Annotated in this window: 51 protein-coding genes, 1 tRNA gene, 1 CRISPR repeat array and 1 riboswitch (1 of these 54 only partly in view); of the genes, 33 read left to right on the forward strand and 19 right to left on the reverse strand. The window is 68.6% G+C overall.

The genetic code is table 11. From position 1 onward, the window contains the following. Nucleotides 1-619: 619 nt before the first annotated feature. The 14 genes from B128_RS12895 to mnmE all read left to right on the forward strand — a co-directional run bounded on the left by B128_RS12895 (nucleotide 620) and on the right by mnmE (nucleotide 14,964). The gene (locus B128_RS12895) at nucleotides 620-1,762 is read left to right on the forward strand and encodes a hypothetical protein (RefSeq protein ID WP_040683625.1); all 1,143 of its coding nucleotides are present in this window, start codon (nucleotides 620-622) and stop codon (nucleotides 1,760-1,762) included. A gap of 66 nt (nucleotides 1,763-1,828) precedes the next feature. Continuing rightward, nucleotides 1,829-2,095, forward strand: a complete 267-nt coding sequence (locus B128_RS0110870) for a hypothetical protein (RefSeq protein ID WP_018112300.1) — start codon at nucleotides 1,829-1,831, stop codon at nucleotides 2,093-2,095. Between the two features lie 270 nt (nucleotides 2,096-2,365). Next, on the forward strand, nucleotides 2,366-3,784 hold the full coding sequence (locus tag B128_RS0110875; protein ID WP_018112301.1) for a radical SAM/SPASM domain-containing protein: 1,419 nt from the start codon (nucleotides 2,366-2,368) through the stop codon (nucleotides 3,782-3,784). A gap of 718 nt (nucleotides 3,785-4,502) precedes the next feature. Then, on the forward strand, nucleotides 4,503-4,745 hold the full coding sequence (locus tag B128_RS13250) for a hypothetical protein (protein ID WP_245537247.1): 243 nt from the start codon (nucleotides 4,503-4,505) through the stop codon (nucleotides 4,743-4,745). A 5-nt stretch (nucleotides 4,746-4,750) separates the two neighbouring features. Continuing rightward, nucleotides 4,751-5,506, forward strand: coding sequence for an ABC transporter (locus B128_RS0110885; RefSeq protein WP_018112303.1), 756 nt, complete (start codon nucleotides 4,751-4,753; stop codon nucleotides 5,504-5,506). Between the two features lie 8 nt (nucleotides 5,507-5,514). Then, nucleotides 5,515-6,276, forward strand: a complete 762-nt coding sequence (locus B128_RS0110890) for a hypothetical protein (RefSeq protein WP_018112304.1) — start codon at nucleotides 5,515-5,517, stop codon at nucleotides 6,274-6,276. Continuing rightward, the gene (locus tag B128_RS0110895) at nucleotides 6,276-7,187 is read left to right on the forward strand and encodes an ABC transporter ATP-binding protein (RefSeq protein WP_018112305.1); all 912 of its coding nucleotides are present in this window, start codon (nucleotides 6,276-6,278) and stop codon (nucleotides 7,185-7,187) included. The genes B128_RS0110890 and B128_RS0110895 overlap by 1 nt, the downstream gene beginning before the upstream one ends. A 20-nt stretch (nucleotides 7,188-7,207) precedes the next feature. Next, nucleotides 7,208-8,353: a pyridoxal phosphate-dependent aminotransferase gene (locus B128_RS0110900; RefSeq protein WP_026175211.1), complete on the forward strand. Its 1,146-nt coding sequence runs from the start codon at nucleotides 7,208-7,210 to the stop codon at nucleotides 8,351-8,353. Continuing rightward, nucleotides 8,322-9,362: a pyruvate dehydrogenase (acetyl-transferring) E1 component subunit alpha gene (gene pdhA / locus B128_RS0110905; protein WP_026175212.1), complete on the forward strand. Its 1,041-nt coding sequence runs from the start codon at nucleotides 8,322-8,324 to the stop codon at nucleotides 9,360-9,362. The genes B128_RS0110900 and pdhA overlap by 32 nt, the downstream gene beginning before the upstream one ends. Continuing rightward, a complete protein-coding gene (locus B128_RS0110910) occupies nucleotides 9,356-10,351 on the forward strand; it encodes an alpha-ketoacid dehydrogenase subunit beta (protein WP_018112308.1) in 996 nt (331 codons plus the stop codon). The genes pdhA and B128_RS0110910 overlap by 7 nt, the downstream gene beginning before the upstream one ends. Before the next feature lie 170 nt (nucleotides 10,352-10,521). Continuing rightward, nucleotides 10,522-11,145: a CBS domain-containing protein gene (locus tag B128_RS0110915; protein WP_018112309.1), complete on the forward strand. Its 624-nt coding sequence runs from the start codon at nucleotides 10,522-10,524 to the stop codon at nucleotides 11,143-11,145. Nucleotides 11,146-11,183: 38 nt separating this feature from the next. After that, nucleotides 11,184-12,458: a glutamate-1-semialdehyde 2,1-aminomutase gene (hemL, locus tag B128_RS0110920; protein ID WP_018112310.1), complete on the forward strand. Its 1,275-nt coding sequence runs from the start codon at nucleotides 11,184-11,186 to the stop codon at nucleotides 12,456-12,458. A gap of 9 nt (nucleotides 12,459-12,467) precedes the next feature. Beyond that, complete coding sequence (locus B128_RS0110925) at nucleotides 12,468-13,676, forward strand: potassium/proton antiporter (protein WP_018112311.1); 1,209 nt, start codon at nucleotides 12,468-12,470, stop codon at nucleotides 13,674-13,676. Continuing rightward, nucleotides 13,660-14,964: a tRNA uridine-5-carboxymethylaminomethyl(34) synthesis GTPase MnmE gene (gene mnmE, locus B128_RS0110930; RefSeq protein WP_018112312.1), complete on the forward strand. Its 1,305-nt coding sequence runs from the start codon at nucleotides 13,660-13,662 to the stop codon at nucleotides 14,962-14,964. Before B128_RS0110925 ends, mnmE begins: the two co-directional genes overlap by 17 nt. Before the next feature lie 2 nt (nucleotides 14,965-14,966). Here mnmE and metX read toward each other — a convergent pair whose 3' ends face one another. Both metX and B128_RS0110940 read right to left on the reverse strand, forming a co-directional pair. Next, nucleotides 14,967-16,109, reverse strand: a complete 1,143-nt coding sequence (gene metX / locus B128_RS0110935; RefSeq protein WP_018112313.1) for a homoserine O-acetyltransferase MetX — start codon at nucleotides 16,107-16,109, stop codon at nucleotides 14,967-14,969. Continuing rightward, on the reverse strand, nucleotides 16,106-17,371 hold the full coding sequence (locus B128_RS0110940; RefSeq protein WP_018112314.1) for an O-acetylhomoserine aminocarboxypropyltransferase/cysteine synthase family protein: 1,266 nt from the start codon (nucleotides 17,369-17,371) through the stop codon (nucleotides 16,106-16,108). Before B128_RS0110940 ends, metX begins: the two co-directional genes overlap by 4 nt. Before the next feature lie 127 nt (nucleotides 17,372-17,498). Further along, nucleotides 17,499-17,634, reverse strand: a riboswitch (SAM riboswitch). A gap of 115 nt (nucleotides 17,635-17,749) precedes the next feature. Here B128_RS0110940 and B128_RS0110945 point away from each other — a divergent pair. The 5 genes from B128_RS0110945 to B128_RS0110965 all read left to right on the forward strand — a co-directional run bounded on the left by B128_RS0110945 (nucleotide 17,750) and on the right by B128_RS0110965 (nucleotide 22,879). Beyond that, nucleotides 17,750-17,826: transfer RNA gene (locus B128_RS0110945), tRNA-Pro, on the forward strand. Between the two features lie 40 nt (nucleotides 17,827-17,866). Further along, nucleotides 17,867-19,354 (forward strand): PhoU domain-containing protein, encoded by a 1,488-nt coding sequence (locus tag B128_RS0110950; protein WP_018112315.1) that lies wholly within the window; start codon nucleotides 17,867-17,869, stop codon nucleotides 19,352-19,354. A 10-nt stretch (nucleotides 19,355-19,364) separates the two neighbouring features. Further along, nucleotides 19,365-19,880 carry an RsmD family RNA methyltransferase gene (locus tag B128_RS0110955; RefSeq protein WP_018112316.1) on the forward strand — a complete coding sequence of 172 codons (516 nt, stop codon included), beginning with the start codon at nucleotides 19,365-19,367 and terminating at the stop codon, nucleotides 19,878-19,880. Next, a complete protein-coding gene (coaD, locus tag B128_RS0110960; RefSeq protein WP_018112317.1) occupies nucleotides 19,881-20,360 on the forward strand; it encodes a pantetheine-phosphate adenylyltransferase in 480 nt (159 codons plus the stop codon). 434 nt (nucleotides 20,361-20,794) lie between these two features. Next, a CRISPR array of direct repeats spans nucleotides 20,795-21,208; the repeat unit is 36 nt; unit sequence GTTGCAAAAGCCTTAGCCCCGTAAGGGGATTGCTAC. Nucleotides 21,209-21,286: 78 nt separating this feature from the next. After that, nucleotides 21,287-22,879, forward strand: coding sequence for an aldehyde dehydrogenase family protein (locus B128_RS0110965; protein ID WP_018112318.1), 1,593 nt, complete (start codon nucleotides 21,287-21,289; stop codon nucleotides 22,877-22,879). A gap of 3 nt (nucleotides 22,880-22,882) precedes the next feature. Here B128_RS0110965 and B128_RS12765 read toward each other — a convergent pair whose 3' ends face one another. From B128_RS12765 to aroH, 3 genes are read right to left on the reverse strand one after another with little or no spacing between them, the layout of a single operon-like run. Next, the gene (locus B128_RS12765; protein WP_211207082.1) at nucleotides 22,883-23,350 is read right to left on the reverse strand and encodes a DUF4926 domain-containing protein; all 468 of its coding nucleotides are present in this window, start codon (nucleotides 23,348-23,350) and stop codon (nucleotides 22,883-22,885) included. Nucleotides 23,351-23,410: 60 nt separating this feature from the next. Further along, nucleotides 23,411-23,626 carry a DUF6883 domain-containing protein gene (locus B128_RS13475; RefSeq protein ID WP_425425107.1) on the reverse strand — a complete coding sequence of 72 codons (216 nt, stop codon included), beginning with the start codon at nucleotides 23,624-23,626 and terminating at the stop codon, nucleotides 23,411-23,413. After that, on the reverse strand, nucleotides 23,623-23,991 hold the full coding sequence (aroH, locus tag B128_RS0110975) for a chorismate mutase (protein ID WP_018112320.1): 369 nt from the start codon (nucleotides 23,989-23,991) through the stop codon (nucleotides 23,623-23,625). The genes B128_RS13475 and aroH overlap by 4 nt, the downstream gene beginning before the upstream one ends. Before the next feature lie 67 nt (nucleotides 23,992-24,058). Between aroH and B128_RS0110980 the strand changes: the two genes are divergently transcribed. Continuing rightward, a complete protein-coding gene (locus B128_RS0110980; protein WP_040683627.1) occupies nucleotides 24,059-24,712 on the forward strand; it encodes a PIG-L deacetylase family protein in 654 nt (217 codons plus the stop codon). Here the strand turns inward: B128_RS0110980 and B128_RS0110985 are convergent. The 7 genes from B128_RS0110985 to B128_RS0111015 are packed head-to-tail and all read right to left on the reverse strand — an operon-like array spanning nucleotide 24,600 to nucleotide 31,225. Further along, a complete protein-coding gene (locus tag B128_RS0110985) occupies nucleotides 24,600-25,976 on the reverse strand; it encodes a chloride channel protein (protein WP_018112322.1) in 1,377 nt (458 codons plus the stop codon). The genes B128_RS0110980 and B128_RS0110985 overlap by 113 nt on opposite strands. After that, nucleotides 25,976-27,085, reverse strand: coding sequence for an amidohydrolase family protein (locus B128_RS0110990; protein ID WP_026175213.1), 1,110 nt, complete (start codon nucleotides 27,083-27,085; stop codon nucleotides 25,976-25,978). Before B128_RS0110990 ends, B128_RS0110985 begins: the two co-directional genes overlap by 1 nt. Further along, entirely contained in the window at nucleotides 27,066-27,848 is a 783-nt protein-coding gene (locus B128_RS0110995) for a GNAT family N-acetyltransferase (protein ID WP_026175214.1), read from the reverse strand. The genes B128_RS0110990 and B128_RS0110995 overlap by 20 nt, the downstream gene beginning before the upstream one ends. Continuing rightward, nucleotides 27,821-28,930, reverse strand: a complete 1,110-nt coding sequence (gene menC, locus B128_RS0111000) for an o-succinylbenzoate synthase (protein WP_018112325.1) — start codon at nucleotides 28,928-28,930, stop codon at nucleotides 27,821-27,823. The genes B128_RS0110995 and menC overlap by 28 nt, the downstream gene beginning before the upstream one ends. Continuing rightward, complete coding sequence (gene serS / locus B128_RS0111005) at nucleotides 28,921-30,189, reverse strand: serine--tRNA ligase (RefSeq protein ID WP_018112326.1); 1,269 nt, start codon at nucleotides 30,187-30,189, stop codon at nucleotides 28,921-28,923. The genes menC and serS overlap by 10 nt, the downstream gene beginning before the upstream one ends. Before the next feature lie 2 nt (nucleotides 30,190-30,191). Further along, complete coding sequence (gatC, locus tag B128_RS0111010; protein WP_083922131.1) at nucleotides 30,192-30,461, reverse strand: Asp-tRNA(Asn)/Glu-tRNA(Gln) amidotransferase subunit GatC; 270 nt, start codon at nucleotides 30,459-30,461, stop codon at nucleotides 30,192-30,194. Nucleotides 30,462-30,481: 20 nt separating this feature from the next. Further along, nucleotides 30,482-31,225 carry a DUF554 domain-containing protein gene (locus tag B128_RS0111015; RefSeq protein ID WP_018112328.1) on the reverse strand — a complete coding sequence of 248 codons (744 nt, stop codon included), beginning with the start codon at nucleotides 31,223-31,225 and terminating at the stop codon, nucleotides 30,482-30,484. 19 nt (nucleotides 31,226-31,244) lie between these two features. On the opposite strand from B128_RS0111015, the gene mnmC2 reads away from it, so the two are divergent. Beyond that, entirely contained in the window at nucleotides 31,245-31,898 is a 654-nt protein-coding gene (mnmC2, locus tag B128_RS0111020) for a tRNA (5-methylaminomethyl-2-thiouridine)(34)-methyltransferase MnmC2 (protein ID WP_018112329.1), read from the forward strand. On the opposite strand, the gene B128_RS0111025 is transcribed toward mnmC2, so the two are convergent. Both B128_RS0111025 and B128_RS0111030 read right to left on the reverse strand, forming a co-directional pair. Next, entirely contained in the window at nucleotides 31,807-32,988 is a 1,182-nt protein-coding gene (locus B128_RS0111025) for a polysaccharide deacetylase family protein (RefSeq protein WP_018112330.1), read from the reverse strand. The genes mnmC2 and B128_RS0111025 overlap by 92 nt on opposite strands. Further along, nucleotides 32,979-34,145: an MFS transporter gene (locus tag B128_RS0111030; protein WP_018112331.1), complete on the reverse strand. Its 1,167-nt coding sequence runs from the start codon at nucleotides 34,143-34,145 to the stop codon at nucleotides 32,979-32,981. Before B128_RS0111030 ends, B128_RS0111025 begins: the two co-directional genes overlap by 10 nt. Nucleotides 34,146-34,159: 14 nt before the next feature. On the opposite strand from B128_RS0111030, the gene B128_RS0111035 reads away from it, so the two are divergent. Continuing rightward, nucleotides 34,160-34,843: a glycosyltransferase family 2 protein gene (locus B128_RS0111035; protein WP_018112332.1), complete on the forward strand. Its 684-nt coding sequence runs from the start codon at nucleotides 34,160-34,162 to the stop codon at nucleotides 34,841-34,843. On the opposite strand, the gene B128_RS0111040 is transcribed toward B128_RS0111035, so the two are convergent. The 3 genes from B128_RS0111040 to B128_RS0111050 are packed head-to-tail and all read right to left on the reverse strand — an operon-like array spanning nucleotide 34,782 to nucleotide 37,751. Next, complete coding sequence (locus B128_RS0111040) at nucleotides 34,782-35,993, reverse strand: glycosyltransferase family 4 protein (protein ID WP_018112333.1); 1,212 nt, start codon at nucleotides 35,991-35,993, stop codon at nucleotides 34,782-34,784. The two genes, B128_RS0111035 and B128_RS0111040, sit on opposite strands and share 62 nt — an antisense overlap. Before the next feature lie 7 nt (nucleotides 35,994-36,000). After that, a complete protein-coding gene (locus B128_RS0111045; RefSeq protein ID WP_018112334.1) occupies nucleotides 36,001-37,176 on the reverse strand; it encodes a lipid-A-disaccharide synthase-related protein in 1,176 nt (391 codons plus the stop codon). Next, on the reverse strand, nucleotides 37,173-37,751 hold the full coding sequence (locus B128_RS0111050; RefSeq protein WP_018112335.1) for a pyroglutamyl-peptidase I: 579 nt from the start codon (nucleotides 37,749-37,751) through the stop codon (nucleotides 37,173-37,175). Before B128_RS0111050 ends, B128_RS0111045 begins: the two co-directional genes overlap by 4 nt. A gap of 60 nt (nucleotides 37,752-37,811) precedes the next feature. Between B128_RS0111050 and B128_RS0111055 the strand changes: the two genes are divergently transcribed. The 5 genes from B128_RS0111055 to B128_RS0111075 all read left to right on the forward strand — a co-directional run bounded on the left by B128_RS0111055 (nucleotide 37,812) and on the right by B128_RS0111075 (nucleotide 46,957). After that, nucleotides 37,812-38,648: a DegV family protein gene (locus B128_RS0111055; RefSeq protein ID WP_018112336.1), complete on the forward strand. Its 837-nt coding sequence runs from the start codon at nucleotides 37,812-37,814 to the stop codon at nucleotides 38,646-38,648. 26 nt (nucleotides 38,649-38,674) lie between these two features. Further along, complete coding sequence (gene mfd, locus B128_RS0111060; RefSeq protein ID WP_018112337.1) at nucleotides 38,675-41,611, forward strand: transcription-repair coupling factor; 2,937 nt, start codon at nucleotides 38,675-38,677, stop codon at nucleotides 41,609-41,611. Between the two features lie 103 nt (nucleotides 41,612-41,714). Next, complete coding sequence (locus B128_RS0111065; protein ID WP_018112338.1) at nucleotides 41,715-44,006, forward strand: 3-hydroxyacyl-CoA dehydrogenase/enoyl-CoA hydratase family protein; 2,292 nt, start codon at nucleotides 41,715-41,717, stop codon at nucleotides 44,004-44,006. Between the two features lie 12 nt (nucleotides 44,007-44,018). After that, the gene (locus B128_RS0111070; RefSeq protein ID WP_018112339.1) at nucleotides 44,019-45,212 is read left to right on the forward strand and encodes a thiolase family protein; all 1,194 of its coding nucleotides are present in this window, start codon (nucleotides 44,019-44,021) and stop codon (nucleotides 45,210-45,212) included. 11 nt (nucleotides 45,213-45,223) lie between these two features. Next, nucleotides 45,224-46,957: an acyl-CoA dehydrogenase family protein gene (locus B128_RS0111075; RefSeq protein WP_018112340.1), complete on the forward strand. Its 1,734-nt coding sequence runs from the start codon at nucleotides 45,224-45,226 to the stop codon at nucleotides 46,955-46,957. A gap of 46 nt (nucleotides 46,958-47,003) precedes the next feature. On the opposite strand, the gene cysS is transcribed toward B128_RS0111075, so the two are convergent. After that, nucleotides 47,004-48,446: a cysteine--tRNA ligase gene (cysS, locus tag B128_RS0111080; protein ID WP_018112341.1), complete on the reverse strand. Its 1,443-nt coding sequence runs from the start codon at nucleotides 48,444-48,446 to the stop codon at nucleotides 47,004-47,006. Nucleotides 48,447-48,482: 36 nt separating this feature from the next. On the opposite strand from cysS, the gene hslO reads away from it, so the two are divergent. The 6 genes from hslO to merA are packed head-to-tail and all read left to right on the forward strand — an operon-like array spanning nucleotide 48,483 to nucleotide 53,135. Continuing rightward, nucleotides 48,483-49,508 (forward strand): Hsp33 family molecular chaperone HslO, encoded by a 1,026-nt coding sequence (hslO, locus tag B128_RS0111085; RefSeq protein WP_018112342.1) that lies wholly within the window; start codon nucleotides 48,483-48,485, stop codon nucleotides 49,506-49,508. Nucleotides 49,509-49,545: 37 nt separating this feature from the next. Further along, nucleotides 49,546-49,959, forward strand: coding sequence for a universal stress protein (locus B128_RS0111090; RefSeq protein WP_018112343.1), 414 nt, complete (start codon nucleotides 49,546-49,548; stop codon nucleotides 49,957-49,959). A gap of 9 nt (nucleotides 49,960-49,968) precedes the next feature. Beyond that, a complete protein-coding gene (locus B128_RS0111095; RefSeq protein WP_018112344.1) occupies nucleotides 49,969-51,207 on the forward strand; it encodes an aminotransferase class I/II-fold pyridoxal phosphate-dependent enzyme in 1,239 nt (412 codons plus the stop codon). Next, nucleotides 51,208-51,636, forward strand: a complete 429-nt coding sequence (locus B128_RS0111100) for a heavy metal-responsive transcriptional regulator (RefSeq protein WP_008632647.1) — start codon at nucleotides 51,208-51,210, stop codon at nucleotides 51,634-51,636. It abuts the gene before it with no gap. 9 nt (nucleotides 51,637-51,645) lie between these two features. Beyond that, nucleotides 51,646-51,768, forward strand: a complete 123-nt coding sequence (locus B128_RS13410; protein WP_011173222.1) for a hypothetical protein — start codon at nucleotides 51,646-51,648, stop codon at nucleotides 51,766-51,768. Beyond that, on the forward strand, nucleotides 51,765-53,135 hold the full coding sequence (gene merA, locus B128_RS0111110) for a mercury(II) reductase (protein ID WP_018112345.1): 1,371 nt from the start codon (nucleotides 51,765-51,767) through the stop codon (nucleotides 53,133-53,135). Before B128_RS13410 ends, merA begins: the two co-directional genes overlap by 4 nt. Here the strand turns inward: merA and B128_RS0111115 are convergent, their stop codons facing one another. Further along, nucleotides 53,136-54,324, reverse strand: partial view of an aminopeptidase gene (locus B128_RS0111115; protein WP_018112346.1) — the 3' portion only. The gene runs 38 nt beyond the window's last position; the window shows 1,189 of its 1,227 coding nt (coding positions 39-1,227); the start codon falls outside the window, past its right edge; it ends in the stop codon at nucleotides 53,136-53,138.

A 54,324-nucleotide genomic window follows, 5' to 3' on the forward strand; every position in this document is an offset into this window, starting at 1 on the left:
AGGGGGAGGGTCTTACCTTGAGGGCCCTTCTCGCGGGGCTCGCCTTCCTCCTCGAGGACAGGCGGCTCCTTCCCCTTACCCTCTACGCCCTGGCCCTGAGCTTCCTCTCCGGGCTAGCTCTGGCCCTCCTGCCCCTCCTGGCCCTGGCCCAGGAGACGCCCCCTGCCCTCTACGGCCTCTACCCCTTGGGCCTCTCCNTNGGGGGCTTCCTGGGAAGCCTCGCGGCGGGGAGGGTAGGGCCTTGCCTGGGGATTTGGGGCGGGCACGGGCTGAGGGTCTTGGGGCTTGCCCTCCTCCTCCTGCCCTTTCCTTTCGGGCCTCTTGGCGCTTTCCTTGTGGGCGGNGGCGGTGCCTTAAGCGGGGTCCACCTACGGGCCTACCGGCAGCGCCTCGCGCCGGAGGCCCTCCTGGGCCGGGTGCAGGCGGGGGCGGTGGCCCTTCTCTCCCTGGGGAGCCTCCTCGGCACCCTCCTGGCGGGGGGCTTGGGAACCCTTGGCCCCCGGGTGCCCCTCCTTACCGCCCTCCTGGGCCTCCTTCTCCTCCTGCCCTTGGCCTTGGGGCCCATAGGGTGCGGGCGGCTCCTCGCCTTGAGGGAGGGGAGGTCCCCGTGAGGTTTCCTTTGCATAACGCGCCTCTCTGGGCCGAGGCCCTGAGCGACGTCGGGGCCTCCATTGGCTTTAGTGCCCTCGCCCTGGAAGTAGCCCGCACGGGGGAGGCCTTATGGGTGGGCTTCTTCGCCGCCTTGGGGTACCTCACCCTGGGACCCCTCCTCTTCCTCAGTCCTTGGGTGGAGCGGCAGGGCCTGGCCCGGGCTCTCCTGGAGTTGCGCCTGGCCCGGGGCCTCCTCTTCCTCCCCCTTCCCTTCCTGCCGCGGGAAGCCGCCCTCCTGGTCTTCTACGCTTACCCCCTTATGGTCCTCACCGACCTGGCCCTCGTGGCCTGGGAAGGCCTCCTGGTGCGGAGAGGCCGGGGCAGGCTGGCGGAAAGGAGCGGCAAGCTCTACGCCGCCTGGGAGGTGGGGGGGCTGGTGGGGGTAGGCCTCGGCCCCGCCCTCTTCGCCCTCCATCCCGCCCTCCCTTACCTCCTTGCCGCCGGGATCCTCCTCCTGGCCTGGGCCCTCCTCCGCCCCGCCCTCACGGGGGAGAAGGGGGAGAGGGAGGAGGCGACGAGGCCCGAGGCCTTGGTGCAGTCCCTCCGTCGCCTCCTGGCCCATGCCCCCCTCAGGCCCTATCTCCTTCTTTCCCTCCTCTTTACCCTGGCCCACGCCCTCACCACCGCCCTTCTGGGCCTTCTGGCCCTCCGGGCGGGCACCCCGGAAGCCCTCTTCGGCCTGGTCTTCGCGCTGCAAAGCCTGGGGTACACCCTGGGAAGCTACTTTGCCGGGCGGGTCCCACCGGCCCTGGCCTTTAGGCTGGGCCCGCTAGGGGCAGCCCTCGGGGGGATGGGCTTTCTCCTGCCCTTTCCCCTCCTCCTCGCCGCCCCTCCCCTCTTAGGCCTGGCCGTGGCCCTCCTCAGCACCCACCTGCGGGCGGTGCGGGGCTGGCTCCTGCCCAAGGAGGGCCTGGCCCCAAGTCTCGCCGCCATCCGCGCCCTCCTCTACGGGGCCGGGGCCCTGGGGGGCCTGGGGGCGGGGGTCCTGGGCAAGTGGAATCCAACCCTGCCCCTCCTCCTAGGAACCTTGGGATTTCTGGTCCTTCTCCCCTTCGCCCTAGGACCCCTGCACCCTAGGCGACTGGAGGCCTTAAGGCAAGAAGTAGAGTAGGAATCTTGGACAAGGAAAATCTACCCCTTCTCGTTTTTGGCCCGTTTCCGGCTAACCTGTAGGCGTATGACGCTGGCCCTCCTCCTCTGGCTGGAAGCCTTCCGCCTCTTCGGGGCGGGGTTCTTCTACTTCGCCCACGCCGCCCTCACCGCTCTTGGGGCCTTGAGCCCCCTAGAGGCGAGCTCAGCCCTGGCCTTCCGCCTCCTGGCCGAGCCCCTCTTCGCCCTCTACGGGGGGCATCTGGCCGACCGGTGGCCCAGGGGAAGGCTCCTCCTCCTGGCCGGGGGGCTCCTCCTCGGCTTCGCCTCCTGGGCGGGAAGGGGGTGGCGGTGAAGGCAGGCTAGTACGGACACTTAAAGCCCCGGCCCCGGGGGCGGGCAGTGGGGGGCGAGGCATTGGGGAAGGACCCCAGAGCCCCCGAGGAGGGCGAGGAGAAGCCACAGGAACTGCATGTTTAAAGGCTACCCAGGCTTACGTAACCTCCGCGTAACGCCCTGGGGTCTTTATGAGAGTCTTCTGAGTTACGCGAGCGTTACCTTCCCCTTGCTACCTTAAGGCCAGCCTGAGGATGGCCGAGAGGGGTGAAAGGGCATGCAAGACGGGATGTTGCAGCTACTCGTGGTGAACCTCCATGAACCCGCCCAGGCACCAGCCCGGGGAGGGGCAGCCTATAAGCCGAGCCGCTTCAACCACTTCCACACCCTGCTCACGGGCGAGAAGCTCGCCTTCAACTCCCTCTCCGGTGGCCTGGCCGTCTTGGATTCAGAAGGATGGGCGCGCTACACGGCCCTGGTCAAGGGGGAGCCCTTGGACCCCAAGAACCCTGTAGACCAGGGGCTCGTGGAAGGCCGCTTCGTCGTTCCCGAGAACTTTGACGAGCTGGCCTACCTTAAGACCCTCCACCTGCGGCAGCGCTACACCACGGAGGCCTGGAGCCTAACGATCTGTCCCACCATAGACTGCAACTTCGGCTGCGACTACTGCTTCCAGCGGCACCGGGTGAGCCGCATGACCGAAGCGGTTCAGGCCAAGCTCCTGGAGGTCTTCGCTCAAAAAGCCCCCCGCCTCAGCAAGTTCTTCGTCACCTGGTTTGGCGGTGAGCCCACCCTGGCCTGGGATGTCGTCCAGAGGCTATCCCAGGGGTTCTTGGAGGTAGCCGAGAGGAACCGCGTGGAGTACAGCGCGAGCCTCATCACGAACGGCTACCTCCTGGACGAAGGGAAGGTGGCGGACATGGTCCGCTACCGCATTCACCTGGTCCAGATCACCCTGGACGGGGACGCTCCCTACCACGACCAGCGCCGCCACCTCCTTACCGGGGAAGGGAGCTTTGAGCGCATCCTGGCCAACCTGCGCCTCTTCCTCGGGAAACCCGTCTTCGTCCACATCCGGGTCAACGTGGACGTCCGGAACCGCGAGGGCGTGCCCGCCCTCTTGAAGCGTCTGGCCGAGGAAGGGCTGGCCCACCAGGAGAACCTGCGGGTCTACTTTGCCCCCGTAACCTCCACCGCCCCGCCCAGCCACGGGGTCAAGGGGTTCTGCTTTACCCGCAAGGACTTCGCCCGGATTGAGCCGGAGTACTTCACCCTTGCGGAAAGCCTAGGCCTGGCCACCCTTCCCTACCCCTCCCTTCAGCTTGGAGGGTGCGTGGCCGCCCATCCGGAGGGGTTCGTGGTGGAGCCCGACGGCACCCTGCAGAAGTGCTGGGACACGGTGGGGCAGCCCGAGTTCGCCGTGGGCAACCTCCTGGAATACGATCCCCTGCAACTTGCGGAGAACCCCGTTTACCAGCGCTGGATGTCCTGGGACCCCTTCTCCGAAGAGCTCGCCTGCTCCCGTTGCACCTGGCTTCCTGCGTGCATGGGGGGGTGCCCCTTGAAGGTGGTCTTCCCCGAGGCCATGCCTGAGGGGAAGGTGGAGCTGGAGTGCACCACCTTCAAGTGGAACTGGAAGCGTACCTTTACTTTGCTAGCCGAACGTGCAGGCGAGGCAGAGCCGGCACCTCGCCCCTGCACGGGCTAGGGAAAGGAGGTGAGGAAGATGCGGTGGGTCGTGAAGCCTGGACTGCGTATAGCTCCTAGCGGCGACTGTGGCTACAATTGTGGGCAGAATTCGGGCTGCGGCATCAACACCAAGCTTTGGTAGCTGAGGCCTAGGTAAGGAGGCCAAGGTAGCCTGTGCAGCGAAGAAGTCAAGGCACCTTGGCCTCATACTCCGGAATAAAGCGATGAGCCGGTTCCAGTGGTTGGCCGAAGTAAGGCTGATGTTGGAGCACTACAGGCTATATTGGCTCAACTTCCTCTCCGGAATGTTGGCAGATGTATTGTTTTTCTATGCCATCTTAATCGGCTTGAAAAGCGTAACGAAGACATCTCTACCAAACATAGACTCAGGCTCTCTGCTGGCCTTATACGGTGTCTTCCAATTCACAGGGGCCCTTTGGCGAACATTTGCTTCGAATATTTTGAACGAGAGCCTGCTTGGGACCATAGAGCACCTCTCTCTAGCAAGGGGAGGGTTACTTACCCAGCTAACGGTAAGGGCCTTTGTCCTTGGCCTAAACGGGGGGCTGTATGCCGCGGCGGTGCTCCTGGTGCTCTACTGGGTGAGCGGCATTTCCTTCCAACTCTCTTGGTGGTGGCCGCTTGGTGTGTTGGCCTTCCTTCCAATAAACCTCGGCTTAGCTTTCCTCATGGGATCCTTGGGACTTCTCTTTAGACGGGTAGATAGCCTTTTTGTTGTGCTCAATTTCATACTGCTCCCCTACTTTCTTTCCCTTACCCAATGGCACCCCTACATGGCCTACCTCCCCTTCGCCCCAGGGGCCCACCTGGTGCGGCTTGGGCTCACGGGCGGGGAGTTTGACCGGGAGATCTTCCTCCTGGCCCTCCTCCAGGGCCTCCTCCTCTTCGGGGCGGGCCTTTGGGCCATGGCCTACATGTACCGCCTAGTCCGCAGGCGGGGTATATTGGGGAGGTTCTAGGGGGTATGGTGCTCTGGCCGCTTTGGAGCGAGTTCCTGCTCTCTTGGGCCCGAACCCGGCGTTACTGGTTCAACACGCTGGCAAACCTGGGGGGGAGCCTCCTCTACTTCTACGCAATCCTTTTGGGCTTTAGCCGGCTTACCCCCGAGGAGGCCCGCTTCTTGGACCCAGGCCCCCTGCTTCTGGTCTTCACGGCCTTCAACCTCACCTTGTTCACCTTCCAGTCCATCGCCTACACGGTCCAGGGCGAGGCGCAACTGGGGACCCTGGAACACATGGCCCTGGCCCGGGGAGGCCTCCTGCGCCAGCTCCTCCTCCGGGCCCTGGTGCAAAGCCTATTCGGAGTTCTCTGGAGCCTTTTGGTCCTCCTACCCTTGGCCTTGGCCTTCGGCGTGACCCTAGGCCCCCTGGCCCGCTGGCCTTTGGGGTTCTTGCCCCTTTTCCTGGCCGCCTTGGGCTTCGGCCTCCTCATGGGGGCCACTGCCTTGTACTTCAAGCAGGTGGACGAGTTTTTCACCATCGTCCAGTTCCTCTTCCTGCCCTACTTCTTCTACCTGGTCCGGTTTGAGCCCTGGATGGCCCACCTGCCCTTCGCCCCCGGGGTGCACCTCCTGCGGCTTAGCCTCTCAGGGGCGGAGGCGCCTTGGGGCCTGTTGGGCCTGGCCCTCTTTCAAGGGCTCCTCCTCTTCGCCCTGGGGCTTTGGGCCATGGCCTACATGTACCGCCTGGTGCGCAGGCGGGGTATATTGGGGAGGTTCTAGGAGGTGTGATGCTCTGCTGGCAACTCTGGAGCGAGTTTCTCCTGGAGTGGAACCTGACCAGGCGCTACTGGTTTGACACCCTGGCGGGGCTTCTGGCCTCCGTCCTCTTCTTCTACTCCATGGTCCTCGGCCTGGAGAACCTGACCCCCGAGGGGCTGGCGAGCCTAGGTCTGGACCTGGGCCCCCTCCTCCTGGTCTTCGCCGCCTTCAACCTGGTGGTGGGCACCTTCCAGTCCATCGCCTATTCCGTACAGTCCGAGGCTGCCTTAGGCACCCTGGAGCATCTGGGCCTGGCCCGGGGAGGGCTTCTCCGGCAGCTTCTCCTGCGCGCCCTCGTGCAGGGTCTCGCCGGCATCACCTTTAGCCTCCTTACCCTTCTTCCCCTGGTTCTCCTCCTCGGGGTTAGGCTCACCCCCGCCTCCTGGTGGCCCCTGGGCCTTTTGCCCCTGTACCTCGCCGCCTTGGGCTTCGCCCTCGGCATGGGGGCCCTCGCCCTTCACTTCAAGCGGGTGGAGGGCTTCTTCACCATCGTCCAGTTCCTTTTCCTGCCCTACTTCTTCTCCCTGGTTCGCTTCGCTCCCTGGATGACCCCCCTCCCCTTTGCCCCAGGGACGCAGCTCCTGAAGCTCGCCCTCACCGGGGAGGGGGCGTTCCCCGGGCTTCTCCTCCTCGCCTTCGTGCAGGCCCTCCTCTTTCTCGGGGCGGGGCTTTTCGCCATGGCCTGGGTCTACGCGGCGGTGCGGCGGAGGGGCCTATTAGGGAGGTACTGATGCGGCTTTTGGTGCAGAACGTCCACAAGCGCTTCGGCAAGCTGGAGGCCCTCAAGGGGGTGAGCCTGGAGCTTGGGGCCGGGGAGATCCTGGGCCTTTTGGGCCCCAACGGGGCGGGCAAGACCACCCTCATCAAGGTCGTCCTCGGCCTCCTCCTGCCCGACGCGGGAGAGGTGGTCCTGGAGGAGGGCGGGGCGCGGCGCAGGCCCCAGGGCCACGAGTTCGGCGTCCTCCTGGAGGGAAGCCGCAACCTCTACGTCAACCTGAGCCTCCTGGTGAACGCCCTCTACTTCGGGGGCATCCGGGGGCTTCCCCCCAGGGAGGTCCGCCCCCGGTTTGAGGCCTGGCTGGAGCGCTTCGGCCTAAGGGACCGCCTCCACGCCCCCCTCGCCTCCCTCTCCCGGGGCATGCAGCAGAAGGCGGCCTTGGCCCTCGCCCTCGCCCTCAAGCCCCGCTTCCTCCTTCTGGACGAGCCCACCCTGGGCCTGGACCCCGTGAGCCGGAGGGAGTTTGAGGGGATCCTCCTGGAGCTTAAGAAGGAGGGCTGGGGCATCCTCCTCACCTCCCACGACCTGGAGGTGGTGGAGCGGGTGAGCGACCGCGTGGCCTTCCTCCACCGGGGGGAGGTGCGGCGGCAGGGCCCCACCCGGGCCCTCCTCCGGGACTGGGCCGGGGAGGGGTACCGGGTGCGCCTCGCCGAGCCCAAGGCGGAGGCCCTCCTCAAGGCCCTGGGCCCCGGCTGGAGTGCGGAAGGCCCCGAGGTCCTCTTCTTCCTGGGGCCGTGGGAGGCGCTGCGGGAGGTCTTGGGAACCCTCCCCGTGGAAGTGTTGGAGGTCTCCCGGGGGACGCCGAGCCTCGAGGCCCTCTTCCTCCACCTCTTCGGGGAGGCCCGCCCTTCCCCCAGCGCATAACTTTGCGCTACCCTATCCCCATGCGCCTCCACCCCCGCACCGAGGCGGCCAAGGAGAGCATCTTCCCCAGGATGAGCCAGCTCGCCCAGCGCCTTGGGGCGGTAAACCTGGGCCAGGGCTTTCCCTCCAACCCTCCTCCGGCCTTTCTCCTCGAGGCGGTGCGGCGGGCCCTGGGCCGCTACGACCAGTACGCTCCCCCCGCCGGGTTTCCCCCCTTGCGGGAGGCCCTAGCCGAGGAGTTCGGGGTGGAGCCGGAGGCGGTGGTGGTGACCTCAGGGGCCACGGAGGCCCTCTATGTCCTCCTCCAGAGCCTCCTGGGTCCAGGGGAGGAGGTGGTGGTCCTGGAGCCCTTCTTTGACGTGTACCTGCCCGACGCCTTCCTGGCCGGGGCCGAGGCCCGGCTGGTGCGCCTTGGGCTTACCCAGGAGGGCTTCCGCCTGGACCTCAAGGCCCTGGAAGAGGCCGTCACCCCCCGCACCCGGGCCCTCCTCCTCAACGCCCCCATGAACCCCACGGGCCTGGTGTTCGGCGAGGAGGAGCTTCGGGCCGTGGCCGAGCTGGCCCGGAGGCACGACCTCTTCCTGGTCTCCGACGAGGTCTACGACGAGCTCTACTACGGGGAAAGGCCCAGGCGCCTGCGGGACTTTGCCCCGGAGCGCACCTTCACCGTGGGGAGTGCCGGCAAGCGCCTCGAGGCCACCGGCTACCGGGTGGGCTGGATTGTGGGCCCCAAGGCCTTCATGCCCACCCTGGCGGGGATGCGCCAGTGGACCAGCTTTTCCGCCCCCACCCCCCTGCAGGCGGGGGTGGCGGAGGCCCTGCGGGTGGCGCGGCGGGAGGGGTTTTACCAGGCCCTGCGGGAGAGCTACCGGAGGCGGCGGGACCTCCTCCTGGAGGGGCTTCGGGCCCTGGGGCTTCGGGCCTATATGCCCCAGGGCACCTACTTCCTCATGGCCGAGCTTCCCGGCTGGGAGGCCTTTGCCCTGGTGGAGGAGGCCCGGGTGGCCCTCATCCCCGCCTCCGCCTTTTACCGCCAAGACCCCCCCGAGGGGCTTTTCCGCTTCGCCTTCTGCAAGAGCGAGGAGGAGCTCACCCTGGCCCTGGAGCGCCTGGCCCTTGTGGTAAACTCCCCCCGTGAAGCTCAAAGTGGTGGAGTACCTGAGTAAGGGGGAGTTTCCGCTAGGCGAGGCGGAGGCCCTCTCCCTCTACCGGGCCATGCGGCGGGCCCGGTTTTTTGACGAGAAGGCCCTCACCCTGCAGCGCCAGGGGCGGCTTGGGGTCTACGCCCCCTTCATGGGCCAGGAGGCCGCCCAGGTGGGGCTGGCCCTGGCCCTGGGGCCGGGGGACTGGGTGGTGCCCAGCTACCGGGAGTCCGCCCTGCTCCTGGCCCGGGGGCTTCCCATCCACACCCTCATCCTCTACTGGCGGGCCCATCCCGCGGGCTGGCGCTTCCCCGAGGGGGTCAGGGCGGTGAACCCCTACATCCCCATCGCCACCCAGATCCCCCAGGCGGTGGGCCTCGCCCTGGCCGGGCGGTACCGGGGGGAGAACTGGGTGGTGGCCACCTCCATCGGGGACGGGGGGACGAGCGAGGGGGACTTCCACGAGGGGCTGAACTTCGCCGCGGTCTTCGGCGCCCCCGTGGTCTTCCTGGTGCAGAACAACGGCTACGCCATCAGCGTTCCCCGGTCCAAGCAGATGCGGGTGGACTACATCGCCCGGCGCGCCGAGGGGTACGGGATGCCCGGGGTGGTGGTGGACGGGAACGACGTCTTTGCCGTCTACCTGGAGGCCAAAAAGGCCGTGGAGCGGGCCCGTAAGGGGGAGGGGCCCACCCTGCTGGAGGCCCTCACCTACCGCCTGGCCCCCCACACCACCTCCGACGACCCCACCCGCTACCGCACCCGGGAGGAGGAGGAGGCCTGGCGGCAGAAGGACCCCCTCCTGCGCCTGCGCCAGGCCCTGGAGGCCAGGGGGCTTTGGGGGGAAGGGGAGGAGGCCGCCCTTTTGGCGGAGCTGGAGGAGGAGTTCGCCCGGGAGCTGGCCCTGGCGGACGGCGCCCCCGAGCCCCGTCCGGAGGAGATCGTGGAGCACGTGTACCGGGAGATGGGTCCGGATCAGCGCCGGGCCTGGGAGGCCCTGAGGCGGGGCCTCCACCTGGAGGAGGTATGGTAGCGGAGAAGACCCGTGTCCTGAACATGGTCCAGGCCATCAACGAAGCCCTGGACCTGGCCCTGGCCCGGGATGAAAGGGTTCTGGTCTTTGGGGAGGACGTGGGGCGCCTGGGCGGGGTCTTCCGGGTGACCGAGGGGCTTCAGGCCAAACACGGCGAGGCCCGGGTCTTTGACACCCCCCTGGCGGAAAGCGGCATCCTGGGCCTGGCCATCGGCCTGGCCATGGGGGGGATGCGGCCGGTGGCGGAGATCCAGTTCGCCGGCTTCCTCTACCCGGCCCTGGACCAGATCCTCTCCCACCTGGGGCGCTGGCGCCACCGGAGCCGGGGGCGGGTGGGCCTTCCCGTGGTGGTGCGGGCCCCTTACGGGGGCGGGGTCCACACCCCCGAGCAGCACGCGGACTCCCCCGAGGCCCTCCTGGCCCACGCCCCGGGGGTCAAGGTGGTCATTCCCTCCAGCCCCGAGAGGGCCAAGGGGCTTCTCCTCTCGGCCATTGAGGACCCCGACCCCGTCTTCTTCCTGGAGGCCATCAAGCTCTACCGCGGCTCCCGGGCGGAGGTGCCCGAGGGCTACTACACCCTGCCCCTGGGGAAGGCCCGGGTGGTGCGGGAAGGGAAGGCGGCCACCCTAATCGGCTACGGGGGCATGGTGGAGGTGATGCTGGAGGCGGCCTCCGTGGCGGCCAAGGAGGGGGTGGAGGTGATGGTGGTGGACCTGGAGACCCTGGTCCCCCTGGACGAGGACACTCTCCTGGAGGCGGTGAGGGAGACGGGCCGGGCGGTGGTGGTCTACGAGGCCATGCGCACCGGGGGCTTCGGGGCCGAGGTGGCCGCCCGCATCGCCGAGGGGGCCATTGACCACCTCCAGGCCCCCGTCCTGCGGGTGGCGGGGTACGACGCCCCTTACCCCCCCTTCAGCGCCATTGAGCACCTCTACCGCCCCAACGCCCGCCGCGTCCTGGCGGCCCTCAGGCGGGTCCTCACCCACTAGGGCTTGCGTGGGTCCGTCCCGCCTCGAGGCGGGACGGGTTTTCTTTTGGCGAAGTTTTCGCCGACAGTTTACTAGGGTTAGGGGATTTTTGTCGCTTCTTGTTTCGGTATCTTTGGTTTAATGTAAAGTAAAAACTTGACTTTGGGCCGTCGCTGTTTCATCATCAAGCCATGAGCTTTGGCCCCACCCGCCTCAAGGACGTGATGCGCACGGACCTGGTGGTAGCCGAACCCCATCTGTCCCTGAGGGAGGCCCACCGCCTCCTGGCCCAGACCGGGGTGCGCTACCTGCCCGTGGTGGAGCGGGGGCGGTACCGGGGGCTTCTGGGGGAGCGGCACCTGCGCCTTTCCCTGGCCCCCTGGGCCCCAGGGGTCATGGCCGACCTCGAGGCCCCCGTGGCCCGCTTCCTGCAGCCCTTCCCCCAGGCCCACCCCGAGGACTCCCCTGAGGAGACCGCCTTCCGCATGGAGGCCGCCCGGGTGGGGGCCCTGCCCGTGGTGGAGGGGGAGGCCTTGGTGGGGCTGGTCACCGCCTACGACCTCCTGAAGGGGCTTTTGGAGCTTCTCCGCCCCAAGGCCCCGGCAAGCCGCCTGGAACTCCTGGTCCCCGACCTGGCCAGGCTTTCGGAGGTCCTCGAGGCCCTGCGCCAGACCCGGACCCCCCTGGTGGGCCTCCACCTCTTCCAGGAAGCGGGGGGCCTGGGGTACCGGGTCCTCCTCCACCTGGGCGTCCTGGACCTGAGGCCCCTCCTGGAGCGCCTCAGGGCCCTGGGCCTCCACCCCTTCCGCCCCTAGCTACCCTCTTTCCCGCCCAAGCCGCTAGAGTAGGGGGCATGGAGCGGCCCACTTCCGAGCGGCTTTTTGCCGAGGCCAAGCGGCACATCCCGGGCGGGGTGAGCAGCCCCGTGCGGGCCTTCAAGGCCGTGGGGGGCACCCCTCCTTTCCTGGTGCGGGGGGAGGGGGCGTACGTGTGGGATGCCGACGGGAACCGATACCTGGACTATGTGATGAGCTGGGGTCCCCTCATCCTGGGCCACGCCCACCCCGAGGTGCTCCGCCGGGTGAAGGAGGTGGCAGAGAAGGGCCTTACCTTCGGAGCCCCCAACCCCCTGGAGGTGGAGCTGGCCCAGGCGGTGAAGCGGGCCTACCCCCAGATGGAGCTGGTGCGCTTCGTGAACTCCGGCACCGAGGCCACCATGTCCGCCCTGCGCCTGGCCCGGGGCTACACGGGCAGGCCCTACATCGTCAAGTTCCGCGGCAACTACCACGGCCATGCGGATGGCCTCCTGGTGGAGGCGGGAAGCGGGGCCCTCACCCTGGGGGTGCCCTCCAGCGCCGGGGTGCCCGAGGCCTACGCCGCCCTCACCCTGGTCCTGGAGTACAACGACCCCGAGGGCCTGCGGGAGCTCCTTAGGCGCAGGGGAGAGGAGATTGCCGCCATCATCTTTGAGCCGGTGGTGGGCAACGCGGGAGTCCTGGTGCCCACGCCGGACTTCCTCCAGGCCCTCCACGAGGCCAGGGACTACGGCGTCCTCCTCATCGCCGACGAGGTGATGACCGGCTTCCGCCTGGCCTTCGGGGGGGCCACGGCGCTTTTAGGCCTCAGGCCCGACCTCATCACCCTGGGCAAGATCCTGGGGGGCGGGTTGCCCGCCGCCGCCTACGGGGGCCGGCGGGAGATCATGGAGAAGGTGGCCCCCCTGGGCCCCGTGTACCAGGCGGGCACCCTCTCCGGGAACCCCCTGGCCATGGCCGCGGGCCTGGCCACCCTGGAAATACTGGAGAAAAACCCCGGGTACTACCCCCGCCTCGAGGCCCTGGGGGCCAGGCTGGAAAGGGGGGTTGCCGAGGTGCTGGGGGAGAAGGGCATCCCCCACGCGGTGAACCGGGTGGGCTCCATGATCACCGTCTTCTTCACCGAGGGGCCGGTGCGCACCTTCGCCGAGGCCAAGCGCACGGACACCGAGCTCTTTAGGCGCTTCTTCCACGGTCTGTTGGACCGGGGGGTGTACTGGCCGCCCTCCAACTTTGAGGCGGCCTTCCTCTCCGTGGCCCACACGGAGGAGGACGTGGAAAACACCCTGGAGGTGCTTGGCGAAGCCCTTTAGAATGAGGGCATGGCCGGCGCCGCTGCCGACCTTTTCTTGTTTGGGAGTTCGGTCCTTCTCCTTCTAAGTATTCTTCTGAGCCGGGTTTCCCAGCGGTTCGGTATCCCCGCTCTGCTCTTCTTTCTCGCCTTGGGGATGCTGGCCGGTTCTGATGGCCTCGGGGGCATCTACTTTGACGATGCCCGTCTGGCCCAGGGCCTGGGGGTGATGGCCCTTGCCTTTATCTTGTTTTCCGGCGGTCTGGACACGGAGTGGGCCAAGGTACGCCCAGTCCTCCTTCCTGGCGTGCTTCTCGCCACCTTGGGTGTAGTTCTCACCGCTTTGCTGGAGAGTCTCTTCGCAAGCCTGATCCTGGGATTTTCCCCCTTACAGAGCCTGCTCCTCGGGGCTATCGTCTCCTCCACGGACGCGGCTGCCGTGTTCAGCGTGCTCCGAAGCCAGGGAGTGCGGCTTAAAGAACGTCTTAAGGCCCTTTTGGAGTTAGAGTCCGGGATCAACGACCCTATGGCTGTCTTGCTCACGGTGGGCCTTACTGCTCTCCTTGTGGGCGTGGCGCAACCGGGGGATCTGATCTGGATGGGGCTCAAACAGTTGGGCCTAGGCTTGGTCCTGGGGTATGCCTTGGGCCGAGCCATCGCCTGGGCCTGGGACCAGTGGAGCCTTCTGTACCGGGGCCTGAGGCTCCTCCTGAGCTTTGCCCTGGTGCTTTTCACCTACGGCTTCACGGCCGTCCTAGGGGGGAGCGGTTTCGCCGCTGTCTACGTGGCCGGACTGGTGGTGGGCTACCTCTCCCTGAGGCAGAAGGACGAGCTTCTCCTCTTTCACGACGGCGTGGCCTGGATCATGCAGGTGGTGATGTTTCTGGTGCTGGGCTTGTTGGTCTTCCCCTCACAGTTGCCCGGAGTGGCCCTCAAGGGGGCCCTTTTGGCCCTCTTTCTCATGTTCGTGGCCCGCCCCTTGGCCGTGGCCGTTTGCCTTCTCCCCTTCCGCTGGTCCTGGCGGGAGGTGCTCCTCGTGGGATGGGTGGGCTTAAGGGGGGCGGTGCCTATCGTTCTCGCTACTTACCCCCTCTTGGCCGGGGTTCCTGGGGCCGCCACCCTCTTCAACCTGGTCTTCTTCATCGTGTTTTTTTCCGTGGCCCTTCAGGGGCCCACCTTGGGATTTTTGGCCCGGAGGCTGGGTCTAGAAGAGGAGACAAGGGATGCGCGGTCTTCGTGACCCCATCTGCGCCATCGCCACCCCCCCGGGTAAGGGGGCCATCGGGGTGGTGCGCCTTTCGGGGGAGGGGGCCCTGGAGCTGGCCGCCCGCGTCTGGCGGGGCAAGGACCCCAGGGGGCTTAAGGGAGGGCGGTTCACCCTGGGGGAGGTGGTGGACCCCAGGACGGGGGAGGCCTTGGACCAGGCCCTCCTCCTCGTCTTCCGCGCCCCCCGTTCCTACACCGGGGAGGACCTGGTGGAGTTCCACACCCACGGCTCCCCGGCGGTGCTCCGGCGGGTCCTCGAGGCCCTGGTGGAGGCGGGGGCCCGGGTGGCGGGCCCGGGGGAGTTCACCTTCCGCGCCTACATGAACGGCAAGCTGGACCTGGCCCAGGCGGAGGCGGTCTTGGCCCTGGTGGAGGCCGAGGGGGACCTGGCCCGGCGCCAGGCCCTGAGGGCCCTGGAGGGAGGGTTTTCCCGCAGGATAGAAGCCCTGGAAGGCCGCCTCCTGGACCTCCTCGCCCACATCCAGGCCCTCCTGGACTACCCCGAGGAGGGGGTGGAACCCCTGGAGGCCGAGCGGGTCCTCCGGGAGGCCCTGGCCGAGGTGGAGGGGCTTTTGGCCCAGGCCCGGGCCTCGAGGCTGGCCCAAAGGGGGGCCCGCCTGGCCCTCATCGGGGCGCCCAACGTCGGGAAAAGTTCCTTGCTCAACGCCCTTTTGGGCTATGAGCGGGCCCTGGTTTCCCCCATCCCCGGCACCACCCGGGACTACCTGGAAGCCCCCCTGGAGCTTTTTGGCATCCCCCTCCTGGCGGTGGACACCGCCGGGGTGCGGGACACGGAGGACCCCCTGGAGCGGGCCGGGGTGGAGCGGGCCCTGAGGATTGCCCAGGAGGCCGACCTCGTCCTCTACGTGGCCGACCGCTCCCTGCCCCGCCCTGCCCCCCCGCCCCTTCCCTGGGAGCGCACCCTAAAGGTGGCCACCAAGGCCGACCTGCCCCCCGCCTGGGAGGACCCGGACTTCCTCCCCGTTTCCAGCCACACCGGGGAGGGGCTTGCCCGGTTGAAGGAGGCCATCCGCGAGACCCTTTTGGGCCAGGGAGGCGGGGAGTACCTCCTCACCGAGAGGCAGGTGGAGGCCCTCACCCGGGCCAGGGAGCGCCTCTTGGAGGCCCTCACCCTCCCTGAGGACCTCATGGGCCTGGCCCTGGAGGAGGCCCTGAACGCCCTGGGGGCCTTGCGGGGACGCCAGGGCGTGGCCGAGGAGGTGGTGGCCCGGGTTTTCGCCCGCTTCTGCGTGGGCAAGTAGCCCTAGGGGAGGAAGCCGTCCAGGATGGCCTCCACCTGGTCGGTCTCTATGAGGAAGGCGTCGTGCCCGTGGGGACTTTTGATCTCCCGGTACCGCCCCCCGGCCAGCCTGGCCGCCCTTCGCACCTCCTCCGCGGGGTAGAGGAGGTCGGAGTCAATGCCCACGAAGAGGGAGGGCAGGGTGCGCAGGCGGCCCAGGGCCTCCTCCAGGCCCCCCCGGTCCCGGCCCACGTCGTGGGTGTCCATGGCCCGGGAGAGGACCAGGTAGCTTTCCGCGTGGAAGCGCCTCAAGAACTTCTCCCCCTGGTAGTCCAGGTAGGTCTCCCCCTTCTCCGGAGCCTCGCCCCAGCGGGACTCAAATCCCCTGGGGGCCCGGTAGCTCATCATGGCGATGCCCCGGGCCAGGGCCATGCCCCGGGGGGCAGGGTTGCCCTCCCAGTAGCCCGGGTCCTGGAGGATGGCCTGGCGGGCCAGGTGGTTGAAGGCCCGGGCCCAGGGGCCGTGCCGGGCGGGGGCGGCCAGGACCACCAGTTTCTTTACCCGCTCGGGGTACATGAGGGCGAACTCCAGGGCCACCATGCCTCCCAGGCTCCCCCCGATGACGATGGCCCGCTCCACCCCCAGGTGGTCCAGGAGCCGGGCCTGGGCCCGGGCCAGGTCGCGGATGGTGAGGGGAGGGAAGTCCCGGCCGTAGGGCCTTCCCGTGCGGGGGTCTATGGAAAGGGGGCCGGTGGAACCGTAGCAACTCCCCAGGTGGTTGGCGGAGACCACGTAGTAGAGGGCGGGGTCCAGGATGCGCCCCGGCCCCACCAGGCTGTCCCACCAGCCCTCCCGGCCGAAGGCCTGCTCCAGGGGGGAGAGGCTCTGGAAGGTCTTCTCCTCGTAGGTGCCCGCCAGGTGGGCGCTGCCCGTGAGGGCGTGGAAGACCAGGACGGCGTTGTCCCGCAGGCGGGAGAGCCGGCCGTAGGTTTCAAACCTCAGGCGCACCTCGGGCAAATACCCCCCCAGCTCCGTGTAGAACCCCTCCCGCCGGGGGAAGAGCACGGCGGTGCGGGGCCTGGGCGGGGGGATGGAGAGGGGGGAGCGGGGGGGCTTGAGGATGAGGGCCTCGTGCTCCCCCCAGGTTTCCAGGGCGATCTCGCTCATGCCAGGGCCTCCTTGAGCTCCGCCTTCAGGTCTTCCAGGTGCTCCAGGCCCACGCTGAGCCGCACCATCTCCGGGGTCACCCCGGCCAGGGCCTGCTCCTCCGGGGAGAGCTGGGAGTGGGTGGTGGAGGCGGGGTGGATGGCCAGGGTGCGGGTATCCCCCACGTTGGCCAGGTGGGAGATGAGCTTCAGGCGGCCCATGAAGGCCTTGGCGGCCTCGTAGCCCCCCTTGAGGCCGAAGGTGAGCACCGCCCCCGGCTTTCCGCGGAAGTACTTCAGGGCCCGGGCGTGGTGGGGGTGGTCCTCGAGGCCCGGGTAGTTCACCCAGGCCACCCGGGGGTGTTCCCGCAGCCAGTGGGCCAGGTGCAGGGTGTTCTCCACGTGGCGCTCGGCCCTGAGGGAAAGGGTCTCCATACCCAAGAGGACCAGAAAGGCCTCAAAGGGCCCCAGGGCCTGCCCCTGGTCCCGCAGGCCGTCCACCCGGGCCTTCACGATGAAGGCCAGGTCCCCGAAGGCCTCGGCGAGCCTCAGGCCGTGGTACCCCGGCTGGGGTTCGGTGAGGAGGGGGTAGCGCCCGTTGTCCCAGGGGAAGTTGCCCCCGTCCACAATCCCCCCCGCGATCACCGCCCCGTGCCCTCCCACCCACTTGGTGAGGGAGTGGGTGACCAGGGCGGCGCCCCAGGCCAGGGGCCTCAGGAGGTAGCCCCCCATGCCGAAGGTGTTGTCCACGATGAGAGCCACCCCGGCCTCGCGGGCCGCCTGGGCCAGGGCCTCGAGGTCGGGGATGTTCAGGGCGGGGTTGCCGATGGACTCCACCCACCAGGCCCGCGTCCTTTCGTCGGTGAGGGCTAAGAACTCCTCGGGCCGTTCCTCCCGGGAGGTAAAGCGCACCTCAATCCCCAGCCGGCCCAGGGTCACCTTGAACTGGTTGTAGCTACCCCCGTAGAGGTTGGGGGTGGAGACGAAGTTGTCCCCCGCCTGGGCCAGGGTGGTGAGGGCCAAAAACTGGGCCGCGTGGCCCGAGGAGGTGGCCAACGCTGCCTTGCCCCCTTCCAGGGCCGCCAGGCGCTTCTCCAGCACCTCCACCGTGGGGTTCATGATGCGGGAGTAGATGTTGCCGAACTCCTTGAGGGCGAAGAGGTTGGCCGCGTGCTCGGGGCTTTTGAACACGTAGCTGGTGGTGGGGTAGATGGGCACCTGACGGCTTTGGGTGGTGGGGTCGGGCTCATAGCCCGCGTGGAGTTGCAGGGTCTCAAAACGCATCCTTGGCCTCCTTTCCCATGACCGGCCGGGGTCGCTGGGGAAGGGGCCAAAAATAGGCCCCTTCTGGCGGGAACATGGTGCACCGTTCTCTCGCCTAGAAGGGGTTGGGCGTGGCGCTTACCCCCCTCTCTTATCGTCCCCGGGCGTTTCCCCCGCCCGGGCCGGCCTTGGCACCAGCCCCGCTCGCTTCCGGCCATGAAACGGAAGGGCGGGAGGTTGCCGCGGTTTCGCAGGGCCGTACCCTCCACCGCTCTGGATAAGAGAACGGGCTGGTTTTCGCCGCGCCCCGGCGCGGTTAGGGGTCAGTGTAGGGATTCTTGCCTTGCCCGTCAACCCCTTTGACCTTTTTCGCCCTCTCCCCTATACTGGACTCCGCTACGGGGAGTAGCGCAGCCCGGTAGCGCACCTCGTTCGGGACGAGGGGGTCGCTGGTTCAAATCCAGTCTCCCCGACCAAAAGGCTGGCCCGAAGGCCAGCCTTTCGTATACTCCTGGGGTGGGTTTTCTCGCCGGTCTGGCCCTGTTTCTCCTGGGGGTGGAGCTCCTCGCTCAGGGCCTTGCCCCTCTGCGGGGGCGGCGCCACCTCCTGGGGCGGGCCCTGGGCCACCCCTCGAGGACCCTCTTCTTCGGCCTCCTGGCGGGCCTGGTTTCCGGAAGCGGCTCGGGGGTGAGCCTCCTCGCCCTGGGCCTCCTGGAGGGCCGCGTCCTGGGCCTTTCCCTGGCGGCCCTCCTGGCCCTGGCCGCCACCGCCGGGGCCGCTCCCTGGGTGGGGGTGTTCCTCCTGGGCCAAGGAGGGCTGGAGGGGGCCTTCTGGGTGGCCGGCCTCCTCCTCTTTCCCTTTCCCCGGGGGCGGTCCCTGGCCCTGGGGCTTTGGGGCCTGGGCCTCCTCCTCTTGGGCTTTGCCCAGATGGGGGCAGGGGCGGAGGGAGTGGCCCGGCTTTTGGCCTCCCTTGACCCTTCCCCCGGCCTCATGTACCTGGCGGGCCTCGCCCTGGCCCTGGTCTTGGGTTCGGCCAATGGGGTGGCGGCCATGGCCCTGGCCCTGGCGCCGGCCCTGCCCGCAGGCCTAGCCCAGGCCCTGGTCCTGGGGGCGGGGGTGGGCACCACGGGAAGCCTCTTCCTCGCCTTCCTGGGCGGCAGGCGGGAGGCTTTGGCCCTGGGCGCGGTGCTTGGGCTTCACCGCCTTCTCCTCTCCCTGGGCCTTTTCCTTCTGGCCCGGGTCTTTCCCATGGGGGTGCTGGAGACCCACCTCCTCTCCCACCTCCTCTATGCCCTGGCCTTTTTCCCCCTGCGCCGGGGCTACGAGGCCCTGGCCCAGCGCCTTTTCCCCGTGCCCCAGGTGGTGCCCAAGTACCTTTCCCCGGAGGCCCTGGAAAGCCCCCTTTTGGCCCAGGCCCTGGTGCGCCGGGAGCTGGCCCGGGTGGCCGATGCCGTGCGGGCCATGCTGGCCAAGGCCGTACGCATCCTGGCCCAGGAGGAGGGGGGAGAGGCGGAGCTGTCCGAGCTGGAGGAGAAGGTGGACCACCTCACCCGGGAGGTGGTGCTCTACACCGCCCAGCTTTCCGCCCGGGCGGGGGATGAGCGGGCGGTAGCCCTCCTGGTGGCGGCCAGCGAGCTGGAGCACCTGGGGGACCAGGTGCGCCGGGTGGTGCGCCAGGCGGAGCGGCTTTGGGGGCAGGGGCTTTCCTTCAGCCAGGAGGGCAAGGAGGACCTCCTGGAGGCGGCCAGGCTGGTGCTGGGCCGCCTGGAGCGCATGGCCGCGGCCTGGGGGGCAGGGGAGAAGGCTCTGGCCCAGGAGGTGCTCTCGGAGGGGCCTCAGGTGGCCGCCTTCCTGGACCGCCTGCGCCGGGCCCACCTCCTGCGGCTGGAGGCGGGGCGGGAGGAAAGCCGGGCCACCACCCTGGCCCACCTGGACCTCCTCCTCACCCTCGAGGACCTCTCCGCCGGGGTGGAGAGGCTTTGCCGCCACCTCCTGGAGCTTTAAGCTTAGGGGCGTGGTGAGGATTCTCGGCGGCCGGGCCAAGGGGGTGCCCTTGAAGGTGCCTGCCTCTGCCCGTCCTTCCCCGGTGCGGTTGCGGAAGGCCCTCTTTGACTACCTGCGCCTGCGCTACCCCGGGCGGGGGCGCTTTCTGGACCTCTATGCAGGTAGCGGGGCGGTGGGCCTCGAGGCGGCCAGCGAGGGTTGGGAGGCCACCCTGGTGGAGAAGGACAAGGAGGCGGTGGCCCTCCTCAAGGAAAATGCCCGCCGCACTGGCCTTCCCGTGCGCATCGTGCCCCTTCCCGTGGAGGTTTTCCTGCCCGAGGCCAGGGCCCGGGGGGAGCGCTATACCGTGGCCTTCATGGCTCCTCCTTACCCCATGGACCTGGTGGCGGCCTTCCAGGCCCTTCTGGAAAGCGGTCTGGTGGAAAAAGGCGGGCTTTACATTCTCCAGCACCCCAAGGACCTGGTCCTGCCCATGGGGGAGCGACGGGTGTACGGGGAAAACGCCCTCACCCTGGTGGAGGTCTAGATGCACGTGGTCTACCCCGGAAGCTTTGACCCCCTTACCAACGGTCACCTGGACGTCATCCAGCGGGCGAGCCGCCTCTTTGCCAAGGTGACGGTGGCCATCCTGGAAAACCCCAACAAGCGGGGCCAGTACCTCTTCACCGCCGAGGAGCGGTTGGCCATCGTGCGGGAGGCCACCGCCCACCTGGCCAATGTGGAGGCCCACACCTTCTCTGGCCTCCTGGTGGACTTCGTGCGCCGGGTGGGGGCCCAGGCCATCGTGAAGGGTTTGCGGGCGGTTTCCGACTACGAGTACGAGCTCCAGATGGCCCATCTGAACCGCCAGCTTCTTCCCGGGTTGGAAACCCTCTTTATCCTTTCTGCCACCCGCTATTCCTTCGTATCCAGCACTATGGTGAAGGAGATTGCCCGCTACGGAGGGGATGTGTCCAAACTGGTCCCCCCCGCCACCCTGAGGGCCCTGAAGGCCAAGTTTGGCTAGGCGTTTCCTGGGCTTCGGCCAGAGGGAGCGGCTTTTAGCCCTTTGGCTTAAACTCAGTTATTGCTTCCACTTGTTATAGCTACTTCCCAAATTCGCCATTGCCCGCGGAACAGGCATTTTTGACGCTTTACCAAAGCGAACCAAGGTGGCATAGGGCATTTTTCTGATAAAAATGAACCAAGTATATGCTTCCAGTGATGTGCTATAATGCAGGTGTCCGAACCTTCGGACGGGGAGCTTGACAAGGAGTTTTTGCCTTGGGCAAGGGGAATATGCGCCTTTCCCCTCTCATCGCATCGCCCGCAGGGCTATGAGCATGGGCATAAATCCCGCAAAATGCTCTCTATACGCCATGTGTATATTCCAGGTTTCATCCTTCTCACAAACCCCCCCTCCAAAAACCTTGTCCAGGACGTTGCGGAGGAGGGGGTAGAGTTGCAAAAGCCTTAGCCCCGTAAGGGGATTGCTACTTGTAAGCCACGAGCACCCCAACAGCCTCGGGATTTTCGTTGCAAAAGCCTTAGCCCCGTAAGGGGATTGCTACGGGAGGGGGAGGCCCCTCCCCCCTGGGCTTTGGGGGGTGTTGCAAAAGCCTTAGCCCCGTAAGGGGATTGCTACTACACTACTACAGGCCGTTCACCCGTGCGCTGCAGGGTGTAGTTGCAAAAGCCTTAGCCCCGTAAGGGGATTGCTACTCCATGGTGTAGATGACCGCAGGCCAGCGGTAGGCCAGGGGTTGCAAAAGCCTTAGCCCCGTAAGGGGATTGCTACATGGCCCGGCGCCGGTCCTTCTGAGCCAGCACTTCGGCTGGGTTGCAAAAACCTTAGCCCCGTAAGGGGATTTCTGCCATGGAAACCAAAAACCTTACTGCGAGGGGGCCCGTGCAAATTGCCTCTGCCGGGTAAAATCCTGAGCGGAGGTCAGCATGAAGGCGTTCGCCAGCAAATACGGCAACACCCTGGAGTTTGGTCACCTCATCGGTGGGGAAGAGGTGTACGAGGGCCAGACCCTGGAGCGCCGGAACCCCTCCGACCAGGAGGACCTGGTAGCCCGTTTTCCCGAGGGCACCAAAGACACCCTGCGCAAGGCGGCTTTAAAGGCCCGGGAGGCCTTTGCCGAGTGGTCCCGCACGCCGGCGCCGGTCCGGGGTCAGGTGCTTTTTAACCTGGCCAAAATCCTGGAGCGGGAAAAGCCCACCCTGACCCGCCTCATGGTGCGGGAAGTGGGCAAGACCTTTAAGGAGGCGGGCGGAGACGTTCAGGAGGCCATAGACACCGCCCTTTTCTTTGCCTCCGAAGGGCGCAGGCTTTACGGCCAGACCGTCCCCAGCGAGATGCGGGACAAGGAGCTCTTTACCTTCCGCCGCCCCCTGGGCGTGGTGGGCATGATTACCGCGGGGAACTTTCCCATCGCGGTGCCCAGTTGGAAGCTCATCCCCGCGGTGCTCACGGGCAACACCGTGGTCTGGAAGCCCTCCGATGACTCCCCCACCCTGTCTTACGTGTTCGTGAAGCTCTTTGAGGAGGCGGGCCTGCCCCCCGGGGTCATCAACGTGGTCTTCGGGGGCGGAAAGGACTCCACGGGCCAGTGGCTGGTGGAGCTCATGGACGAGGGCCTCCTGAACAAGTTCGCCTTCACCGGCAGCACCAAGGTGGGACGCTGGATCGGGGAGGTGGCGGGCCGGAACCTGATCCGCCCCACCCTGGAGCTGGGGGGGAAGAACCCCCTGGTGGTCATGCGGGATGCCGACCTGGACCTGGCCGTGGAAGGGGCCTGGTGGAGTGCCTTTGCCACCGGGGGGCAGCGGTGCACCTCCGCGGGGAACATCATCGTGGATGCCCCCATCTACGAGGAGTTCAAGCGCCGCTTCCTGGAAAAGACGGAGGCCACCCTGGTGGGCAACCCCCTGGTCCATCCCCAGGTCACCTACGGCCCCTTCATCAACGGGCGCCTCTTTGAGCGCTGGCTGGAGCACTACCGCTGGGGGGAGGAGGACGGGGCCACCCTGCTCTTTGGTAAGGGGCGCATCACCCGGGAAAACCCCTACCCCCGCTTCCTGGGGGACCCCGAGGCCGGTCTATTCGGCTGGCCCACGGTGTGGGAGGCCCGGCCGGGCATGCGCCAGTTCGCCGAGGAGATTTTCGGTCCCACCATCAACCTGGTCAAGGTGGACGGCATTGAGGAGGCCATTGAGGTGGCCAACAGCACCCCCTACGGCCTTTCCAGCGCCATCTACACCAACCACCGCCACTGGGCCTACCTCTTCAAGGTGGGCATCCGCGCGGGCATGACCAGCATCAACAACGCCACCGTGGGGGCCGAGGCCCACCTGCCCTTTGGCGGGGTGAAGGCCAGCGGCAACGGGGCGCGGGAGTCGGGCATCTGGGTTATTGAGGAGTACACCTACTGGCAGGCGGTCAACGAGGAGTACTCGGGCAAGCTCCAGCTGGCCCAGATGGACACGGGCTATGTGAGCCCGAAAGGACCCTCTGACTGGAAAGGGCTTCTGGGTATGTAGGGTCTAAAGCTCTTCTTCCAAGCGGGTGATGTCCTTCCATATCACCCGCTTTTGTTTGCCTAGATGACCTAAAACCACCAGGAAGCGCCGGGCTTCTTCTTCCGGCACGTTGGCCTCCCGAGCCAAGAACCTAACCAGTTGTTTTCCCCTCAGGCGAGCTTTCTTGGGATTAGAGCCAATGAATGCCTTCTCCTTTTTGGCTTCCTTCCGAGAGGGAAGAGATTTTAAAAAATCTAGGGGTAAAGTTTCAACGGCTATAGTCTGGCCTTCCGCATCTAGGAATTCCACTTCGGCGCTTTGGCCTTTGGGGTAGATGAATACCACAGTACCCACCATGCCCTTGGTCAAGCCCAGCTCAGGCATGTCGGTTTGGAGTTCTACCAGTTCAAGTTCCCTTGTTCTCATGACAGCGATCTCTTTCGCCAGCGGGGTATGCGGTGATAAGAGTTGCCGTGCCCTCCTCGTCAACATACCATACGCTAATAAACCTCTCCACAGTTTCCTTTGGGGTTCGCAGAGGACCTATGTAGCTTACTTTAAAGCCCCCCCCTCTGTTCCCCTTTGTATTTTGCAGGGTTTAGCCTCTCGGACATGCCTTTTTAGTGAAGTTTCCAGGGCCTTGGGGTTTTCTCGGGAGAACCCTTTAGACAGGAAGAACTTGGCCTTGGCTCTTCCCTGGGGATGATCGGGGTTGAGAAGGTATTCCGTGAGCTTCTCCCGCTTGACCGTGTAGCGTTTGGGTTTCACTGTGCGCTTTCCAGGTCCGGCCTCAGGCGCACCGCCTCCCGCAGGTAAACGTGGCGCACCTGGTCCTGGGGGGTGTCTGTGTTCCAGAGGGCCAGGACCCGGATGACCCGGGGCAGGCTTCCCGGCACGGGCACTTCCCGGGCGGAGAGCAGGGGTACCCGGTGCATGCCAATCTGGCGCGCCGCCTCGGCGGGGAAGGCAGAGCAGAGGTCCTCGGTGACGGTGAAGATGATGGCCGCCAGTTCCTCGTGGCTTTGGATGCCGTTCATCTCCAGCATTTTTAGGAGAAGCTCCCGAGTGGCCTGATGGATGGCCTCTGGCGTGTCCTCCTCCACGGTGATGGCGCCCCTGATACCCCGCACCATATTAGGCCCCATGCTAAGGGGTTCCGGCGCCAGGGGCAAGGCGGTTAGACTTGGCTCCATGAACCTGATGGCGGTCTTCGCCCATCCGGACGACGAAATAGGGGCTGCGGGCACCCTGGCCCTGCACGCCCGGCGGGGGGACCGGGTGCTTCTCGTGTGGCTCACCCGGGGGGAGCTGGCCAGCCACTTCGGGGACCTGCCCCCGGAGGAGGTGGCCCGGATACGGGAGGGGCACGGGGCGCAGGTGGCCGCTCTCCTGGGGGCCGAGTACCGTTTCCTGCCCTTTGGCGACACCCTGCTCACCGGGGGCCGGGAGGAGGCCCTGGCCCTGGCCCGGCTCATGGCCGAGTTCCGCCCCGATGCCGTCATCACCTGGGACCCCCTGGACGTCCACCCCGACCACCGGGCCACCCACCAGGCGGTGCTCTCCGCCTTGAAGCTCTGCCGCATACCCAAGCTGGTGGGGGAGGCCCACCGCAAGCCCGTGCGGCTTTACCACTACCCGCGGCGCGACCTGGCCCGCCCCTGGGTCTATGTGGACACCAGCCCTACCCAGGAAGTGGCCGAGGAGGTCTTCCGCTTCTATCGGGAGTTTTACCGCTGGCCCTTTACCCTGGAGGAGTTCCGCCTTCGGAGGCGGCTTCTGGGCCGGGAGGCAGGGGTGTCGTTTGCGGAGGCGTTTCAGACGGAGGCTCCGCCGGCCTGGCCGGCCCTTCCCTGAGGCCTTCCTCGGGGTCGGGGGCCGGGGTGAGGGCATAGGCCAGGATCACCGCGGGTAGGGCCAGGGGCAGGACGGCGTACCCACCCCATTCCGCCGCCAGAACGGTGGCGGCGAAGGGGGCCCGGGCAACCCCGGCCAGCACCGCCGCCCCCCCTGCCAGGGCCAGGGCCTGGGCGGGAAGGGTGAAGGGTCCGGGCAGGTGGGCCACCAGGGCCCCGAGGAGGCCCCCCAGGACCAGGGCCGGGGTGAAGGGTCCCCCGTAGGCCCGCACCCCCACGGCCAGGAGGAGGAGGAGGAGCTTGGCCGCCAGCAGGTAGAGGAGGGCCAGGGGGGAAAGAAAGGGCGTGGTGGCCACGGCCACCCAGCCTAGGCCGCTCCCCAGGGCCTCGGGAAGGAAGAGGAGGGCCAGGGCCAGGGCCAGGCCCAGGAGCGCATGCCGCCAGGGGAAGAACCAGGCCCCTAGCCGTTGCCCCAGGAAACGCCCTCCTTCCGACCACAAGGTGGCCAGGGCCGCGGCCAGGAGGCCCACCAGGGCACCCGCGGGCAGGGCCTCGAGGCCCACCTCCCCCCGGAAGGGCAGAAGGGGGGCGTAGCCGAAGAAGGCCCCGTACACGGCGAAGCCCGAGATGGCCCCGATGAGGGCCGGGGTGAGGGCCCTGGCCTCCAACAGGAGGCTGCGGTAGAGGATCTCCGTGGCCAGAAGGGCCCCAGCCACGGGAGCGTGGAAGGCGGCGGCCAGGCCTGCGGCCAGCCCCGCGAAGGCCAAGCCCCCGCCCAGCCGGGGGAAGCGGCGGTCCAGGGCGGTGCCAAGCCAGAGGCCCAGCACCCCAAAGGGGCCCTCGCGGCCCATGGGGGAGTACAGGGAAAGCTGGAGCACCCCCCCCACCACCGCCCGGGGATGGACCAGGCGGGGTGGGGACTGCCCCTCCCGGGCGTAGCGCAGGAGGGCGGCAAGCCCCTGCCCGCTACCCAAAAAGCTGGTGAGGGCGAAAAGAAGGGGCAGGAGCAGGGCCAGGGGCCAGAGGCCGGGTCCCCTAAAGGCCTGGGCCAGGCCCCCCTCCCCGGGGGCCTCGGGGGCCAGGTAGCCGAAGAAGAGGCCCAGGTTCTGGGTGAGGGTGCGGAGCAATAGGTTCAGCAGGGCCACCAGGAGACCGGCCAGGGCCCCAGTGAAGGCGCTGTAGAGGATGAGGGGGCCAGTCTGGCGGACCTCCTCGTCCCAGAGGGGGGGGAGGGGAAGGTGGGGTCCGCGGCCCAGGGGGCGCATCAGAGGGAGTGTACCAGAGCCAAGGGGGTGCCCCGGGTCAGGCGTGGGGTGGGCAGGCCCAAGGCCCGGTACCCCCCTCGGGTGAGGGCCCGCACCAACAGGCGTGGGTCGGCTTTGCCCCAGAGGAAGAGGGCCTCCTGCTTCACGTCCAGGTCGGGACTGCTGGCCCGGGAGTCTGTGCCCAGGGCCACCTCCACCCCGTGGCGGGCGTAGAGGGCAAGGGGGGCTTCCCCCACCTCGAGGGCCGCGTTGGAGCGGGGGCAGAGGACCACCTTGGTGCCGCTTTCCGCCAGGATGCCCACCTCCTCCTCGTCCAGGTGGACCCCGTGGACCAGGGTGGTGTGGGGGCCCAGCACCCCCAGGGCGTGGAGGTAGCGCACCGGGGTCAGGCCCGGGGGGGTCCAGGGGGTGCGGCTGAAGCGCCGGTGCACCTCGGCCAAAGGACCCTCCCCCCTCTGGAGGAAGGCCACCTCCGCCGGGCTCTCCCCGGCGTGGACCATGAGGGGCAGGCCCTCAGCCCGGGCGTACTCCGCCAGCTTGCGCAAAAGAGGAGGGCTCACGGAGTAGGGGGCATGGGGGGAAAGCCCCACCCGCACCCGCCCCTCCTGCCGGCGCCAGGCCTCCACCTTGGCCCGCACCCGGGCGAAGACCGCCTCGGCGTCCTGGGGGTCGGGGGCGAAGACCTCGTAGAAGGCCACCCCGGGGAGGGGGCTTTCCCCAAGGAGGAAGTCCATGACCTCATCCTTGAAGACGATGTCGCCGAAGGCACCGGTGCCCGCGGCCTGGAGTTCCTCCAGGCCCCGCCTGACCCCCTCGAGGCCCCGCCGTTCCCGGTGGGCTACCACGTGGGGGATGAAGCCGGAAAAGGGGCCTTGGTACCGGGGCAGGAGGGAGAGGTCCAGGTGGGTGTGGGCGTTCACCGGAGGGGGGAAGAGGGCCCTGCCCTTGTGGACCACCTCCGCCTGGGGAAAGCGCGCCCTCAGCTCCTCCAGGCTTCCCTGGCCCACCACGAACCCCCCCTGCACCGCCAGGGCCCCCCGGAGCATGGGGGTGCCGAAGCCGGTGTAGACTACCTCGGCGGTCCAGAGTTCAGTCCTGAGCCAGGACATAGCGGTTGGGGTGGCGGGCGAAGTCCACCGCCCGGTAGCCCCGGGCGAAGTAGTGGCCCAGGACCAGGCGGCTGTGCTCCCGCCACCGGAGGGCCAGCTCGGGGTCCTCACGGAGGATGCGACCCCAGTCCTCGGGGATCTGGAAGAGGAGCCGGGGGGCCTCGAGGTCCAGGTGGGCCTCCAGGGGGACCTCGTCCTCCACCCGGTTGGCCAGGGGCAGGCCCGTGGCCTCTGGCTCGGGCGGGGGGGCGTAGATGCGGGTGTACACCCTTTGGGAAAGCAGGTCCCACTCCGCCAGGAGCCGGTCCGAGGGGGCCCCGGCGTTGATCCCCGACATGGGGCCGTAGTGGTCGGGGAGGTAGGTTTTGGCGGTGGCCCCCAGTTTGCGCAGGTTGAAGTTGGCGTTGGCGCCCCGCAGGGGGTCAAAGGTCCAGACCACCTTGCGGATGCCCCGGGCCAGGCACCAGTCCCGCTGGAAGCGCTTGAGGAGAAGGGCCGCTCCCGTGCCCCGGTAGGGCTCCAGCACCCCCAGCATGTGGGAGTGTTGCAGGCTGGGGTCCCGGGTGGGAAAGCCGAAGACGAAGCCCACCAGCCCCCCTTCCACGAAGGCCCCCGCCACCAGCCCTCCTTCGTCCTGCACCGCGATGAGGAGCCCCCTGGGCACCAGGTCCCGGTCCTCCCGGCCCCAGACCTGGCGCTGGAGCTCCACCACCCCCTCCATCTCCTCCGGGCCCTTTAGCTCGCGGACATGTACCTCTGCCATAGGGTGAGGCGCTCCACCAGGGGTAGCTTCAGGTGCACCCCGATCCCCGGGCCCTGGGGTACGGGCATGAGGCCCTCTTTGGCCTCCAGGGCCTCCTCAATGAGGTCCTCCTCCCAGTAGCGGCTGGCCGAGCTCACGTCCCCGGGCTTGGTGAAGCCCGGGAGGGTGGCCAGGTGGAGGTTGTGGGCCCGGCCCACCCCGGCCTCCAGCATCCCCCCCATCCACAGGGGGATGCCCGCGGCCTCGGCCAGGGCGTGGACCCTAAGGCTTTCCCCATGCCCCCCAAGGCGGGCGGGCTTGATGTTGAAGACCCGGCCCGCGCCCAGCTCTACGGCCTTGCGGGCCTTTCCCGCCGAGGTGAGGCTTTCGTCCAGGCAGATGGGGGTGGAAAGCTCCCGTTGCAGCTTGGCGTGGTCCAGGAGGTCCTCGTAGCCCAGGGGTTGCTCAATGTAGTCCAGCCCCAGCTCGTCCAGGCGCTTGAGGCGGGCGAAGTCCGCCAGGCGGTAGGCGCTGTTGGCGTCCGCGGTGAGGGTGGCCTGGGGGAAGGCCTGGCGCACGGCCTTCAGCACCTCGTAGTCCCAGCCCGGCTTGATCTTGAGCTTGATGCGCCGGTAGCCCTCCTGGAGGTGCTTTTCCACCACCCTCAGGGTCTCCTCCACCGTGGGCTGGATGCCCAGGGAGACCCCCACCTCCACCCTCTGCCGCACCCCGCCCAGGACCTGCCAGAGGGGTTTTCCCAGGGATTTGGCGAAAAGGTCGTGGAAGGCCATCTCCAGCACCGCCTTGGCCATGGGATTGCCGCGGAAGGGGCTTAGGGCCTCCCGCAGGGCCTCGGGGTTGGGGAGGTCCTGCCCCAGGATCCGGGGGAGGAAGACCTCCTCCAGGAGGTAGCGGGCGCTCGCCACCGTCTCCTCCCGGTAGAGGGGAAGCCGCTCCATCACACCCTCCCCCAAGCCCTCGAGGCCCTCCCCGAAGAGCCTTAAGAGGAGGATGGTCCTTTTGGTCTGCACCCCGAAGCTGGTCTCAAAGCGGAACTTCAGGGGCAGTTCCAGGATGCGCAGTTCCGCCGCCTCTAGCCGCACGGTTCCAACACCTCCTTGCCCACGTAGGGCACCAGGGCCTCGGGCACCCGCACCCGGCCGTCTTCCAGCTGGTGGTTTTCCAGGAGCATCACCAGGATGCGCGGGGTGGCCAGGGCGGTGTTGTTGAGGGTGTAGGCGTGGCGCACCCGGCCCTCGGCGTCGCGGTAGCGCAGGTCGGCCCGCCGGGCCTGCCAGTCCAGGAGGGCGGAGCAGGAGTGGGTCTCCCGGTAGCGCCCTTCCGAGGGCACCCAGACCTCCAGGTCCACCTGGCGCCACTTCCCAGGGCCCATGTCCCCGGTGGAGACCTCCAGGAGGCGGTAGGGGAGTTCCAGAAGCCCCAGGATGGCCTCGGCGTTTTCCAGAAGCTCCTGGAAGGCCCGGTCGGAGGCCTCGAGGCTGGCCTCGGTGAGCACGTACTGCTCCACCTTGTGGAACTGGTGCACCCGCATGAGGCCGCGCACGTCCTTCCCGGCGCTTCCCGCCTCGGAGCGGAAGGCGGGGGCGTACCCGGCGTAGCGCTTGGGAAGCTCCTCCACCTTCAGGATTTCCCCGGAGTGGAGGGCGTTCAGCACCACCTCGGCCGTGCCCGTGAGGTAGAGGTCGGTGCCGGCGATGGGCCAGACCTGGTCGCGGGCGGCGGGGAAGTGGCCGGTGCCCACGAAGGCCGCTTCCCGGGCGTAGGCGGGCAGGGTGAGGGGGATGAAGCCCCGCCCCACCATGAAGTCCATGGCGAAGCGGAGGAGGGCCATCTCATAAAGGGCCAGGTCCCCCCGCAGGGCGTAGGTGCGGCTTCCCGAGACCCGGCTCACCCGGGGTTCCCACCAGCCGTTCTTCTCCATCAGGGCCACGTGGTCCAGGGGAGGGAAGGGGAACTCCGGCGGGGTGCCCACCCGCTTGATCTCCACGTTGGCGCTGTCGTCCGGGCCCACGGGGGCCCCGGGCCAGGGGGGAAGGGGAACCTGGAGGAGGAGCTCCCACAGGAGGGCCTCCTTTTGCCGCAAAAGCTCCTCCACCCCCTTGGCCTCCTCGGCCAAGGCCTTGCCCCGGGCCACCAGGTGAGGCCTTTCCTCGGGGGGGGCCTTGGGCACCTCCTTGGCGATGCGGTTGCGTTCCGTCTGGATTTCCTGGAGGCGTTGCTTGAGCCCCTGCACCTCCCGGTCCAGCTCCAGAAGGGCGTCCAGGTCCAGGGCCACGCCCTTTAGCCGAATGGCCTGGCGAAAGGTATCGGGTTCCTGACGGATGCGCTTGAGGTCCACCATGGCTACTCCAGCACCGGGGGCACCCGGAAAAAGCCCTCCTCGCCTTCGGGGGCCAGGGCCAGGGCCTCCTTCTGGGAGAGGGAGGGACGGGGGATGTCCTCCCGCAGGCGGCCCAGGGCGGCCTCCTCGGCCACCTCCTCCACCTGGGGCAGGGCGTCCACGAAGTCCAGGATGCGCTTGAGGTCGTCCAGGAGGAGGGCTTCCTCCTCGGGGGAGAGCCGGATTTTGGCCAGGCCCTCCAGCTTGCGCAGGAGGTCCGGGGAGAGCTCCATGGGGGGCATTCTACGCCACCTCAGGAGAGGAGTTCAGCCAGCCCCCAGAGGAGGGGGGCCAGGAGGAGGGCGGGCAGGAAGGCCCCCACCCGCACCTTGGTGAGGCCCAGAAGGTTGATGCCCACCCCCAGGACCATGAGCCCCCCTACCCCGGTGATGAGGAGGACCCGGGGGTCCCCAGCAGGGTCGGGGAGGGCCTGGCTCAGGGTGCCCGCCAGGAGGGCCACCCCTCCCTGGTAGGCCAGGATCACCAGCACGCTGAACCCTACCCCGATGCCGAAGGAGCTGGTGAGGGCGATGGCCGAGAGCCCGTCTAGGGTGGCCTTGAGGAGGAGGAGGCTGGCGTCCCCGCTCAGGCCGTTTTGGATGGAGCCCAAAAGGGTCATGGGCCCCACGCAGAAGAGGAGGCTAGCCGCCAAAAACCCCTCGGTGAAGCGCCCCCCGCCCCGCACCGCCCGCTTGATCCTTTCCCCCAAGCCCTCGAGGCCCTCCTCAATCCGCCACCACTCCCCCAGGAGACCTCCCAGGACCAGGCTCAAAAGCCCCAGCACCACCCCGTCCACCGCTCCCCCCTTGGCCCTCCCCAGGGCGGCGGCCATGGAGAGCCCGATGTACAGGGTGGTGAGCCCCACCCCCTGGACCAGGATGCGCGCCATGCGCTCGGGAAGGCGTCCCCGCAGAAGGAGGCCGAGCCCGGTGCCCAAGGTCACGGTGGCGGCGTTGACCAGGGTTCCCGAGAGCTTGTCCAAGAGGGAGAGCTCCATGCCGGCTATTCTAGCGGGGATGGAGCCCGTTCCCACCCAAGACGGCACCCCCACCCTGGTCCACCCTGGCTACGGGGAGGCCTACCACCCCCGGCAGGGGGCCCTGCTCCAGGCCCGGCGGCTTTACCTGGAGAAGACCCGCACCCACCTCCACCCTGCCCCCCGGGTCCTGGAGGTGGGCCTGGGCCTCATGGTGAACTTCCGGGTGGCCCTGGAAAGCGCCCTGGAGCGGGGGGTCCATCTGCGCTACCTGGCGGTGGAGAAGGAGCCTCTTCCCCCCGAGGTGCTACGGCAGATCTCCCTTCCCCTGCCCCGGGCCGAGGCGGTTTTTGGGGAGCTTTTGGCGGTGTGGCCCGCGGAGGTCTTCCGCGGGCCCTGGGGAGAGCTTCGCGTCCTCTTTGGCCGGGTAGAGGCGCTTTCCCTCCCCAAGGCCTGGGCCACGGCGGTCTACCTGGACCCCTTCAGCCCCCGGGTGAACCCCGAGGCCTGGGAGGAGGGGGTGCTCTGCAGGCTCCGCCTTGCCCTAAGGCGGGGAGGGCGGCTTGCCACCTACTCCGCCCAGGGGGCCTTCCGCCGCGCCCTTAAGGCCGCGGGCTTCCGGGTCCACCGGGTGCCGGGGGTGGGGAAGCGGGAGTGGACGGTGGGAATCGCCGTAGAAGCTCCTCCCGGGTGAGATAGCCCAGCTCGGCCCAGAAGCGCTCCCGCTTGGGAAGCTCTCCCCGGTAGAGCCAGAGGAACCAGGCGCTGGAAAGGGTGGCCACCAGGCGGGGCCAGGGGGGTAGGGGAAGGGTGTGAAAACCGTAGAGCCGGGCCCCCTGGGCCAGGTAGCTGTAGCCGTAGACCAGGGCCACCTCGGGGTCCTCCGCCACCCTGGCCGCCACCTTCCTGAGGCCTTCCCGTACCAGGCGGATGGCCTCCAGGGGGGTGAGCTCCATGGCCCGCTGGCTTTCCAGGTGGAGCTCCAGGGCCCAGGCGCCCTCGGGTATGCCCGGCACCTTGGGCCCGGGGAAAGGCTTCTTCTCCACCCGGAAGAGGTCAAAGGGGCCGTAGCCCAGCCGTTCCACCCGGTGCTTCTGGTTGTACCGTTCCTCAAAGCCCTGGAGGGCGCGGATGAGGGCCAGGCGGGGGGTGAGGGGCCTGGGCGCAAGCTCGTCCAGGGTCACGGGCTGGTACCCCAGGGCCAGGATCCGGGGCAGGGCCAGTTCCAAAAGCCTTAGGGTGCGCTCGGGGCCATCGTGCAGGAGGACCACGCTCCCCGGGCGCAGGTAGTAAAGAAGCCTTTCCGCCAGGGCCTCTGGGGGCTGGTCCAGCCAGTCCTTGCTCTCCAGGTCCCAAAGGGCGATGCGCTTGCCCAGGAGGCGGGCGAAGACCCGGGTGAAGGGGGTGTGCAGGCCGTGGGGAGGGCGGTAGTAGCGCCCGGGGTTCTTGGCCATGTGCGCCCACTCCCGCCAGGGGAGGAAAAGCGTCCAGGCCCGGTGGCCCTCCCCGTGGTCCTCCAGCTGGTGGCCCTCCCGGCGGATGGCCTCCACCAGGTGGGGCCTGGCCCGGGCCCTTTCCCCGGTGAGGAAGAAGGTGGCCTTCACCCCGTGGCGCCGAAGGAGGGCCAAAAGCTCTGCCGTGCTCTCGGAGGGGCCGTCGTCAAAGGTGAGGGCCACCCGCACGTCCCTGCGGGACCCGTGGGCGTAGGCCCCCAGGCCCAGGAAGCGGAAGAGGAGGTCCGCCAGCAGGTAGAGGAGGAGGATGAGGCCCAGGGCTAGTTCCATCTACCCCTCCGGAAGACCAGGGCGTAGAAGAGGCCAAGGGCCAGGAGGAGGCCACCCCCCACCAGGAAGGGGGCCCGAAGCCCCAAAAGCTCCCAGAGCACCCCGCCCACCGCGGGCCCCAGGGCCACCCCCAGGCCCTCCACCGTCATAAGCCCTCCCCAGATGGCGGCCCGGTTTTCCTGGGGCAGGTTCTTGGCCAGGAAGCCGTTCCATCCCGGCATGAAGAGGCTGTACCCAAAGCCCGCCACCAGGGCCAGGAAGGCCACCTCGGCCAGGGTGCTGGCGAACCCCAGCCACAGCATGGCCACCCCAAGAAGGGCAAGCCCTCCCACCAGGGCCAGGCGGTAGCCGCGGCGGTCCACCAGGCGGCCGGTGAAGGGCAAAAGGCCGAAGGCCAGCCCTCCGCCCAGGAGGAGAAGGCCCCCTAGGGCGATGGGCTCCAGGCCCAGGCTTTCCTTGGCAAAGCGCAGGAGGAAGAGGGAGACCAGGGCGGGGGCAAAGGTCTGGCCGAAGGCGGCGGGCAGGAAGAGGAGGAGGCGGTTTAGGGGGTAGGGTTCCCTCTTGGTGGGCGGGAGAGGGATGCGGAAGGTGAAGAGGCTCAGGGTGAGGAGGAAGGCGAGCCCCTGGGCCAGGAGGAGGAGGAGCAAGGCCGCCTCGGGGTGGCGTTGGGCCACCTGTCCCACCCCTACCAGGCCGATGCCCGCCCAGGGCAGGACCAGGGTGAGGGTGAAGGAGAGGGCCCGGGCCTCCCGCCCCGGCACGGCGATGCGGCTGGCCAGGGTCATCAGCCCCGGGTACAGGGTGGACATGGAAAGCCCCCAAAGAAGGGCAAGCCCCCAGAGGAGCCAGGCGGCCTTGGCCCCCGGGGTGAGGAAGAGGGCGAGGAGGCCCATGAGAGCGGCCAGGGTGGCCACCCTGCCAAACCCCACCCGCTCCGCCACAAGCCCTCCGAAGGTCTTGGAGAGGTTCTCCGCCAGCTGGTGAAAGGTGAAGGCCAGGGTGAAGATGGCGGGGCCCAGGTGCAGGTACTCGGGGGCGTAAAAGGGCAGGAGGCCGGCGAAGAAGCCGCTTCTTACCCCCTCCATGAGCCCCACGGCCAAGACCAGGCGCAGGAAGACGGAAAGCCCCTCCCTGGCCCACGGCAGATAGCGAAACACGCTAAAGTATACCCGTGCGGATCAGCGTGGTGATCCCCGCCCATAACGAGGAGGACTATCTGCCGGGCGCCCTCAAGGCCGTGCTGGGGCAGACCCTGCCCCCCTTTGAGGTGGTGGTGGTGGACAACGCCTCCAGCGACCGCACCCGGGAGGTGGCCGAGGCCTTCGGGGTGCGGGTGGTCTACTGCGCCCGTAAGGGGGTGGCCCACGCCCGGCAGGCGGGGCTCCTGGCCGCCCGGGGGGAGTGGGTGGCCATGACGGATGCCGACTCCCTTCCCACCCCCACCTGGTTGCAGGCCCTGGCCCAGCATGCCCCGGGGGCCGTGGCCCTCTACGGCCCCCTGCGCTTCTATGGGGTCTCCCCCTGGGAGGCGGCCTTTTCCGAGTGGGGCTACCGGGCTTTTTTGAACCTCATGGCCCTTCTCGGGCGTCCCAACCTGGCGGGGGCCAACCTGATGGTCCTTAAGGAGGCGGCCCTAAAGGTGGGGGGCTTCCCCGAGGTGGAGGCCCGGGAGGACGTGCTCCTGGGCTGGAGGCTAAAGGCCTTGGGCCCAGTGCGCTACGTGCCCGGGGCCCTGGTCCTCACCTCCGCCCGCCGGCTGAAGGGGGGTTGGGGGCGCTTTCTCCTCAGGCAGGCTAGAAACCTCCTGGGCGATCCTCGAGGCTACTTCGGGGAAGCCGGGGAAAAGGAAAGATGAGCCTCCGGGGCTCGGCCCGCAGGATCTCGCTGGCCTCGTCGTAGACGGCCACGATCCGCTCAGCGATGCGTTCCGCGGAGCGTTCCATGGCCCAGGCCCGGGCCTGGAGGCTCAGGCGCTGTCGCTTTTCCTCGTCCTTCAGGAGCTCTAAGGCCTTCTCCGCCAGGGCCCGGTAATCCCCTGGGGGCACCAGGAAGCCGGTCTTGCCCTCTTCCACCCCCTCCAGGGTGCCCTCCGCCCCCACGGCCACCACGGGAACCCCCATGGCCTGGGCCTCCCAGATGACGAGGCCCTGGGTCTCCGTCTCGCTGGCAAAGAGGAAGAGCTCGGCCAGGCGGTAATACCCCCCGATGCGTCGGTAGGGCACGGGCCCCAGGAAGCGCACCCGCTCCCCTATGCCCAGCTCCCGGGCCAGCGCCTGAAGGGGCTGGAGCTCCGGCCCCTCGCCGATGTGCACCAGGAAGACGTCCTCCTCCCGGGCCAGCTCGGCCACTGCCCGGAGCACCACGTCAAAGGACTTCTCCTTTCCCAAGCGGCCCACGGTGATGAGGCGGCGCTTGCCCTCGGGCCAGGGGGAAGGGGAGGGGAGAGGGGCTTCCTCCAGGATGCGGTTGTCAATCCCCGTGGGGATCACCCGGATGGGCCGCTCTATGCCGTAGCTCTCCGCCAGTCGCCTCACGGGTTCCGTGGGGGCGATGACCACCTCTACCCGGTTATAGAAGGCCTTGGCCAGCCGGGGCACGATGCCGGTGTACTTGTCCAGAATGGCCAAACCCGGCACGTAGTGGGCGTACTTCTCGTAGTGGGTGTGGAAGGTAGACACGTGGGGCAGGCCCTTGTTGCGGGCGATCCTGAGGCCCCAGACCCCCAGGGTGAGGGGGGTGTGGGTGTGGATCAGTTCAAACTCTGTGGGCAGGTGCCGGGCCGAGGGCAGGGCGATCTGCTGGCCCTCGTAGAAGGGGTAGGCCACCGAAGGCACCCGTACCACCCCCTCCTCGCCCTCCGGGGCCTCGGGGTGGTGGGGGGCTACCACCCAAGCCTCGTGGCCCATGCGGCGGAGTTCCCGGAGGAGAAGGTAAACGCTGGTGGTGACCCCGTTGGGGTTGGGGAAATAGACGTCGGTGAAAAGGCCTACGCGGTAGAGGCGCATGCGAAGTCTAGCATACCCCACGCACCAGCCCTAGCTGGTGCAGGTCTCGGTAGACGTGCTCCACGGTCCCAGGGATGCCACCCGGCGGGCCGATGCGCTCCTTGCCGGCTTGGCTGGCCTGGGCGTAGGCTTCCGGAGCCTGGAGGAGGATGAGGCCTTGGCCGGCAATCTGGTAAGGGTCGGGTTCCACCAGGTGTAGGGCCTTTCCCAGAAGGCGTTTCTGCCTTCGAGCGAAAGCCCGGGTGTACTGGGGGCCAGGGGTGGGGAAGCCTATCACGGGTATTCCCAGGCCGGCTGCCTGCTCCGTGGCCGTGCCCGCCGTGGCCAGGGCCAAGCGGCTTCGGTGAAGGATGGCGGAAAAGGCCCCCCGGAGCACCCAGGCCGTCCGGCCCTCCTTTTCCAGGCGGAGGGTGTTGGCGTCCACCTCTTCTGCCTGCCAACCGGAAAGCGGGGGGAGGCGGGACCAGTCCTTGGCCCAGGCCACGGCCGGGGTCAGGGGGAGGTGGCGGCTGGCTTCCAGCATGAGGGGCAGGCTGAAGGCCTCGTCCCCACGGGTGCCTGGCAGGAGGGCGAGGAGGGGGTCTGTGCCCAGGTAAGGGGTAAGGTCCCGCTCGGGAGGGGGGAGAAGGTCCATGGCGAAGCTGCCGTACCAGTGGGCATGGGCTACGCCCAGGGACCGAAGCCGGCGGAGGCTAGCCTCATCGCGTACGAACACCGCCCGGACCCTGCGGTGCAGGAGGCGTTCGTAAGGGGTGAAGTCGCTCCCGCCCCAGTCCAGGAGGACCTCTATCCAGGAGGCTTGCTCCAGGTAGTGGGCGGACACCAGGGGATTTACGTGGTAAACAGGGCATCCCCGGGCGGCCAGGACCCCCACGCTGAGGGCGTAGGCGTCCCCCACCACCACCACCACCTGGGGTTCAAAGCGCCAGGCGGTGCGCCACTGGGCCCAGGACATGGAGAGAAAACCCGCCCGGAGGTCGGCCAGGAGGTTTTCCAGGCTGCCGAAGAGAAAGCCTCCCGAGGGCATCTCCTGCCGTGGACCCAGAATCTCCCGGGCTATTCCCTCGTAGGGCTTCCCGCGGCCGACCAAGGGCAGGGCGTAGGCCTCGAGGCCCAACCCCTGGGCAATACGGGCGCCGATGGCATCCTCCGTGGGACCGTTGGAAACGAAAAGAAGCCTCACAGGAGCTCCAAAAGCACCCGGACTGCCCGGGCCTGTTCCCTTAGGGGCACGTAGGCCCCGCCTTTTTCCAGGGCTAGGGTCTCGTCGGGGGGAAGATGGAGGAAGGCCACGGGCACGCGTTCGGGCAGATGGTAGAGGGAAAGGTAAAAGGCCTGGTTGCAGAGGTAGCTTCCGGCAGAGAGGCTAACCCTAGCGGGAAGGCCCGCTTCCTGGAGGCGCTTCAGGGCCTGCTTGACGGGAAAACGGGCGGGGAGGGCCAGGGGGCCGCCGGGGACCACCGGGGTGTCCTCCAGGACCTGCCCGCGGTTGTCGGGGCGGTCAAAGTCCAGGAGGTTCACCGCCAGGCGCTCCAGGGTGAGCTGGGGCCGGCCCTCGGCCAGGCCCAGGTGGAGGACCGCCTCAGGCTCCAGGGCGTGGAGGGCGGCAAGGGCGGTGGGCAGGGCCTCGGCGTCTACGGGAAGCACGGCCTTCCTGAGAGGCCTTCCTCCCACCTCTTCCGGCAGGAGGTCCAAGAGGGCGGCGGAGGGGTTATGCCTCAGGCCGCCAAAGGGTTCAAAACCGGTAACCAGGATCATGGGCCAGACCCGCCCGCCATTATAGCCCCCATCCCTTTGACCCGGTATAAGATGGGGGGCGTGGAGCTGGGTCTCGTGACCGACACCGCGGCCGACCTCTCCCCCAAGGTCCTCCAGGAGGAGGCGGTGGGGACGGTGCCCATCTACGTGCACCTCATGGGCCGCAAGTACAAGGACTGGCAGGAACTCACCCCCGATGCCCTCTACCAGGCCATCCGCGCGGGGGCGGAGCCGGTGACCGAGCCCCCGGCGGTGGAGGACTTCGTTGAGGTCTACGAGCGCCACCTCAAGGTCTACGACCGCCTCCTTTCCATCCATGTTTCCGGGGAGCTTTCCAAGACCGTGGAAAGGGCACGGGAGGCCGCGCTTAAGGTGGCCCCCAACCGCATCCGGGTGGTGGACTCGGGGATGGTCTCCGCCGGGCTTGGGGCCATGGTGCTCCGGGCGGTGGAGATGCTGAAGAAGGGGGCGGACGAGGAGGAGATCGTGCGGGAGATGGAGCGCTTGAAGCGCTCCAGCCTCTACTTCAGCGTGGCCGACCTTTCCCACCTGGCCCGCAACGGCCGCCTGCCCCGCTTTGGCGAGGTGGTGGGCAACCTCCTGGGCCTGCGCCCTATCCTGCGGATTGAGAAGGGGCACATCCGCTTCCTGAAGGTGGCCCGGGAGAACTCCGTCCCGGAGGCCCTGGCCCGGTTAGTACTGGATGAATTCCAAGGACGTACCGCCCGCATCACCATCGCCCACACCGATGCCAGGAGCGAGTGGGTGGACGGATTGAAGCGGGCCCTCGAGGGCGCCCTGCGCCTGGAGCGAGGACGGATCACCCGCTCGGGGGCCACCATCGCCGCCAACGTGGGCCTGGGGGCTTTGGCGGTGCACGCCTACGCCGTAGAATAGCCGTTGGCCCTTTAGGGCCTTGCGGCATGGAGATCCTTCTGGAAAAGCTCTACGGCCACCGTCTGGCCCTGCCCCAGGTGGCGGCGGCCCTCCTCTTGGCCCGGGAAGACCTTCCTGCCCTCCTCCTGGTCCCCGAGGACCGCCTGAGGCGCTGGCGGGACCTCTCCGCCTTCGGGGTGCCGGTGTACGCGAACCCGGGCCTCGAGGCCATGGAGGAGAAGGCCCTCTTCCTCCTCAGCTACGAGGAGGCCCTGGCCCCCTTTCCCGAGGACCCCTCTGCCTGGCGCATGGTGCTGGAGGTGGGCCGGGCCTATCCCCGCACGGAGCTTTTGGACCGCCTCCTGCGCCTGGGTTATGCCCGAGACGAGGATTACCGGGTCCTGGGGGAGGTCTTGGAGCTTGGGCCTTTGCGCCTGGAGTTCTTCGGGGAGGAGCTGGAGCGGCTTTTCTGGGAGGGCGAGCCCCGTAGGCGCCATGTCCTCCTGCCCAAGCCGGGCAAGGCGGAGGCGTTTACCTCCCAAAAGGTCCTCCACTTCCCCGGTCCCGTCTACCTGGACACCCCGGCCCTAGCCCCCAGGGAGCTTTTTTCCCTCCTGGCCGGGCGGCCGGTGGTGGCCCTGGGGGCGCACGGGGAGTTTCCCCTCCTGGAGCTTGGGGTGAGGCCCCTCCCTCCCTACCGGGGTAGCCTCAAGGCCCTGGAGAGGGACCTGGCCCGCTGGCTGGCCGAGGGGAAGCGGGTCCACCTCTTCGTGGGCCACGGGCGCACCCTGGAGTACCTGAGGCGCCGCCTGGCCCCCCTGGATCCTTTGGTGCTGGAGCGGTTTCCCGGGCCCAAGGGGAGGCTTGCCCTCCTGCCCGGGGCCTTTGAGGGCGGGGCGGAGTGGGGAGAGCATGTCCTCCTCACCGAGGCCCTGGTCTTCGCCACCGGGGGGGTGCGGGCCAGGCTCCGCTCCGGGGAGGGCCTCTCCGACCCCGGGGCCCTTTCCCCGGGGGACTTCCTCATCCACCCCGACCACGGCATCGGCCAGTTCCTGGGCCTGGAGACCCGGGAGGTCCTGGGGGCCAAGCGGGACTACCTGGTGTTGCGCTACCGGGGGGAGGGGCGGCTCTACCTGCCCGTGGAACAGCTCCCCCTCCTCAAGCGCCACCCGGGCACCACCGATGACCCTCCGGAGCTTTCCTCCTTGGGCAAGAACGAGTGGCAGCGGGCCAAGGAACGGGCCAGAAAGGACGTGGAGGAGCTGGCGGCCCGCCTTCTGGTGCTCCAGGCCAAGCGCAAGGCTACCCCGGGGCGGGCCTTTCCCCCCCTGCCCGAGTGGGACCCCCTGATAGAGGCGGGCTTTCCCTACACCCTTACCCCCGACCAGCGCCAGGCCCTGGAGGAGGTGCTGCGAGACCTCGAGGCCCCCCACCCCATGGACCGCCTGGTCTCCGGAGACGTGGGCTTCGGCAAGACCGAGGTGGCCCTGCGGGCCGCCCACCGCGTGGTGGGCCACGGGGCCCAGGTGGCCTTTCTGGTGCCCACCACCCTTCTGGCCGAGCAGCACGGCAAGACCTTCAAGGAGCGCTTCCAGGGGCTTCCCGTGCGCATTGGGGTCCTCTCCCGCTTCACCCCCCCGAAGGAGGAGGAGGCCATCCTCAAGGGGCTCAAGGAAGGCACGGTGGACATCGTCATCGGCACCCACCGCCTCCTCCAGCCCGACGTGGCCTTCAAGGACCTGGGCCTCCTCATCGTGGACGAGGAGCACCGCTTCGGCGTGGTCCAGAAGGAGCGGATCCGGGAGCTCAAAGCGGAGGTGGACACCCTCTACCTTTCGGCCACCCCCATCCCCCGCACCCTCTACTCCGCCCTGGTGGGGCTCAAGGACCTCTCCAGCATCAAGACCCCACCCCCGGGGAGAAAGCCCATCCGCACCTTCCTGGCCCCCTTTGACCCCCTTCTGGTGCGGGAAGCTGTCCTCTTTGAGCTGGAACGGGGGGGCAAGGTCTTCTATGTCCACGACCGGGTGGCCTCCATAGAGGGGCGCAGGCGGTACCTGGAGGCCCTGGTGCCCGAGGCCCGGATCGGGGTGGTCCACGGGCAGATGCCCGAAGGCCTCATTGAGGAGACCATGCTCCTCTTTGCGGAAGGGGCCTACGACCTCCTCCTGGCCACCACCATCATTGAGTCGGGCCTGGACGTGGGGGAGGCCAACACCATCCTCATCGAACGGGCGGACCGGCTGGGCCTGGCCACCCTCTACCAGCTCCGGGGCCGGGTGGGGCGGCGCGACCAGGAGGCCTACGCCTACCTCTTCCACCCGCCCCGCCTCACCGAGGCCGCCGAGAAGCGCCTGGCGGCCATCGCTGACCTCTCCGACCTGGGTTCGGGCCACCTCCTGGCGGAGAAGGACATGGAGATCCGGGGGGTGGGCAACCTCCTGGGTCCCGAGCAGCACGGGCATATCCGGGCCCTCTCCCTGGAGGTCTACACCGAGCTTTTGGAGGAGGCCATCCGCAAGCTCAAGGGGGAGGTGCGGGAGGAGAGGCCCCACGTGACCCTGGACCTCGCCGTCTCCGCCCGGCTGCCCGCGGAGTACGTGCCCAGCCTCGAGGCCAGGAGCCGCTACTACAGCCGCTTCGCCGAGGCGAAAAGCCTCGCCGAGCTTTCCCGCCTGGTGCGGGAGCTCAAAGCGCGCTACGGGCCTCTCCCTGAGGAGGCGGAGAACTTCGTGGCCCTCGCCCGGCTCCGCCTGGTGGCGGAGAGGAAGGGGGTGGTGTCCATCACGGAGGGCCTCACCCACCTGGAGGTGGTCTTCCCCCGCTACCCCCTGGACTACGACGCCCGCGGCCTCAAAGGGCTTCCCTACCGGGCGGAGCTCACCCAGTACCCGCCCGGGTTCCGCCTGGAGAAGAAGGGTTTAAGGCCCCGGGACTACCCCGAGGCCCTGATGGAAGCCCTTTACCTCTTCGCCGACCGCTAGCCGCCGGAGTCCGGTTTGAGCTGGAAGCGGCCCAGGGTGGCGCCGCCCTTTGACAGGCGGAGCGTTTTGGGGTTAAACTTTGACTTAGTATAAGGAGGTGGCCATGATCAAGAAGGTAGGCGTGGTGGGCGCGGGGACCATGGGAAGCGGGATCGCCGCCCTGGTGGCCAGCGCCGGGATCCCGGTGGTCCTCCTGGACATCCCCGGGAAGGAGGACCGCAACGAGTACGCCAAGCGGGGCCTGGAGCGCGCCCTCAAGGCCAAGCCCGCGGCCTTCATGGACCCCGAGCGGGCCCGGTACATTGAGATCGGCAACACCGAGGACGACCTGGAGAAGCTCAAGGACTGCGACTGGGTGGTGGAGGCCATCATTGAGAAGCCCGAGCCCAAGCAGGCCCTCTACGCCCGCCTGGAAGGCCTCCTGAAGCCCACCGCCATCATTAGCTCCAACACGAGCGGCATCCCCATGAGGGTGCTTCTGGAGGGGCGCTCCGAGGGCTTCCGCCGGCGCTTCCTGGGCACCCACTTCTTCAACCCCCCCCGCTACCTCCACCTCCTGGAGCTCATCCCCACCCCCGAGACCGACCCCAAGGTCCTGGAGGAAATCCGCCGCTTTGGGGAGAGGATCCTCGGCAAGGGCACCGTTCTCGCCAAGGACGCCCCCGGCTTCATCGCCAACCGCCTCGGGGTCTACGGGATGGTGCAGGCCGTGCGCCTCATGGAGAAGCACGGCCTCACCATTGACGAGGTGGACGCCCTCACCGGGCCCCTCCTCGGCCGCCCCAACTCCGCCACCTTCCGCACCGCCGACCTCACGGGCCTGGACGTGCTCAAGCTCGTGACCGAGGAGCTCGCCCAGGCCACCGGGGAGGACTTCGCCCTGCCCGAGTGGGTCCACCGGCTCGTGGAGGAGGGCCGCTTAGGGGAGAAGGCGGGGGCCGGGTTCTACAAGCGGGTGAACGGGGAGATCTACACCCTGGACTACCGGACCCTGGAGTACGTCCCCCGGACCAAGCTGGAGCTTCCCGAGCTTCGCGCCCTCCGGGACCTTCCCCTGAGGGAGCGCCTCGCCAAGGCCTTGGACCTTCCCGGCAAGTACGGGGCCTTCCTCCGGGAGCTTTTCGCCAAGACCGCCCACTACACCCTGGAGAAGGCTCCGGAGATCGCCTACGACCTCGTCTCCGTGGACCAGGCCCTGGAGTGGGGCTTCGCTTGGGAGGAAGGCCCCTTCAAGAACATGGACGCCGTGGGGCTTTCCCGGGTGGAGGCCCTTTTCGCCGAGCACGGCTTGGAGGTTCCCGGGCTCCTTAGGAAGGCCCAGGGCACCTTCTACAAGGACGGCGCCTACCTGGGGTTTGACGGGGCCTACCACCCCCTGCCCGTGCGGGAGGGGGTCATCTCCCTCAAGGCCCTGAAGTCCGAGGGCAAGACCCTCCTGGAGGGCAAGGAGGCGGCCCTTCTGGACCTGGGGGATGGGGTGGCCCTTTTGGAGTTCCGCACCAAGATGAACGCCATCGGGGAAGGGGTCATCCGCATGCTCCAGAAGAGCCTGGAGTACGTGGAGGAGAAGGGCTACCTGGGCCTCGTCATCGGCAACGAGGACCCCAGGGCCTTCTCCGCCGGGGCCAACCTGGCCCTCATCCTCTCCCTGGCCCAGGAGGGGGACTGGGACGAGCTCGCCCTGGCGGTGCGCCAGTTCCAGAAGGCCTCCATGTCCCTCCGCTATAGCCCCTTCCCCGTGGTGGTGGCCCCCTTTGGCCTCACCCTGGGGGGCGGGGCGGAGTTCACCCTGCACGCCGACGCCGTCCAGGCCCACGCCGAGCTCTACATGGGCCTGGTGGAGGCCGGGGTAGGGCTTCTGCCCGCGGGGGGCGGCACCAAGGAGATGCTCCTCCGCTTCACCCAGGAGCTTGCCCCCTACGAGGAGGCCGACCCCTTTGAGGCGGTGAAGCGGGCCTTTAACCTCATCGCCATGGCCAGGACCTCCACGAGCGCCCTCGAGGCCCTGAAGATGGGCTTCCTCCAGGACCGGGACCGGATCAGCATGAACCGGGACTTCCTCATCGCCGACGCCAAGCGGCGGGTGCTGGAGCTGGCCCCCGATTACCGTCCGCCCCTTCCCCCGAGGATCCGCGTCCTGGGGAGTGAAGCCCTGGGCAACCTGCGCTATGCGGTCTGGGCCTTCCGCGAGGCGGGGGAGATCAGTGACCACGACATGCGCATCGGCCTGGAGATCGCCTATGTGCTCTCGGGCGGTGAGGGCCCGGCGCGGGAGGTCTCGGAATGGGACCTTCTGGACCTGGAGCGGGAGGCCTTCTTGAAGCTCCTCGGCACCCGGAAGACCCAGGAGCGCATCGCCTACACCCTGAAGACGGGCAAGCCGCTTAGGAACTAAGGGGGATTGAAGATGCGGGAAGCGGTCATCGTAAGCGCAGTGCGGAGCCCCGTGGCCCGGGGCAAGAAGGACGGGGCCCTGGCGGAGCTCCACCCCGTGGACCTCTCCGCCCAGGTGATGCGGGCCGCGGTGGAGCGGGTGGGCCTGGACCCCAAGGAGCTCGAGGACGTCCTCTGGGGGTGCGCCATGCCCGAGGCGGCCCAGGGGCTGAACATCGCCCGCCTGGCCCTCCTCCGGGCGGGCTTCCCCGTGGAGGTGGCGGGGGCCACCATCAACCGCTTCTGCTCCAGCGGCCTCCAGACCATCGCCATGGCCGCCCAGGCGGTGATGACCGGCATGGCCGAGGCCGTGCTGGCCGGGGGGGTGGAGATGATGAGCCAGGTGCCCATGTCGGGCTTCCACACCCGGCTCCACCCCGACCTCACCCCCACGGAGTGGGGCCCGGAGGGCTACTCCACCTACATCGGCATGGGCTTCACCGCCGAAAGGGTGGCGGAGCGCTACGGCATCAGCCGGGAGGACCAGGACCGCTGGGCCCTAAGGAGCCACCAGCGGGCGGCCCAGGCCTGGGCCGAGGGGCGCTTTGGCGAGGTGGTGCCCATCCGGGTGCCCAAGGTGCGCTACCAGGGCACCAAGAAGGTGGTGCAGGAGGTGGTCTTTGACCGGGACGAGACCGTGCGGCCCGACACTTCCCTGGAGGCCCTGGCCAAGCTCCGCCCCGCCTTCAAGAAGGGGGGCACCGTGACCGCGGGGAACGCCAGCCCCTACTCCGACGGGGCGGCGGCGGTGGTGGTCATGAGCCGGGAGAAGGCGGAGGCCTTGGGCCTCAAGCCCCTCGCCCGCTTCGTGAGCTTCGCCGTGGCCGGGGTGGAGCCCGACGTGATGGGGATCGGCCCGGTGAAGGCGGTGCCCAAGGCCCTGAAGCGGGCGGGCCTCACCCTGGACCAGATCGCCCTCATTGAGTTCAACGAGGCCTTCGCCGCCCAGGTCCTGGCGGTGATGCGGGCCCTGGAGATGCCCGAGGAGAGGACGAACGTCAACGGCGGGGCCATCGCCCTGGGCCACCCCCTGGGGGCCACGGGGGCCAAGCTCACCGCCCAGCTCTTAAGCGAGCTTGCCCGGAGGGGCGGGGGGTACGGCCTCGTCACCATGTGCATCGGCGGCGGCATGGGCGCCGCGGGCGTGTTTGAGGTTTATCCGGCCTAAGGAGGAGGACCATGACCGAGGAGAAGAAGCTTTGGCAAAAAGGCGGCGGCTGGCTTTTGGAGGTCCCGGAGCGGGTCTACACCCCCGAGGACTTTGACGAGAGCGTCAAGGAGATCGCCCGCACCACCCGCACCTTCGTGGAGCGGGAGGTGCTTCCCCTTCTGGAGCGCATGGAGCACGGGGAGCTTGAGCTCAACGTGCCCCTGATGCGCAAGGCGGGGGAGCTCGGGCTTCTTGCCATTGACGTCCCCGAGGAGTACGGCGGCCTGGACCTGCCCAAGGTGATCTCCACCGTGGTGGCCGAGGAGCTTTCGGGAAGCGGGGGCTTCTCCGTCACCTACGGCGCCCACACCTCCATCGGCACCCTGCCCCTCGTCTACTTCGGCACCGAGGAGCAGAAGCGCAAGTACCTGCCCAAGCTGGCCAGCGGGGAGTGGATTGCCGCCTACTGCCTCACGGAGCCGGGCTCGGGTTCCGACGCCCTCGCCGCCAAGACCCGGGCCACGCTTTCCGAGGACGGCAAGCACTACGTCCTGAACGGGGTCAAGCAGTGGATCTCCAACGCGGGCTTCGCCCAGCTCTTCACCGTCTTCGCCAAGGTGGACGGGGAGCACTTCACCGCCTTCCTGGTGGAGCGGGGCACCCCCGGTCTCTCCTTCGGCCCCGAGGAGAAGAAGATGGGCATCAAGGCCTCCAGCACCCGCCAGGTGATCCTGGAGGACGTCAAGGTGCCCGTGGAGAACGTCCTCGGGGAGGTGGGCAAGGGGCACAAGATCGCCTTCAACGTCCTCAACGTGGGCCGCTACAAGCTCGGGGCGGGGGCCGTGGGCGGGGCGAAGCGGGCCCTGGAGCTTTCCGCCCAGTACGCCAACCAGCGGGTGCAGTTCGGCCGCCCCATCGGCCGCTTCGGCCTCATCCAGCAGAAGCTCGGCGAGATGGCGAGCCGCATCTACGCAGCGGAAAGCGCCGTCTACCGCACCGTGGGCCTCATTGACGAGGCCCTCGCGGGGAAGAAGGGCCCCGAGGCGGTCATGGCGGGCATTGAGGAGTACGCCGTGGAGGCCAGCATCATCAAGGTGCTGGGCTCCGAGGTCCTGGACTACGTGGTGGACGAGGGGGTGCAGATCCACGGGGGCTACGGCTACTCCCAGGAGTACCCCATTGAAAGGGCCTACCGCGACGCCCGCATCAACCGCATCTTTGAGGGCACCAACGAGATCAACCGCCTCCTCATCCCGGGCATGCTCCTCCGCCGGGCCCTGAAGGGCCAGCTCCCCCTCCTGCAGGCCGTCCAGCGGCTCCAGAAGGAGCTTCTGGAGCCGAGCTTTGAGGAGCCCGAGGACCTCGAGCTCCACCAGGTCCAAAACCTGAAGAAGCTCGCCCTCATGGTGGCCGGGCTCGCCGTGCAGAAGTACGGCCAGGGGGTGGAGGAGGAGCAGGAGGTGCTGGGGGCGGTGGCCGACATCCTCATTGACGCCTACGCCGCGGAGAGCGCCCTCCTCCGGGCCAGGCGGCTTGGCGGGCTCGCCCAGGTCCTCGCCCGCATCTACCTGGCCCAGGCCGTGGACCGGGCCCAGGCGGGGGCGCTTTCGGTGCTGCCCCGCCTCGTGGAAGGGGACGAGGCCCGGGTGGTCTACTCCGCCGCCCGCAGGCTCACCAAGCGCGAGCCCCTGGACCTCGTGGCCCTGCGCCGCCAGGCGGCGGAGGCGGTGCTGGAGGCGGGGGGCTACCCGATTCCCCGTTAAGTGCCTCACACCGCCCCGTGCGGGCTTGCCCCGCACGGGGCGGTCTTTAGCCCTCCAGGTGCCACTTGGGGCCTTCTTTGGTGTCCTCCACGACCACGCCGAGGGCCCTTAGCCTCTCCCGGATGAGGTCGCTTCTTTCGTAGTCCTTGGCCCGCCTGGCCTCTTCCCGAAGCTCCAGGAGGAGCTTGATGAGGCCTTCCAGAAGGGGCCCCGAGACCTTTTCCTCGAGGACCCTCTCGGGAAAGAGGCCGAGGATCCCCTCCCCCAGGGTGTGGAAGACCGCCTCGGCCCGGGCGAGGCTTTCCCCCCTGGCCTCGGGCAGGAGCTTGTGGAGCTCGGGGAGGAAGGTGAAGAGGGCGGCCAGGGCCTCGGGGGTGGAGAGGTCGTCCTCTATGGCCTCCATGAAGGCCTTTTCCAGGGCGTCCAGGGCCCTCTCCAGCCCGGGGGTGGTGCCCGGGGGTGCGGTCTTCTTCCGCTCCCGCACCTCCCGGTAGGCGTGGAGGAGGCGGGCGTAGCCCCTTTTGGCGCTTTCCAACCCTTCCCAGGTGAAGTCCATGGGGCTTCGGTAGTGGGTCTGGAGGAGGTAGAAGCGGAGGGCCATGGGCTCGTGGGCCTTGAGGAGGTCGTGGAGGAGGACCAGGTTCCCCGTGCTCTTCGCCATCTTCTCCCCCTCCAAAAGCACGTGGTTGTGGTGCATCCAGTGGCGGGCGAAGCGGAAGCCCGCGGCCTCCGCCTGGGCGATCTCGCACTCGTGGTGGGGAAACTGCAGGTCAATCCCCCCGGCGTGGAGGTCAAAGCCCTCCCCCAGGTACTTGAGGCTCATGGCCGTGCACTCAATGTGCCAGCCGGGGTACCCTTCCCCCCAGGGGCTCTTCCAGCGCATGAGGTGCCCCGGCTCCGCCGCCTTCCAGAGGGCGAAGTCCAGGGGGTCTTCCTTCTCCTCCCGCACCTCCACCCGGGCTCCCGCCCTGAGCTCCTCCAGGCGTTTTCCCGAGAGCTTCCCGTACTCGGGGAAGGAGCGCACCCGGAAGTAGACGCTTCCCTTCCGCTCGTAGGCCACCCCCCGCGCAAGAAGCCTTTCCGTGAGCTCCAGCATCTCCGGGATGTGGCCCGAAGCCCTCGGGGCGATGGAGGGCCTGAGGACGTTCAGGGCCTGCATGGCGTCAAAGTAGCTCCAGGTGTACTTCTCGGCCACCTCCATGGGCTCAAGCCGTTCCAGCTTGGCCCGCCTTACGATCTTGTCCTCGCCCTCGTCGGCGTCGTCGGTGAGGTGGCCCACGTCGGTGATGTTGGAAACGAAGCGCACCTTGTACCCCTTGTGGAGGAAGTAGCGCCTTAGGACGTCGTAGACCACGGGCCCACGGGCGTGGCCCAGGTGGGGGTCGGAGTAGACCGTGGGCCCGCAGACGTAGATCCCCACGTGGCCGGGGACCGCGGGCTCAAAGGGCACCTTGCGGCGCGCCAGGGTGTCGTAGATCACGAGGCCCATATGGGGGATTATAGGCCCGTGGCATAATGGCGGGGTATGGGACGGATCCTTAGGGGCCTCGCGGGAGGCGGGGACTTGCGGGTTTTGGCCGCGGAGACCACGGACGTGGTGGAGGAGGCGAGGCTTCGCCACGGCCTTTCCCCCACGGCCACCGCCGCTTTGGGGCGCGCCATGACCGGGGCGCTCCTCCTCGCCCAGCTCCTCCTCAAGACCCCCAAGGAGCGCCTCACCCTCCGGGTGGAGGGGTCGGGGCCCTTGGGGGGGATCGTGGTGGAGGCCGACCCCCAGGGGAACGTCCGGGGGTACGTGAAAAACCCCGAGGCCGAGGTCCCCTTGAGGGAGGACGGAAAGCTGAACGTGGGGGAGCTCGTGGGGGCCGGGTTCTTGCGGGTGGACCGGAGCCTTCCCAATGGGGAGGTCTACACGAGCACCGTGCCCTTGGTCTCGGGGGAGATCGCCGAGGACCTCGCCCACTACCTCTGGCAGTCGGAGCAGATCCCCTCGGCGGTGCTCCTCGGCGTGCGGGTCAAAGGGGAGGGGGAGGTGGAGGTAGCGGGGGGTGTGGCCGTCCAGGTGATGCCCGGGGCCAAGGAGGAGGTCTTGGGCCGCCTCGAGGCCAACCTCAAGGACCTCCCCGGCCTCACCCCCCTCCTTCGGGAGCGGGGCCTGGAGGGGGCTTTGGAGGCCCTTCTTGCGGGCCTGGGCTTTGAGCGCACCGACCTCCGCGCCCTGGGCTACCTCCAGAACGAGATCCCCGCCCGCTTCCGCTGCCGCTGCAACCGGGAGAAGGCCCTGGAGGCCCTGGTCTTCTTCACCCCGGAGGAGCGGGAGGAGATGATCGTGAAGGACGGCGGGGCGGAGGTGGTCTGCCACTGGTGCGGGGAGGTCTACCGCTTCTCCCCGGAGGAGGTTCGCTCCCTGGTGGCCGAGGTGCGCTGCCCCGATTGCGGGGCCCTTTGGCTCTACCCTAAGGGGGACGGCACCCTCGCCCGCATTGAGGGGGAGACCTGCCGCTGCGGCCGCAAGGTGGAGCTCCCCTCGGAAAGCCGCCCCCAGGCTTGACCACCCCGTGGGCCAAGGAAGCGGGTAAACTAGGACCATGTTCAAGACCATCCTCCTGGCCTACGACGGCTCGGAGCACGCCAAGCGGGCGGCGGAGGTGGCCAAGGCCGAGGCGGAGGCCCACGGGGCGAGGCTTGTCGTGGTCCACGCCTACGAGCCCGTGCCCGACTATCTGGGGGAGCCCTTCTTTGAGGAGGCCCTGAAGCGCCGCCTGGAGCGGGCGGAAAAGGTCCTGGCCGAGGCGGTGGCCCTCACCGGGGTGCCCCGGGAGGACGCCCTCCTCCTGGAGGGCCGCCCGGCGGAGGCCATCCTCCAGGCCGCCTTGGGGGAGAGGGCCGACCTCATCGTCATGGGCACCCGGGGCCTCGGGGCGGTGGGAAGCCTCTTCCTGGGAAGCCAGAGCCAGAAGGTGGTGGCCGAGGCCCCTTGCCCCGTGCTCCTGGTGCGCTAGGAGGGGAGGATGGAGTACGAGACCCTGGCCGTGCTTTCCGGCCTCCCGGAAGACCCCCACGGGGCGGTGGGCCTTCCCATCTACGCCGTGGCCGCCTACGGCTTCAAGACCTTAGAAGAGGGCCAAGAGCGCTTCGCCACCGGGGAGGGCTACGTCTACGCGCGCCAGAAGGACCCCACGGCCAAGGCCCTGGAGGAGAGGCTTAAGGCCCTGGAGGGGGCCTTGGAGGCCGTGGTCCTGGCCTCGGGCCAGGCGGCCACCTTCGCCGCCCTCCTCGCCCTCCTCCGCCCGGGGGACGAGGTGGTGGCGGCCAAGGGGCTTTTCGGCCAGACCATCGGGCTTTTCGGCCAGGTGCTTTCCCTCGTGGGGGTAAAGGTGCGCTACGTGGACCCCGAGCCCGAGGCCGTGCGGGAGGCCCTCGGCGAGAAGACCCGCGCGGTCTTCGTGGAGACCGTGGCCAACCCCGCCCTTCTCGTCCCCGACCTCGAGGCCCTGGCCACCCTGGCCGAGGAAGCGGGCGTGGCCCTGGTCGTGGACAACACCTTCGGGGCGGCGGGGGCGCTCTGCCGGCCTTTGGCCTGGGGGGCCCACGTGGTGGTGGAGAGCCTCACCAAGTGGGCCTCGGGGCACGGCTCCGTTTTGGGCGGGGCGGTGCTCTCCCGGGAAACCGAGCTTTGGCGGAACTACCCCCAGTTTCTGCAGCCCGACCTCAAGGGCCAGATCCCCTGGGAGGCCCTTAGGGCCAGGTGCTTCCCCGAAAGGGTCCGCACCTTGGGGCTTTCCCTCTGCGGCATGGCCCTTTCCCCCTTCAACGCCTACCTCCTCTTCCAGGGCCTGGAGACTGTGGCCCTGAGGGTTGCGCGGATGAGCGAGACCGCGCGCTTCCTCGCCGAGCGCCTCCAGGGCCACCCCAAGGTGAAGGCCCTCCGCTACCCGGGCCTCCCCGAGGACCCCGCCCACAGGAACGCCCGGAAGTACCTGGCCTCGGGCGGGCCCATCCTTACCCTGGACCTGGGGGACCTGGAGAGGGCGAGCCGCTTCCTTGGGGCCATCCGCCTCCTCAAGGCGGCGAACCTCGGGGACGCCCGGACCCTCTTGGTGCACCCCTGGACCACCACCCACAGCCGCCTCAAGGAGGAGGCGAGGCTCCAGGCCGGGGTGACCCCAGGGCTCGTGCGGGTCTCCGTGGGCCTCGAGGACCCTCTGGACCTCCTCGCCCTCTTTGAGGAGGCCCTGGAGGCGGTCTAGATGCCCTACACCATCGGCGAGCTCGCCCGGGCGTTTGGCCTTTCGCCTGATGCCCTCCGCTACTACGAAAGGCTTGGGCTCCTCGCCCCCAGCGGCCGTTCGCCCGGGGGGTTTCGCCTCTACGGGGAGGAGGCCTTCCGCCGCCTCCGCTTCATCAAGGAGGCCCAGGCGGCGGGGCTTAAGCTTGAGGACATCGCCTGGATCCTCCGCGCTGTGGAGGAGGGCCATCCCCCCTGCCGCCACGTGCGGGAGGCCCTGGCCAAGCGCCTGGCGGAGGTGCGGCGTAGGCTCAGGGAGCTCCAGGCCCTGGAAGCGGCCCTGGCCGAACGGCTGGCCTACGCCGAGGCCCACCCTGACCCTGCTTGCGACGGCAAGGACCGCTGCGTCTATTTGGACCCCCTTGACCCTGGAGCACGCTCCAGGGTCTAGCCTGGGGGCATGGAGAAGAACCGGTACCGCATCAAGGTGCCCGGGATCCACGGCGCGGGGTGCATCCGCAGGGTGGAGCAGGTGGCCGGGGTGGAAAAGGCGTGGATGGGCTACCCGGGGGAGGCCCTATGACCTACGACCTCCTCATCGTGGGCTCGGGCTCCGCCGGGGTGGCGGCGGCCCTGGAGGCGAGCGCCCTCGGGGCCAAGGCGGCCGTGGTGGAGGCGGGGGTTTTGGGGGGGACCTGCGTCAACGTGGGGTGCGTGCCCTCCAAGTACCTCCTCCGGGCGGCCGACGCCTTCCACCGGGCGGGCCACTCCGCCTTCCCCGGCCTCCGCACGGAGGCCCTGGGGGTGGACTGGAAAGCCCTCCTCGCGGGCAAGGAGGGCCTGATCGCGGCCCTCAGGAAGGAGAAGTACCAGGAGGTCCTGGAGGCGGCCGGGGTTCCCGTGCTCCGGGGGAGGGCCCGCTTCCTGGACGGGGAAAGGATGGAGGTAGAGGGGCGGGAGGTCTTGGCTGGGCGGTACCTCCTCGCCACCGGGGCGAGGCCCTTCCTTCCGCCCATCCCCGGCCTCCAGGAGAGCGCGCCCTGGACCTACCTCGAGGCCCTCTCCGCCCCCGCCCTTCCCGAAAGCCTCCTGGTGGTGGGGGGTGGGCCCATCGGGCTTGAGCTCGCCCAGGCCTTCGCCAGGCTTGGGAGCCGGGTGACGGTCCTCGAGGCCCTGCCCGAGGTCCTGCCCCAGGAGGACCGGGAGCTTGCCCGGCTCCTCCGGGGCTACCTGGAGGAGGGCCTTAGGGTCCACACCGGGGTCCGGGTGGAGGCCGTGGCCCGGGAAGGGGCCTTCCGCGTCCGGACCGACCGGGGGGTTTTTGAGGCGGAGAGGCTCCTCGTGGCCACGGGGAGGAGGCCGGACCTGGAAGGGCTCGGCCTGGAGCGGGCGGGCGTGGAGCGGGACGAGCGGGGCTTCCTCCGGCTGGACCCCAGCCTGCGCACCACCAACCCCCGGGTCTACGCCGCCGGGGACGCGGCGGGGCTTCCCCAGTTCGTCTACGTGGCCGCCCAGTCGGGCAGGGTGGCGGCGCGGAACGCCTTGGGGGTGGAGACGCCCCTGGACCTCGCCGCCCTCCCCCGGGTCACCTTCACCGACCCCGCCCTGGCCGCGGTGGGCCTCACGGAGGAGGAGGCGAGGAGGCGGTACGGCGCGGGGGTGCGGGCGGCCACCCTTCCCCTTTCCCAGGTGCCCAAGGCCCTCACCGCCCGCGATGCCCGGGGGGCCTTCAAGATCGTGGTGGACGAAGAGGGCACGGTCCTCGGCCTCCACGTCCTGGCCCACGAGGCGGGGGACGTCATCCAGGAGGGCATCCTGGCGGTGAAGTACGGCCTCGGCTACCGGGACCTCATAGACACCTTCCACCCCTACCTGACCCTGGCCGAGGGGATAAGGCTCGTGGCCCAGGCCCTGGACGCCGATCCCAAAAAGCTTTCCTGCTGCGCCTGACTACACCACCCACCTTCCCCGGCGCATGAGAGGCACGCGGGTCCCGTCTTCGTGGAGCCCGTCCACGTCCATCTCCTCGGATCCGATCATCCAGTCCACGTGGACGAGGCTTTCGTTGCCCCCCCGCTTCCGGAAGGCCTCCCCCGAGGGGCGGCCCTCGAGGTTCTCCTGGTAGGCCTGCCCAAAGGCGATGTGGCTTGCGGCGTTCTCGTCAAACAGGGTGTCAAAGAAGACGAGGCCCGTTTTGGCGATGGGGTTGTCCGCGGGGACCAGGGCCACCTCGCCCAGGCGCCTCGCCCCCTCGTCCGTGTCCAAAAGCCGCCTCAGCACCTCCTCGCCCTTCTCGGCCCGCACCTCCACGGCGAAGCCCCTTTCAAACCGGGCGAAGATCCCCTCCACCAGGGTGCCCCCCAGGGCCAGGGGGCGGCTTGCCCGCACCACCCCCTCCACCCGCTCCCGGTGGGGGGCGGTGAAGACCTCCTCCGTGGGCAGGTTGGGGTTGCAGAGCCGGCCCCCCTTGGTGGGGGTGGCCCCGCCCTGCCAGAGGTGCCCCTCGGCGAGGCCCACCACGAGGTCCGTCCCCGGCCCCTTGAAGTGGAGGGCGTGGAAGCGGCGGGCGTTCAGGTAGGCCACCTTTTCGTGAAGGGCGCGGTTGTGGGCTTCCCAGGCGGCGATGGGGTCTTCCTGGTCGGCCCGGGTGGCCTGGAAGATGGCCTCCCAGAGCCTCCTCACCGCCTCCTCCTCGGGGAGGCCTGGGAAGACCGCCCTCGCCCAGCCGGGGTGGGCGAAGGGGACGATGGTCCAGTTGGTGACGAACTCGGTGATGGCCTCGAGGGCGGGCTTGTAGGCGCGGGCGTTGGCCTTTTGCGCCCGGCCCACCTTCTCCGGGGGAAGCCCCTCCAGGGCCTTGGGGTCGCTTCCCGAGACGGCAAGCCTCGCTGCCCCTTCCCTAAAGGCCCTCGCCATCCCCTCGTAGAGCCAGGCCGGGGCCTTGTCCAACCCCTCCTCCGGCGCCAGGGCGAGGCGCTTGCGGGCAAGTTCCTGGTCCCCGTAGATCACGGTGAAGAGGCTCGCCCCCTCCCGGTAGGCCTTCTCCGCGAGGAGGCGCACGAAGTCCACGGCCTCAATGGGGGCGGTGGCGATGACCTCCTGCCCCTTCTCCAGGTTGAGCCCCACGCGGATGGCGAGT

The sequence above is a fragment of the Thermus igniterrae ATCC 700962 genome, from assembly GCF_000376265.1.
GTDB classification, from domain to species: domain Bacteria; phylum Deinococcota; class Deinococci; order Deinococcales; family Thermaceae; genus Thermus; species Thermus igniterrae.

What these genes read in the sequence shown, in the direction of transcription:
- B128_RS0110925 (WP_018112311.1), top strand. Translation starts at nt 12,468, where the DNA reads ATGGCCGGCGCCGCTGCCGACCTTTTCTTGTTTGGGAGTTCGGTCCTT.
- B128_RS0111015 (WP_018112328.1), bottom strand. Translation starts at nt 31,225, where the DNA reads ATGGAGCTCTCCCTCTTGGACAAGCTCTCGGGAACCCTGGTCAACGCC.
- B128_RS0111025 (WP_018112330.1), bottom strand. Translation starts at nt 32,988, where the DNA reads ATGGAACTAGCCCTGGGCCTCATCCTCCTCCTCTACCTGCTGGCGGAC.
- B128_RS13410 (WP_011173222.1), top strand. Translation starts at nt 51,646, where the DNA reads ATGGAGAAGAACCGGTACCGCATCAAGGTGCCCGGGATCCACGGCGCG.
- B128_RS0111075 (WP_018112340.1), top strand. Translation starts at nt 45,224, where the DNA reads ATGACCGAGGAGAAGAAGCTTTGGCAAAAAGGCGGCGGCTGGCTTTTG.
- mnmE (WP_018112312.1), top strand. Translation starts at nt 13,660, where the DNA reads ATGCGCGGTCTTCGTGACCCCATCTGCGCCATCGCCACCCCCCCGGGT.
- B128_RS0111095 (WP_018112344.1), top strand. Translation starts at nt 49,969, where the DNA reads ATGGAGTACGAGACCCTGGCCGTGCTTTCCGGCCTCCCGGAAGACCCC.
- hemL (WP_018112310.1), top strand. Translation starts at nt 11,184, where the DNA reads ATGGAGCGGCCCACTTCCGAGCGGCTTTTTGCCGAGGCCAAGCGGCAC.
- B128_RS0110985 (WP_018112322.1), bottom strand. Translation starts at nt 25,976, where the DNA reads ATGCGCCCCCTGGGCCGCGGACCCCACCTTCCCCTCCCCCCCCTCTGG.
- mnmC2 (WP_018112329.1), top strand. Translation starts at nt 31,245, where the DNA reads ATGGAGCCCGTTCCCACCCAAGACGGCACCCCCACCCTGGTCCACCCT.
- B128_RS0111100 (WP_008632647.1), top strand. Translation starts at nt 51,208, where the DNA reads ATGCCCTACACCATCGGCGAGCTCGCCCGGGCGTTTGGCCTTTCGCCT.
- mfd (WP_018112337.1), top strand. Translation starts at nt 38,675, where the DNA reads ATGGAGATCCTTCTGGAAAAGCTCTACGGCCACCGTCTGGCCCTGCCC.
- aroH (WP_018112320.1), bottom strand. Translation starts at nt 23,991, where the DNA reads ATGGTGCGGGGTATCAGGGGCGCCATCACCGTGGAGGAGGACACGCCA.
- B128_RS0111050 (WP_018112335.1), bottom strand. Translation starts at nt 37,751, where the DNA reads ATGATCCTGGTTACCGGTTTTGAACCCTTTGGCGGCCTGAGGCATAAC.
- serS (WP_018112326.1), bottom strand. Translation starts at nt 30,189, where the DNA reads ATGGTGGACCTCAAGCGCATCCGTCAGGAACCCGATACCTTTCGCCAG.
- cysS (WP_018112341.1), bottom strand. Translation starts at nt 48,446, where the DNA reads ATGGGCCTCGTGATCTACGACACCCTGGCGCGCCGCAAGGTGCCCTTT.
- B128_RS0111090 (WP_018112343.1), top strand. Translation starts at nt 49,546, where the DNA reads ATGTTCAAGACCATCCTCCTGGCCTACGACGGCTCGGAGCACGCCAAG.
- B128_RS0110990 (WP_026175213.1), bottom strand. Translation starts at nt 27,085, where the DNA reads ATGTCCTGGCTCAGGACTGAACTCTGGACCGCCGAGGTAGTCTACACC.
- gatC (WP_083922131.1), bottom strand. Translation starts at nt 30,461, where the DNA reads ATGGAGCTCTCCCCGGACCTCCTGCGCAAGCTGGAGGGCCTGGCCAAA.
- B128_RS0110995 (WP_026175214.1), bottom strand. Translation starts at nt 27,848, where the DNA reads ATGGCAGAGGTACATGTCCGCGAGCTAAAGGGCCCGGAGGAGATGGAG.
- coaD (WP_018112317.1), top strand. Translation starts at nt 19,881, where the DNA reads ATGCACGTGGTCTACCCCGGAAGCTTTGACCCCCTTACCAACGGTCAC.
- B128_RS0110900 (WP_026175211.1), top strand. Translation starts at nt 7,208, where the DNA reads ATGCGCCTCCACCCCCGCACCGAGGCGGCCAAGGAGAGCATCTTCCCC.
- B128_RS0110890 (WP_018112304.1), top strand. Translation starts at nt 5,515, where the DNA reads ATGCTCTGCTGGCAACTCTGGAGCGAGTTTCTCCTGGAGTGGAACCTG.
- B128_RS0110870 (WP_018112300.1), top strand. Translation starts at nt 1,829, where the DNA reads ATGACGCTGGCCCTCCTCCTCTGGCTGGAAGCCTTCCGCCTCTTCGGG.
- B128_RS0110980 (WP_040683627.1), top strand. Translation starts at nt 24,059, where the DNA reads ATGGCGGTCTTCGCCCATCCGGACGACGAAATAGGGGCTGCGGGCACC.
- B128_RS0111070 (WP_018112339.1), top strand. Translation starts at nt 44,019, where the DNA reads ATGCGGGAAGCGGTCATCGTAAGCGCAGTGCGGAGCCCCGTGGCCCGG.
- B128_RS0110875 (WP_018112301.1), top strand. Translation starts at nt 2,366, where the DNA reads ATGTTGCAGCTACTCGTGGTGAACCTCCATGAACCCGCCCAGGCACCA.
- B128_RS0110915 (WP_018112309.1), top strand. Translation starts at nt 10,522, where the DNA reads ATGAGCTTTGGCCCCACCCGCCTCAAGGACGTGATGCGCACGGACCTG.
- metX (WP_018112313.1), bottom strand. Translation starts at nt 16,109, where the DNA reads ATGAGCGAGATCGCCCTGGAAACCTGGGGGGAGCACGAGGCCCTCATC.
- B128_RS0110895 (WP_018112305.1), top strand. Translation starts at nt 6,276, where the DNA reads ATGCGGCTTTTGGTGCAGAACGTCCACAAGCGCTTCGGCAAGCTGGAG.
- B128_RS0110940 (WP_018112314.1), bottom strand. Translation starts at nt 17,371, where the DNA reads ATGCGTTTTGAGACCCTGCAACTCCACGCGGGCTATGAGCCCGACCCC.
- B128_RS0110910 (WP_018112308.1), top strand. Translation starts at nt 9,356, where the DNA reads ATGGTAGCGGAGAAGACCCGTGTCCTGAACATGGTCCAGGCCATCAAC.
- B128_RS0111065 (WP_018112338.1), top strand. Translation starts at nt 41,715, where the DNA reads ATGATCAAGAAGGTAGGCGTGGTGGGCGCGGGGACCATGGGAAGCGGG.
- B128_RS0110885 (WP_018112303.1), top strand. Translation starts at nt 4,751, where the DNA reads ATGGTGCTCTGGCCGCTTTGGAGCGAGTTCCTGCTCTCTTGGGCCCGA.
- B128_RS0111040 (WP_018112333.1), bottom strand. Translation starts at nt 35,993, where the DNA reads ATGCGCCTCTACCGCGTAGGCCTTTTCACCGACGTCTATTTCCCCAAC.
- merA (WP_018112345.1), top strand. Translation starts at nt 51,765, where the DNA reads ATGACCTACGACCTCCTCATCGTGGGCTCGGGCTCCGCCGGGGTGGCG.
- hslO (WP_018112342.1), top strand. Translation starts at nt 48,483, where the DNA reads ATGGGACGGATCCTTAGGGGCCTCGCGGGAGGCGGGGACTTGCGGGTT.
- B128_RS12765 (WP_211207082.1), bottom strand. Translation starts at nt 23,350, where the DNA reads ATGTTGACGAGGAGGGCACGGCAACTCTTATCACCGCATACCCCGCTG.
- B128_RS0110965 (WP_018112318.1), top strand. Translation starts at nt 21,287, where the DNA reads ATGAAGGCGTTCGCCAGCAAATACGGCAACACCCTGGAGTTTGGTCAC.